The sequence below is a fragment of the Mesorhizobium sp. WSM4898 genome, assembly GCF_029625845.1.
Classification (GTDB): domain Bacteria; phylum Pseudomonadota; class Alphaproteobacteria; order Rhizobiales; family Rhizobiaceae; genus Mesorhizobium.
The window spans coordinates 282,813-339,164 of record NZ_JARTVQ010000002.1 but is presented as its reverse complement, the minus strand read 5'-3'; the positions used below and the strand labels follow the sequence as shown (position 1 = coordinate 339,164).

The 56,352-nt window shown below is 64.6% G+C and carries 54 protein-coding genes, 2 tRNA genes and 1 riboswitch (2 of these 57 running past the window's edge); of the genes, 32 read left to right on the top strand and 24 right to left on the bottom strand.

Going from position 1 to position 56,352, the window contains the following annotated elements:
- A protein-coding gene (locus P9228_RS09100) for a Rieske 2Fe-2S domain-containing protein (protein WP_278053090.1) crosses the window boundary here: on the bottom strand, positions 1 to 30 show its beginning. It extends 279 nt beyond the left edge of the window; only the first 30 of its 309 coding nucleotides appear in the window; the start codon lies at positions 28 to 30; the stop codon falls past the left edge of the window.
- Between the two features lie 95 nt (positions 31 to 125).
- Here P9228_RS09100 and P9228_RS09095 point away from each other — a divergent pair, with 95 nt between their 5' ends.
- The 3 genes from P9228_RS09095 (at position 126) to ilvC (ending at position 2,536) form a co-directional block, all read left to right on the top strand.
- Positions 126 to 581: a MarR family winged helix-turn-helix transcriptional regulator gene (locus P9228_RS09095; RefSeq protein ID WP_278053089.1), complete on the top strand. Its 456-nt coding sequence runs from the start codon at positions 126 to 128 to the stop codon at positions 579 to 581.
- 128 nt (positions 582 to 709) lie between these two features.
- Positions 710 to 1,387 (top strand): TetR/AcrR family transcriptional regulator, encoded by a 678-nt coding sequence (locus P9228_RS09090; protein WP_278053088.1) that lies wholly within the window; start codon positions 710 to 712, stop codon positions 1,385 to 1,387.
- Positions 1,388 to 1,516: 129 nt separating this feature from the next.
- Positions 1,517 to 2,536 (top strand): ketol-acid reductoisomerase, encoded by a 1,020-nt coding sequence (gene ilvC, locus P9228_RS09085; RefSeq protein WP_066998695.1) that lies wholly within the window; start codon positions 1,517 to 1,519, stop codon positions 2,534 to 2,536.
- A gap of 58 nt (positions 2,537 to 2,594) precedes the next feature.
- On the opposite strand, the gene P9228_RS09080 is transcribed toward ilvC, so the two are convergent.
- On the bottom strand, positions 2,595 to 2,879 hold the full coding sequence (locus tag P9228_RS09080; RefSeq protein ID WP_278053086.1) for a PilZ domain-containing protein: 285 nt from the start codon (positions 2,877 to 2,879) through the stop codon (positions 2,595 to 2,597).
- A 161-nt stretch (positions 2,880 to 3,040) separates the two neighbouring features.
- Complete coding sequence (locus P9228_RS09075; RefSeq protein ID WP_067323296.1) at positions 3,041 to 3,637, bottom strand: BA14K family protein; 597 nt, start codon at positions 3,635 to 3,637, stop codon at positions 3,041 to 3,043.
- Between the two features lie 162 nt (positions 3,638 to 3,799).
- On the opposite strand from P9228_RS09075, the gene P9228_RS09070 reads away from it, so the two are divergent.
- On the top strand, positions 3,800 to 4,912 hold the full coding sequence (locus tag P9228_RS09070; RefSeq protein WP_095802004.1) for an endonuclease/exonuclease/phosphatase family protein: 1,113 nt from the start codon (positions 3,800 to 3,802) through the stop codon (positions 4,910 to 4,912).
- Between the two features lie 4 nt (positions 4,913 to 4,916).
- Entirely contained in the window at positions 4,917 to 5,636 is a 720-nt protein-coding gene (locus P9228_RS09065) for a hypothetical protein (protein ID WP_278053085.1), read from the top strand.
- A gap of 28 nt (positions 5,637 to 5,664) precedes the next feature.
- Here P9228_RS09065 and P9228_RS09060 read toward each other — a convergent pair whose 3' ends face one another.
- Genes P9228_RS09060 through P9228_RS09050 form a run of 3 tightly spaced genes read right to left on the bottom strand, consistent with a single transcriptional unit; the run spans position 5,665 to position 8,869 of the window.
- Complete coding sequence (locus tag P9228_RS09060) at positions 5,665 to 6,855, bottom strand: ABC transporter permease (protein WP_278054035.1); 1,191 nt, start codon at positions 6,853 to 6,855, stop codon at positions 5,665 to 5,667.
- Positions 6,856 to 6,878: 23 nt separating this feature from the next.
- The gene (locus tag P9228_RS09055; RefSeq protein ID WP_278054034.1) at positions 6,879 to 7,586 is read right to left on the bottom strand and encodes an ABC transporter ATP-binding protein; all 708 of its coding nucleotides are present in this window, start codon (positions 7,584 to 7,586) and stop codon (positions 6,879 to 6,881) included.
- Positions 7,583 to 8,869, bottom strand: coding sequence for an efflux RND transporter periplasmic adaptor subunit (locus P9228_RS09050; protein ID WP_278053084.1), 1,287 nt, complete (start codon positions 8,867 to 8,869; stop codon positions 7,583 to 7,585). Before P9228_RS09050 ends, P9228_RS09055 begins: the two co-directional genes overlap by 4 nt.
- A gap of 132 nt (positions 8,870 to 9,001) precedes the next feature.
- Between P9228_RS09050 and P9228_RS09045 the strand changes: the two genes are divergently transcribed.
- A complete protein-coding gene (locus tag P9228_RS09045; RefSeq protein WP_278053082.1) occupies positions 9,002 to 9,904 on the top strand; it encodes a PhzF family phenazine biosynthesis protein in 903 nt (300 codons plus the stop codon).
- 105 nt (positions 9,905 to 10,009) lie between these two features.
- Positions 10,010 to 10,085: transfer RNA gene (locus P9228_RS09040), tRNA-Lys, on the top strand.
- Between the two features lie 48 nt (positions 10,086 to 10,133).
- On the opposite strand, the gene P9228_RS09035 is transcribed toward P9228_RS09040, so the two are convergent.
- From P9228_RS09035 to cbiE, 8 genes are all read right to left on the bottom strand, one after another.
- Positions 10,134 to 10,526 (bottom strand): hypothetical protein, encoded by a 393-nt coding sequence (locus P9228_RS09035; protein WP_278053081.1) that lies wholly within the window; start codon positions 10,524 to 10,526, stop codon positions 10,134 to 10,136.
- Between the two features lie 92 nt (positions 10,527 to 10,618).
- Positions 10,619 to 11,644, bottom strand: a complete 1,026-nt coding sequence (cobT, locus tag P9228_RS09030) for a nicotinate-nucleotide--dimethylbenzimidazole phosphoribosyltransferase (protein ID WP_095826218.1) — start codon at positions 11,642 to 11,644, stop codon at positions 10,619 to 10,621.
- 25 nt (positions 11,645 to 11,669) lie between these two features.
- On the bottom strand, positions 11,670 to 12,440 hold the full coding sequence (cobS, locus tag P9228_RS09025) for an adenosylcobinamide-GDP ribazoletransferase (RefSeq protein ID WP_278053080.1): 771 nt from the start codon (positions 12,438 to 12,440) through the stop codon (positions 11,670 to 11,672).
- Entirely contained in the window at positions 12,437 to 13,753 is a 1,317-nt protein-coding gene (locus P9228_RS09020; protein WP_278053079.1) for a cobyrinate a,c-diamide synthase, read from the bottom strand. The genes cobS and P9228_RS09020 overlap by 4 nt, the downstream gene beginning before the upstream one ends.
- Positions 13,750 to 14,565: a uroporphyrinogen-III C-methyltransferase gene (cobA, locus tag P9228_RS09015; RefSeq protein ID WP_278053078.1), complete on the bottom strand. Its 816-nt coding sequence runs from the start codon at positions 14,563 to 14,565 to the stop codon at positions 13,750 to 13,752. Before cobA ends, P9228_RS09020 begins: the two co-directional genes overlap by 4 nt.
- Complete coding sequence (gene cobM / locus P9228_RS09010) at positions 14,562 to 15,326, bottom strand: precorrin-4 C(11)-methyltransferase (RefSeq protein ID WP_278053077.1); 765 nt, start codon at positions 15,324 to 15,326, stop codon at positions 14,562 to 14,564. Before cobM ends, cobA begins: the two co-directional genes overlap by 4 nt.
- Positions 15,323 to 15,709, bottom strand: coding sequence for a cobalamin biosynthesis protein (locus tag P9228_RS09005; protein WP_278053076.1), 387 nt, complete (start codon positions 15,707 to 15,709; stop codon positions 15,323 to 15,325). Before P9228_RS09005 ends, cobM begins: the two co-directional genes overlap by 4 nt.
- A complete protein-coding gene (gene cbiE, locus P9228_RS09000) occupies positions 15,706 to 16,947 on the bottom strand; it encodes a precorrin-6y C5,15-methyltransferase (decarboxylating) subunit CbiE (protein WP_278053075.1) in 1,242 nt (413 codons plus the stop codon). The genes P9228_RS09005 and cbiE overlap by 4 nt, the downstream gene beginning before the upstream one ends.
- A gap of 1 nt (position 16,948) precedes the next feature.
- Between cbiE and P9228_RS08995 the strand changes: the two genes are divergently transcribed.
- Positions 16,949 to 17,716, top strand: coding sequence for a cobalt-precorrin-6A reductase (locus P9228_RS08995; protein ID WP_095780915.1), 768 nt, complete (start codon positions 16,949 to 16,951; stop codon positions 17,714 to 17,716).
- Here P9228_RS08995 and P9228_RS08990 read toward each other — a convergent pair.
- The 8 genes from P9228_RS08990 to P9228_RS08955 form a co-directional block, all read right to left on the bottom strand.
- Entirely contained in the window at positions 17,680 to 18,444 is a 765-nt protein-coding gene (locus P9228_RS08990) for a precorrin-3B C(17)-methyltransferase (RefSeq protein WP_095801991.1), read from the bottom strand. The genes P9228_RS08995 and P9228_RS08990 overlap by 37 nt on opposite strands.
- Positions 18,441 to 19,199: a precorrin-2 C(20)-methyltransferase gene (locus tag P9228_RS08985; RefSeq protein ID WP_095801990.1), complete on the bottom strand. Its 759-nt coding sequence runs from the start codon at positions 19,197 to 19,199 to the stop codon at positions 18,441 to 18,443. Before P9228_RS08985 ends, P9228_RS08990 begins: the two co-directional genes overlap by 4 nt.
- Positions 19,196 to 19,828 (bottom strand): precorrin-8X methylmutase, encoded by a 633-nt coding sequence (locus P9228_RS08980; protein WP_278053073.1) that lies wholly within the window; start codon positions 19,826 to 19,828, stop codon positions 19,196 to 19,198. Before P9228_RS08980 ends, P9228_RS08985 begins: the two co-directional genes overlap by 4 nt.
- Before the next feature lie 3 nt (positions 19,829 to 19,831).
- Positions 19,832 to 21,193 carry a precorrin-3B synthase gene (cobG, locus tag P9228_RS08975; protein ID WP_278053072.1) on the bottom strand — a complete coding sequence of 454 codons (1,362 nt, stop codon included), beginning with the start codon at positions 21,191 to 21,193 and terminating at the stop codon, positions 19,832 to 19,834.
- Positions 21,190 to 24,786, bottom strand: a complete 3,597-nt coding sequence (gene cobN, locus P9228_RS08970; RefSeq protein ID WP_278053071.1) for a cobaltochelatase subunit CobN — start codon at positions 24,784 to 24,786, stop codon at positions 21,190 to 21,192. Before cobN ends, cobG begins: the two co-directional genes overlap by 4 nt.
- A 17-nt stretch (positions 24,787 to 24,803) precedes the next feature.
- Positions 24,804 to 25,841 (bottom strand): cobalamin biosynthesis protein CobW, encoded by a 1,038-nt coding sequence (gene cobW / locus P9228_RS08965; protein WP_278053070.1) that lies wholly within the window; start codon positions 25,839 to 25,841, stop codon positions 24,804 to 24,806.
- A 1-nt stretch (position 25,842) separates the two neighbouring features.
- Entirely contained in the window at positions 25,843 to 26,271 is a 429-nt protein-coding gene (locus P9228_RS08960; protein ID WP_278053068.1) for a DUF1636 family protein, read from the bottom strand.
- Positions 26,272 to 26,309: 38 nt separating this feature from the next.
- Positions 26,310 to 26,510, bottom strand: a riboswitch (cobalamin riboswitch).
- A 29-nt stretch (positions 26,511 to 26,539) separates the two neighbouring features.
- Entirely contained in the window at positions 26,540 to 27,739 is a 1,200-nt protein-coding gene (locus P9228_RS08955) for a winged helix-turn-helix domain-containing protein (RefSeq protein WP_278053066.1), read from the bottom strand.
- 334 nt (positions 27,740 to 28,073) lie between these two features.
- On the opposite strand from P9228_RS08955, the gene P9228_RS08950 reads away from it, so the two are divergent.
- The 23 genes from P9228_RS08950 (at position 28,074) to P9228_RS08840 (ending at position 52,952) form a co-directional block, all read left to right on the top strand.
- The gene (locus tag P9228_RS08950) at positions 28,074 to 28,439 is read left to right on the top strand and encodes an NADH-quinone oxidoreductase subunit A (protein ID WP_027169002.1); all 366 of its coding nucleotides are present in this window, start codon (positions 28,074 to 28,076) and stop codon (positions 28,437 to 28,439) included.
- Positions 28,430 to 29,011 (top strand): NADH-quinone oxidoreductase subunit B, encoded by a 582-nt coding sequence (locus P9228_RS08945; protein ID WP_013531090.1) that lies wholly within the window; start codon positions 28,430 to 28,432, stop codon positions 29,009 to 29,011. The genes P9228_RS08950 and P9228_RS08945 overlap by 10 nt, the downstream gene beginning before the upstream one ends.
- 4 nt (positions 29,012 to 29,015) lie before the next feature.
- Complete coding sequence (locus P9228_RS08940; RefSeq protein WP_278053063.1) at positions 29,016 to 29,621, top strand: NADH-quinone oxidoreductase subunit C; 606 nt, start codon at positions 29,016 to 29,018, stop codon at positions 29,619 to 29,621.
- 9 nt (positions 29,622 to 29,630) lie between these two features.
- Complete coding sequence (locus P9228_RS08935) at positions 29,631 to 30,821, top strand: NADH-quinone oxidoreductase subunit D (RefSeq protein ID WP_095779761.1); 1,191 nt, start codon at positions 29,631 to 29,633, stop codon at positions 30,819 to 30,821.
- Positions 30,822 to 32,126 (top strand): NADH-quinone oxidoreductase subunit E, encoded by a 1,305-nt coding sequence (locus tag P9228_RS08930; RefSeq protein WP_095801983.1) that lies wholly within the window; start codon positions 30,822 to 30,824, stop codon positions 32,124 to 32,126.
- Between the two features lie 10 nt (positions 32,127 to 32,136).
- On the top strand, positions 32,137 to 33,441 hold the full coding sequence (nuoF, locus tag P9228_RS08925; RefSeq protein WP_066998771.1) for an NADH-quinone oxidoreductase subunit NuoF: 1,305 nt from the start codon (positions 32,137 to 32,139) through the stop codon (positions 33,439 to 33,441).
- Positions 33,442 to 33,513: 72 nt separating this feature from the next.
- Positions 33,514 to 34,194, top strand: coding sequence for an NADH-ubiquinone dehydrogenase (locus tag P9228_RS08920; RefSeq protein WP_095826205.1), 681 nt, complete (start codon positions 33,514 to 33,516; stop codon positions 34,192 to 34,194).
- A 72-nt stretch (positions 34,195 to 34,266) separates the two neighbouring features.
- The gene (gene nuoG / locus P9228_RS08915) at positions 34,267 to 36,348 is read left to right on the top strand and encodes an NADH-quinone oxidoreductase subunit NuoG (protein WP_278053061.1); all 2,082 of its coding nucleotides are present in this window, start codon (positions 34,267 to 34,269) and stop codon (positions 36,346 to 36,348) included.
- A 2-nt stretch (positions 36,349 to 36,350) separates the two neighbouring features.
- A complete protein-coding gene (nuoH, locus tag P9228_RS08910) occupies positions 36,351 to 37,394 on the top strand; it encodes an NADH-quinone oxidoreductase subunit NuoH (RefSeq protein WP_066998780.1) in 1,044 nt (347 codons plus the stop codon).
- Positions 37,394 to 37,885 carry an NADH-quinone oxidoreductase subunit NuoI gene (gene nuoI / locus P9228_RS08905; RefSeq protein ID WP_066998784.1) on the top strand — a complete coding sequence of 164 codons (492 nt, stop codon included), beginning with the start codon at positions 37,394 to 37,396 and terminating at the stop codon, positions 37,883 to 37,885. Before nuoH ends, nuoI begins: the two co-directional genes overlap by 1 nt.
- Positions 37,886 to 38,121: 236 nt before the next feature.
- Positions 38,122 to 38,742, top strand: a complete 621-nt coding sequence (locus P9228_RS08900; RefSeq protein ID WP_066998787.1) for an NADH-quinone oxidoreductase subunit J — start codon at positions 38,122 to 38,124, stop codon at positions 38,740 to 38,742.
- Between the two features lies 1 nt (position 38,743).
- Complete coding sequence (gene nuoK, locus P9228_RS08895; protein WP_066998791.1) at positions 38,744 to 39,052, top strand: NADH-quinone oxidoreductase subunit NuoK; 309 nt, start codon at positions 38,744 to 38,746, stop codon at positions 39,050 to 39,052.
- Between the two features lie 11 nt (positions 39,053 to 39,063).
- Positions 39,064 to 41,037: an NADH-quinone oxidoreductase subunit L gene (nuoL, locus tag P9228_RS08890; RefSeq protein ID WP_095826202.1), complete on the top strand. Its 1,974-nt coding sequence runs from the start codon at positions 39,064 to 39,066 to the stop codon at positions 41,035 to 41,037.
- Positions 41,037 to 42,542 (top strand): NADH-quinone oxidoreductase subunit M, encoded by a 1,506-nt coding sequence (locus P9228_RS08885; RefSeq protein WP_095826201.1) that lies wholly within the window; start codon positions 41,037 to 41,039, stop codon positions 42,540 to 42,542. The genes nuoL and P9228_RS08885 overlap by 1 nt, the downstream gene beginning before the upstream one ends.
- Positions 42,543 to 42,555: 13 nt before the next feature.
- Positions 42,556 to 43,992 (top strand): NADH-quinone oxidoreductase subunit NuoN, encoded by a 1,437-nt coding sequence (gene nuoN / locus P9228_RS08880; protein WP_095829778.1) that lies wholly within the window; start codon positions 42,556 to 42,558, stop codon positions 43,990 to 43,992.
- A 4-nt stretch (positions 43,993 to 43,996) separates the two neighbouring features.
- Positions 43,997 to 44,818: a biotin--[acetyl-CoA-carboxylase] ligase gene (locus P9228_RS08875; RefSeq protein ID WP_067329185.1), complete on the top strand. Its 822-nt coding sequence runs from the start codon at positions 43,997 to 43,999 to the stop codon at positions 44,816 to 44,818.
- A 49-nt stretch (positions 44,819 to 44,867) separates the two neighbouring features.
- Complete coding sequence (locus P9228_RS08870) at positions 44,868 to 46,538, top strand: ribonuclease J (protein ID WP_095801977.1); 1,671 nt, start codon at positions 44,868 to 44,870, stop codon at positions 46,536 to 46,538.
- Between the two features lie 100 nt (positions 46,539 to 46,638).
- Positions 46,639 to 47,043: a methylmalonyl-CoA epimerase gene (gene mce / locus P9228_RS08865; RefSeq protein WP_095826197.1), complete on the top strand. Its 405-nt coding sequence runs from the start codon at positions 46,639 to 46,641 to the stop codon at positions 47,041 to 47,043.
- A complete protein-coding gene (locus tag P9228_RS08860; RefSeq protein ID WP_067001240.1) occupies positions 47,040 to 47,324 on the top strand; it encodes a DUF1467 family protein in 285 nt (94 codons plus the stop codon). The genes mce and P9228_RS08860 overlap by 4 nt, the downstream gene beginning before the upstream one ends.
- Positions 47,325 to 47,899: 575 nt before the next feature.
- On the top strand, positions 47,900 to 49,225 hold the full coding sequence (gene proS / locus P9228_RS08855) for a proline--tRNA ligase (protein WP_095802024.1): 1,326 nt from the start codon (positions 47,900 to 47,902) through the stop codon (positions 49,223 to 49,225).
- Entirely contained in the window at positions 49,225 to 50,508 is a 1,284-nt protein-coding gene (locus P9228_RS08850; RefSeq protein ID WP_067001237.1) for a lipoprotein-releasing ABC transporter permease subunit, read from the top strand. Before proS ends, P9228_RS08850 begins: the two co-directional genes overlap by 1 nt.
- Positions 50,505 to 51,188 (top strand): ABC transporter ATP-binding protein, encoded by a 684-nt coding sequence (locus P9228_RS08845; RefSeq protein WP_197507520.1) that lies wholly within the window; start codon positions 50,505 to 50,507, stop codon positions 51,186 to 51,188. The genes P9228_RS08850 and P9228_RS08845 overlap by 4 nt, the downstream gene beginning before the upstream one ends.
- Before the next feature lie 513 nt (positions 51,189 to 51,701).
- Positions 51,702 to 52,952, top strand: a complete 1,251-nt coding sequence (locus P9228_RS08840) for an SRPBCC family protein (protein ID WP_067329198.1) — start codon at positions 51,702 to 51,704, stop codon at positions 52,950 to 52,952.
- A gap of 10 nt (positions 52,953 to 52,962) precedes the next feature.
- On the opposite strand, the gene lipB is transcribed toward P9228_RS08840, so the two are convergent.
- A complete protein-coding gene (gene lipB, locus P9228_RS08835; RefSeq protein ID WP_278053046.1) occupies positions 52,963 to 53,706 on the bottom strand; it encodes a lipoyl(octanoyl) transferase LipB in 744 nt (247 codons plus the stop codon).
- 240 nt (positions 53,707 to 53,946) lie between these two features.
- On the opposite strand from lipB, the gene P9228_RS08830 reads away from it, so the two are divergent.
- A tRNA-Leu gene (locus P9228_RS08830) sits at positions 53,947 to 54,031 on the top strand.
- Positions 54,032 to 54,176: 145 nt separating this feature from the next.
- Here the strand turns inward: P9228_RS08830 and P9228_RS08825 are convergent.
- Positions 54,177 to 56,352 carry the 3' portion of a phosphoenolpyruvate carboxylase gene (locus tag P9228_RS08825; protein WP_278053045.1) on the bottom strand. Its footprint extends 509 nt past the window's final position, so only the last 2,176 of its 2,685 coding nucleotides appear in the window; the start codon falls outside the window, past its right edge — the gene reads right to left on this strand; its stop codon occupies positions 54,177 to 54,179.

Genomic DNA, 56,352 nt, shown 5'->3' with positions numbered 1-56,352 from the left:
GTCGGCCACTTTACAGATCTCATGTTTCATCGGGAACTCCTTATCGATGCAATTGCATCTATATGAATGCATTTGCATCGACCGTCAAGGTTGATGCAATTGCATCTATCGAATAAAGTTCCTCGATGACGAGAAAATCTCCTGCGCCCGAGGCCGTCAAAGCCTGGGGCCGCCTGATGCGCGTTTCGCGCCAGCTGGTCGAAAAGACCGAGTATGCCCTGAAAGCCGGCGGCTTGCCGCCGCTCGCCTGGTACGACGTGCTGCACGAGCTTGCCGAGGCGGGCGAGGGCGGCTTGCGGCCGTTCGAGCTGATCGATCGCGTTCTGTTGGCGCAGTACAGCGTGTCGCGACTGCTGGCCCGGCTGGAAGCGGATGGCCTGCTGGAAAAGCTGCCTGTCTCGGATGACGGCCGTGGCCAGACAGTGCGCATCACGCCAAGCGGCCGGGAGATGCGCCGCCGCATCTGGGCGGTCTATGGCGCGTCCATAGCCGAACTGATGGGCGACAAGCTTTCCGCCAAGGAGCTGGAAACGCTGGCTGCACTGCTCGGGCGGTTGCGCGAGCCACCGGCCGGCGATTAGCTCACGAGTGTTTGTGGGTACCGTCAGATTTTTTCGCCGCAGGCCCTTGCGTTGGAAACCCGAATGCGCAATAAGCCGAACCGTAACGTACGGTACGCATTATTGAGCGACCGGGAACGGGTGAAAACGTGTTGCAAGCCGCCGCCGACATTGACAGCAGCGAAACGCTCACCGAGCGGCAGCAGGCCGTTCTGGACGCAGCACTTCGCCTACTGGTCGAAGAGGGCGACAACCTGACCATGACCGCGGTGGCGCGGCGGGCAAGCTGCTCCAAGGAAACACTCTACAAATGGTTCGGCGACCGCGACGGGCTGCTGACGGCGACAGTGCAATGGCAGGCCTCGAAAGTGCGCGTGGCGCCGGTCGACCGCAAAGGCCTCGACCTCGCTTGGCTGACCGCAAGCCTCGAACGCTTCGCTTCCGACTGGCTGAGGGTCATCTCCAGCGATACGTCTATCGCGCTCAACCGTGTCGCGGTCGGCCATGCCGGCTCAGGGAAGGATGACCTTGGCGCGATCGTGCTGCAGAATGGGCGTTTCGCACTGGCCAGGCGTCTGAAGCCCGTGCTCGAAGCGGGACGCGAGGCCGGGCTGCTCGACTTACACGATGCCGAGACGGCGTTCCGGACGTTTTTCGGTCTGGTCGGCCGTGACGTGCAGATGCGGCTTCTGCTCGGCGACCGGCTGCAATTGACCGAGGCGACGATCGGCGGCGATGCCGCCCGCGCGACGCAGCAGTTTCTCGCTCTTTACGGCTCAAGGACCGGGGGAGCAAACAACCGGCCGCAAGGCCCCGGAGCCGGATGATTTCAGGTCAAGTCGACCTGAAATCTGAATCCGGCTCCAAATCCAAGAGATAGCGCATGATGTCGTCCGAAAACCGCTTCACACTTTTCGGCAACATGCTCTGATCTTCAAAACGGGAAGGAAGACGAAATGCGTGTCTATTACGATCGTGACGCCGATCTCAATCTGATCAAGGGTAAGAAGGTCGCCATCATCGGCTATGGCAGCCAGGGCCGGGCGCATGCGCTCAACCTCAAGGATTCTGGCGTCAAGGAGATCGCCATCGGCCTGAAGGCCGGCTCGGCGACCGCCAACAAGGTCGAGGCCGACGGGCTGAAAGTGATGAGCGTGTCGGAAGCCGCCAAGTGGGCAGACCTGATGATGATGGCAACGCCCGACGAATTGCAGGCCGACATCTACAGATCAGAGATCGCGCCGAACATCCGCGACGGCGCCGCCATCGCCTTCGCGCACGGCCTCAATGTGCATTTCGGCCTGATCGAGCCGAAGGCTTCGGTCGACGTGGTCATGATCGCGCCGAAGGGCCCCGGCCATACCGTGCGCGGCGAATATCAGAAGGGCGGCGGCGTGCCGTGCCTGGTTGCCGTCAACCAGGACGCCTCGGGCAATGCGCTCGACCTCGCGCTCTCTTATGCCTGCGGCGTCGGCGGCGGCCGTTCCGGCATCATCGAGACCAATTTCCGCGAGGAATGCGAGACCGATCTGTTCGGCGAGCAGGTGGTGCTGTGCGGCGGCCTGGTCGAGCTGATCCGCGCCGGCTTCGAGACGCTGGTGGAAGCCGGCTACGCGCCGGAGATGGCTTACTTCGAGTGTCTGCACGAGGTGAAGCTGATCGTCGACCTTATCTATGAGGGTGGCATCGCCAACATGAACTACTCGATCTCGAATACCGCCGAATGGGGCGAATATGTCTCCGGTCCGCGTATCATCACGGCCGACACCAAGGCCGAGATGAAGCGCATCCTGAAGGACATCCAGACCGGCAAATTCACCTCGGAATGGATGCAAGAATATCGCGCCGGCCTGTCACGCTTCAAGGGCATCCGCCGCAACAACGACAGTCATCAGATCGAAGAGGTTGGCGCGAAGCTGCGCGCGATGATGCCGTGGATCGCCAAGAACAAGCTGGTCGACAAGGCGAAAAATTAATTCGGTCTATTCATGGTTCGTGAAAGCCGGCGGAGCGATCCGCCGGCTTCTCTCACGCTCAGCCGTAATGCCAATGCGGCTTCGGCTCGGTGCCCGCGAATTCCACGCCGATGCGGTCGTCGCGGCGCCAGCGGACGATCGCCTTGTAGCCGATCCGGTCCTTCGTCACGTAAAGCAGGAATTCGTCGGGCACATACGCCTCGATAGGCAGCTTCAGTTCGGCGCCGCCAGGATGCATGTTGCGCACCGTGCACATGACCCCGGAATTGTTGATGCCGGTCAGGATCGCCGCGCCCTTCAGCACGCGTTGCCGGCGCTTGCCTCTCAACTCGTTCTCGGTCATGGCGGGGTCGTCCTAGCGGATCGCAGCTTGGCGATCGTCATATGGGGCACCGCATGACGGATAGACGCATCTGCTAAATTTAAGGTTATCGCGTCCGTCGGGCGCGCCTTGCCAAAAAGAAACGGCGCCCGCCGGGCGCCGTTGAGCTTCGTGCCGAGGGCTCAGATATAGGGCGAAATGCACTGCCGGCGAGGGCCGTTATAGGGCTGGAACGTGTTGTCCCAGGCCCGATAGGACCGGTAGCGGTCGTGGCACCATTGGACATGGGCCCTGGAAAGCCGCTCGGTCCGGTAAATGCGCCGCGGCTGATAGTAGCGCGGATAGGGATCGTAATAATAGGGATTGTAGAAATTGTTGTAGGCGAGGCTGCCGAGACCGAGGCCTAGGCCGAGCCCAAGGATGGCCGCGCCCCCGCTGTCGAAGTGGCGATGGCGATGATGGCGATGATGCCGCCAGCGCCAATTGCGATCTCCGTCCCAGTTGCGGGAGAAATGACGTGCGCGGAAGTCGCCGTCACGCCATCTAAAATCGCGGCCGCGCCAGTCACCGCCGCGCCGCCAGCGCCAGTCATACATCTGCCGCCGGTCGTTGCCGCCGGCCCAGCTGTCGCGAACGGGGATGATGGTGGATGCGGCCGTGCTGGTCACGGTCGACATATCGGGCTGCAGGACCGGGCCGGCAATCGACGGCACCGTCAGCCCAGCGGAGAGACCCAAGGCCAGAAGCCCGGATCCAAGGGAAGACAAGAGCGGTTTCATTTCACTCTCCACGAGTAAGGCCCCACGCCCAAAACGCTCGGGAATAGGCCTATTGATGGAACTTTCCATCTGAACGGAAGATGAACAGAAAGGTTCCGTCAACCATAACGGGCGTGCGTATGCTCTTGTGTTCGCCATTGCTTGCGGGCAAAGGTCTCGGCCATGTCGCTGCGCCTCGCCACCTTCAATGTCGAGAACCTGATGAACAGGTTCGACTTCTCCGGCTATCGCAACCAGCTCAACGAGGACCGAACGCTGGCGCTGTTCGACATCCAGAGCGAAGCAGAATACAGGCTGCTCGAACAGGCGCGCGCCATCGCCCAGTCCGATGACACCCGCCAGCTTACCGCGCTCGCCATAGCCGCGACACGCGCCGACGTCATCTGCATGCAGGAGGTGGACAATATCGAGGGGCTGAAGGCCTTCGAATATGGCTATCTCTTCAAGATGATCGGGCAGGGCTACCGTCAGAAATACACCACCGCCGGCAACGACTCCCGCGGCATCGACGTCGCCGTGATGATGCGCAACGAGACCGCGCAGGGGCAGCCGATCGAATTCGTGCGCATGACCAGCCATGCCTATGTCACGTTCGAGCAGTTCGGACTGTTCACGCCGGAACTGGCGGCGTTCGGGCACCTGGCCACCGAACGCGTCTTCCGGCGCGACTGCCTGGAAATCGACATAACGGTCGGCGGCGTGCCGCTTACGCTGTACCTCGTGCATTTCAAGTCAATGGGCTCGCCGCGCAACGGTCTCGATGGCCGCGAGGCGACGATGCCACTGCGCATCGCCGAGGCGCAGGCCGTGCGCCGCATCATCGAGGACCGCTTCGGCAAGGACCATGCGGCCGACAAGCGCTGGGCAATCTGCGGCGACATGAACGATTATCGGCAGCGCGTGAAGATCGAAGGCGACAGCTTCGACGGCTATCGCTTCCAGGTCGTCGACGAAGCCCAGTCCTCGATCAACGTTCTGACCGCCGGCGGCTTTTGCGAAAATGTCGTCGAGCGGCGGCCCGAGATGGACCGCTGGAGTTTCTATCACACGCGCGGCCCGCAAGAGCGGCATTTGTGCCAATTGGACTATATCCTGCTGTCGAAGGCCTTGGCGGCGAAGAACGCCACTGCGGTTCCGGAGATCATCCGCAACGGTCAGCCTTGGCGCACCATCTTTCCGCCTGGCCAGGAAGTCGAGCGTTTTCCGCGTGCCGGGTGGGACAGGCCGAAGGCCTCCGACCATTGCCCGGTGGTGATCAACCTGGACATGGCCTGAGCCCGTGAGCTTCGACCTGCCGCGCAATGTCATTTTGCCGGTCGACGCGGTCGACGTACGGCTCGTTGCCAGCCCGCATCCGTTCGAGCGCGACAATCAGACAGCGATCGCGGAAAACTGGCGCCGCGAAATGGAGATGAAGCCGGCGCTATATGACGGCACCGTGGTGTTGCTTTCAGCGCTGAGCTATCGCGACAGCCGGCTCATCGGTCGCTGTCATGCGGTGAAGTACTCGACTTTCATGCTGTGGCGCAAAAACCGGGAGCTGAGCGGCGCCGAACATGCCTATGCGCACGCCGTGCTGGTTGCCGGCGACAATGCGCTGGTGGCGATCCGGATGGGCTCGCACACGGTGAACGCCGGCCGCGTCTATTTCGCCGCCGGCTCCTTCGAGCCGATCGATTTCCGCGACGGCGTCGTCGATATCGATTTCAACATGATCCGCGAGGTGGGCGAGGAAACCGGGATCGATCTGTCGGGCGCCGCCCGCGGACAGCGCTACTATGCGCTGTCGACTTCGAGCGGCACGGTGATCTTCCGCCGCTATCACGTTCCCGAGCCGGCGGAAGAGCTTGCGCGGCGCATCAGCGCCTTCGTTGCAACTGAAGTGCAGCCCGAGATCGAAGGTCCGGTCATCATCCGCAACGCAACCGACCTGCCGGTCGGGCTGATGGGGCACATGAAGCCGCTGATCGAGTGGCATTTCGCCAACGAGCTGGTCTGACTCGGTCACGGGCCGACGACGCGGCGGTTCACTCGTGCCTTAGCGCCTCGATCGGATCGAGCCTCGCGCCGCGCAATGCCGGGAAGAAGCCGAACACCATGCCGATCAGCGCCGAAAAACCGACGGCGAGCAGGATGACCGCCGGGCTCGGCGCGAAGGGTATCGTCAGCGCCACCGAGGCCAGGCCTGCGAGCGCCAGTCCGATCAGGATGCCGATGATGCCGCCGACCAGCGACAGCACCGTCGCCTCGACCAGGAACTGGATCAGGATGTGTTTTTCGTGCGCGCCGATCGCCAGCCTGATGCCGATCTCGCGCGTGCGCTCAGTGACCGATACCAGCATGATGTTCATGATGCCGATGCCGCCGACCAGAAGGCTGACGCCGGCGACGGCACCCAGCATGCCGGTCATGGTGGTGGTGGCGCTGGCCATGGCGTCGGCGATCTGGGTCATGTCGCGGATCGAGAAATCGGCATCGCGGTCCGGCGTGATGCGGCGCGTGTCGCGCAGGATGTCCTCGACGCGCGGCTGCAGTTCGGTGGTCGGCGTCCTGTCGTCGGCGGCGATGTAGATCGAGTCGATGTCGCGGTTGCCGGCGATGCGCCGCTGGTAGGCGGCCAGCGGCATCAGCACGACATTGTCCTGATCCTGGCCGAAGCCGGTGTAACCCTTGGGCTCGAGCAAGCCGATGATCCGGCAGGAGGTGCGGTTGACGCGGATCGTCTCGCCCTCCGGATCGCCGGCGCCGAAGAACTGCTGCCGCACCGTCTCGCCGATCAGGCAGACGCCTGCGCCGGCGCGCGTCTCGGAATCGCTGAAGGGACGGCCCGACACCAGCTTCCAGTCGCGCGCGTCGAGATAGGCGCTGTCGGTGCCGGTAACGCCCGATGTCAGGCTCTCCGTGCCGAAGATGACCCGCACCTGTTTTTGCGACGCCGGTGCGATGGCGCGTGCGCCGCTGAGATGGGCAACCAGTGCTTCGAGGTCCTTGGTGGCCAGCGGTCGGGTGACCTGGTCGAGCCCGCCCGGGCCGCCAGGCCCTGCCGGACGGCCCGAGCGGACGACGAGCAGGTTGCTGCCGAGTTTCGAGATGTCGGCCTTGACCTTCTCGGTGGTGCCGGAGCCGATGGTGAGCATGGCGATGACCGCGGCGACGCCGATGACGATGCCGAGCAGGGTCAGGAACGAGCGCAGCACGTTCCGGCGGATGGAAATCAGCTAAAGGCGGACGGTTTCCCAAATCATGACTCGGCTTTCGCTGTATCTGAAGCGACGTGGCCGTCGAGGAAGCGCACCGTGCGCCCGGCATATGCCGCGACGTCGGCTTCGTGCGTGACCATGACGATGGTGAGGCCGAGTTCGGCGTTCAGCCTGGTCAGCAATTCCATTATTTCGTGCGTGCGCGCGGTGTCGAGATTTCCGGTGGGCTCGTCGGCAACAAGCAGAGTCGGTTTGGTGACGATGGCACGCGCTATCGCCACGCGCTGTTGCTGGCCGCCCGAGAGTTCGGCCGGCGTGTGATGTTCGCGCCCGACAAGTCCGACTTGGGCGAGCGCCTGCATGGCCAGCTCCCGGCGCTCGCGGGCGGAAACGCCGCGATAGATCAGCGGCAGCTCGACATTTTCCGCCGCCGTGGTGCGGGGCAGGAGATTGTAGCCCTGGAAGACGAAGCCGACATAAAGGTTGCGCAGCAGGGCGCGGCGGTTGCGGTCGAGCCGGCCGGCATCGACGCCCATGAAGCGGTAGGTTCCGGCCGTCGGCGTGTCGAGACAGCCGATGATGTTCATCGCCGTCGACTTGCCCGAGCCGGACGGTCCCATGATGGCGACGAACTCACTTCTGCGGATGGCAAGATCGACGCCGGCAAGTGCGTGCACGCACGCTTCGCCCTCGCCATAGCTCTTCCATACACTGTCGAAGGTGATGAGCAGGGGAGCGGACACGGTCAGCTCCGTTGCTGCGAGCCGGTGATGACCTCCGCGCCTTCCTCGAGGCCGGACGTGATCTCGGTCAGTTCGCCGTCGGTCGAGCCGATCCTGACGTTGACGGCATGCGGCCGTCCGTTGTCCAGCACATAGAGCGTGCGAGAGCCGTCGATCGGCGCTTTCGTCGCCTCGCGCTGCCGGTTGGGGCGCCCCATGCGGCCGGTAAAGAGGTCGCGCAGGCTCCAGCCGCGGGCCGCCTGTTGCGCCGGGCGGTAACGGAAGGCTGTGGCCGGCACGGTGAGCACGCCCTTGGCCTGCCGGGTCACCACCGCGACCGTGGCGGTCATGCCTGGCCTGAGCAGAAGCTCGCCGTTGTCGACTTCCAGCCGTGCATTGTAAGTGACGACGCCGTCGGTGGTGACGGAGGCATAGGAGATGTCGCGGATCTCGGCGTCGAAGGGACGGTCCGGGAAAGCATCGACGGTGAAGCGGGCATGCTGGCCGGGCTTGACCTGGCCGATATCGGCCTCGTCCACCGCCGCCTGCAGCTCCATGTTCCGCAAGTCGGCAGCGATGACGAACAGCACCGGCGCCTGCAGCGAAGAAGCGACCGTCTGCCCCGGATCGACGGAGCGCGTGAGCACGATGCCGTCGATCGGCGCGTAGATGGTGCTCTTGGCAAGGTCGGTCTGCTGGGCCTTCAGATCGGCTTCGGCGATGGCGAGATTGGCCTCGGCGCTGTCGAGCGCGGCCTTGGAGCGATCGCGTGTCGCGGTCGCGGCCTCAAGCGATTGATCCGTCGCCATGCCGCGCTTGGTGAGGGCGCTCGCGCGGACCACCGCGTTCTGGTTTTCCTGCAGCGTGACCTTGGCATCCTCGACGGCGGCCGCCGCCGCCTTTGCCGAGGCGGTGGCGCGCTCGATCTGGACTTCGAGCTTGGCGGTGTCGAGCGTCGCGAGCACGTCGCCCTTCTTGACCTGCTGGTTCTCGTTGACGGCGACGGCGCGGACGATGCCGGAAAGCTCGCTGGAGATGTCGACCTGCGTCAGCGGCTGCAGCGTGCCGGTCGCCGACACCTTGACGGTCAGGTCGGCAATCGTCGCCGGCGCGGTCGTGTATTCGATCCGGGGCGGCGAGACGGCGTTCCAGCGGTAGCCGGCGATCGCGGCCGCCACGACAGCCAGCGCCAGCAGCGCGTAGAGCCGGAAGCGGCGGCGCTTGCGGCTCACGCCTTTGCGGTCGAGTGCGAGGGCCGTTTCGATGGAAGTGTCGGTTTCTGCGTTTGGCGGATTGACAAGCTGGTCCACCACGGACCCCTATAACGACAAATTGATGTCCCTATCCGTGAACAAATCATGCCTTGACGTTCGAATTTCAAATTAAATTTCCCTCATGTTGGGATCGAGCAGAAATTCGGGACGAGGCGGAAGGTTTTCCAAATGATGCGCGACTACTTGCTTTACGACGTGTTTACGACCGAGCGGCTGGCCGGGAATCCGCTGGCGGTGGTGCTCGACAGCGAGGGGCTGGATACGGCCGCCATGCAAGCGATCGCGCGCGAATTCAACCTGTCCGAGACGGTGTTCGTGCTGCCGCCCGAAAATCCCAAGCATCGCAACCGTATACGCATCTTCACGCCCGATTATGAGATGCCGTTCGCGGGCCATCCGACCGTGGGGTCGGCTATCGCGCTTGCGGAGCAGGCTGGCGAAGCGACTGGCATCTTTGTGCTGGAGGAGAACATCGGCCCCGTGCGTTGCGCGGTCAGCAGGCATGATGGCGCTACCTTCGCCGAATTCGACCTGGCGAAACTGCCTGAGCGGCTGGAACTCGCCGCCGAACCGGAAATGATCGGCGCCGCGCTTGGGCTTGGCCCGCATGAGCTCGGCTTCGAGAATCACCGCGTCTCCTTCTGGTCGGCCGGCGTGCCCTACGTCACCATTCCGGTTGCCGGCCTCGAAGCGGCCGCAAAAGTCAGGCTGGACAACCAGGCATGGTCCGAACTCGCGCCGCGCAAGAGCGAATGGACCTTCGCCAGCCCGTATGTCTATTGCCGTGAGACGGTGCATCACGACAGCGCCTTCCATGTGCGCATGATCGTGCCTGGCAATCCCTCCTACGAAGATCCGGCGACCGGCTCCGCGGCGGCGGCCTTTGCCGGCGCCATTATGCATTTCGACGGTCCAACGGACGGGATCTCGCAGCTTTGGATCGAGCAGGGGCTGGAAATGGGCAGACCCTCGCGCATCCGGCTCGAACTCAACGTCGACGGCGGAAAACTGGCCTCCGCGCGCATCGGAGGCCATGCGATCAAAGTGGCGGAAGGCCAGCTTTTTGTGTGACACCTGCGGCAATTCGGCGATTTGTCGGGAAATGATCCGGCAGGGCTGGACATCGCTCAAACCGGCGGCTATATGCGCCGCCGACGCTGGATTTCCCGGCGGTGTGGGTGTGTAGCTCAGTTGGTAGAGCAGCTGACTCTTAATCAGCGGGTCCACAGTTCGATCCTGTGCACACCCACCAAAGTCTTTCCATAAAGCGGCCAGAAAACAAGCGAGATGGGCACCAGTCCTACTGCGCTGTCCTGTTCAAGCTGGCCTTGAACTTGACCTTCATCGTGATCTGGCCGGTCACCGTAACCTGCGATCCGCCATAGCCGCCGACATTGCGGTCCCGGGCATTGACGTTAGTTGTCATGCCGGTGATTTCGCAGGTGTCGGCGACAGTCTCGGCCACCATGGCGCAACTGACGGCCGCGACCTTGTAGAAAGAGCGAAGTGCGGCCTGCTGCTGGGCGGCTGCGTCCTCGTCGTCCTTGACCGGAAGGGTCATCGAAATCGACGATTGGATTCTGGCAGATCCGTCTTCGCCGGGGCGAAGCGGGCGAACATATTGATCTTGGGCAAGGGCCGGCAGTGCCATCCCAGCAAGAAACGTAACAAATATTAGGCCCTTCAAATACATCGTTCGATCTCCCGTGAAACATCTCTGTCGCACGAATCAATCAAGACGACGTTATTTCGTCATTTCAACAGCGTTGAAATTTTGAAGGAAGATTATTTTTCCGAAACGCCGGCTTCCGCGAAACTCGCCATTCTCGTATGACACTCCAGCGCCGAGCGGACGATGTTGACGGCAAGGCAGGCGCCGGAGCCTTCGCCGAGCCGCATGCCGAGGTCGAGCAGCGGCGGCAGGCCCAGCGCTTCGAGCAGGCGGCGATGACCGGCTTCGGCCGAGACATGGGCGGCGACGGTGTGCGCCAGCCCGGTCGGGTGCAGCCTTGCCAGCGGCGCGACGGCGGCGGTGCAGACGAAGCCGTCGAGCAACACCGGCACGTTGTTCTTGCGCGCGGCCAGCGTGGCGCCGAAGATCGCCGCAAGCTCGCGTCCGCCAAGGGCGGCGGCGATCTTCAGCGGGTCGGAAAGCGAATCGGCATGGCGCTTGAGGCCCGCCTCTATGGCGGTGATCTTGCGGATCAATCCGGCATCATCGACGCCGGTGCCGCGGCCGGTCCATTTTTCCGCGCCGCCGCCGAAAAGAGCGGCCGAGATCGCTGCTGCCGGCGTGGTGTTGCCGATGCCCATCTCGCCGAAACAGACGAGGTCGAGATCGTTGGTCACGGCGTCGTAGCCGGCCGAGACCGCGGCGAGGAAGGTCTGCTCGTCCATCGCCGGCGCTTGCGTGAAATCGCCTGTCGGATGATCGAGATCGAGCGGGATGACGTCGAGCCTGGCGCCGGCGACGCGGGCGAGCTGGTTGATGGCAGCACCGCCGCCGGCAAAGTTCGCCACCATCTGCACCGTGACTTCCGAAGGATAGGCCGAAACGCCCTGCGCGGTGACGCCGTGATTGCCGGCAAACACGAAGACTTTGACCGCGTCGAGCTTCGGCATGTCGCGGCCCTGCCAGCGGGCCAACCAGGCGGCGATCGTTTCCAAACGGCCAAGGCTGCCCTGCGGCTTGGTCAGCGTGTCCTGGCGACGGGCAACGGCGGCGGCGGCCGTATCGCTGCCGGCGGACAGATCGAGGCAGGCGGCGCGAAGGTCTTCGAGCGATTTGAACGACGTTGTTTGAGGGGACATGAGGGTAAGGTCTCCGAAAGAAGAATCAGGAAAGGCAAGCGGAAGCGACAAGCAGCACGGCGATCTCGCCGAGCTGCTGCAGCGCTCCGATCGTATCGCCGGTCTGGCCGCCGATCTGGCTGAGGCAGAGCGCACGAAAGGCGGCAAACAGCAGGCCAAGCAGGATCACCGCGGCAATTGCGCCGCCGAGGCCGAGCGCCAACAGCGCCACGGCTCCGAGCGCGGCACCAACGACGGCGGTTTCGGCAGTGACCGAGCCCGCGTCGGCCGACAGCCCATCGGAGCGCGCCGGCGGCAGAAGATGCATGAAGGCGCCGAACAGGCCGCGCGAGGCGGCGTGCGCTGCCAAAAGCGCCAGGAAGATGTGGCCAGGGCCGGCCAGTTCCGAAAGCGCGCTCCAGCGGATGAGCAGCGAGATGCCGAGCGCCGCGGCGCCATAGGCGCCGATGCGGCTGTCGCGCATGATCTCCAGCTTCTTCTCGCGCGTCCGGCCGCCGCCGAGTCCATCGGCGATATCGGAGAGCCCGTCCTCGTGCAGGCAGCCGGTGACAAGCATCGTCGCTGCAAGCGCGAGCGCCGCAGCCGGACCGGCGGCAAGGCCCAGGGCGCCAACGGTGGCGTAGACAAGCGCGCCGATGACGGCGACGGCGAGACCGGCAAAGGGTGCCGCCCAGATCGCTTCGGCTAGGCTGCGGCCGCCGAAATCGCTCGACGGCAGCCTCAGCCGCGTCAAGAAGACAAGGCTGAGGCCTATGTCGTCGAGCAATCGCCGAGGCTCGGAAAGGCCGCCGCTCATGCGCCCCTCGCAATGGCATGGAAGAAAGTGCCGCTGACATGGCCGCGCCGGTAACCCGACGCGCCCAGCGGATTGCCCTGGCCGTCGGCGAGGTCCGCCAGCGGCTCGTCATTGCCTGTGGCGGCGATCTGCGCATAGTGGAACTCATGGCCGCGGATGAGCATGCCTTCGCTGCCAAGCGGACACCCGGCGCGCAGCCGCGCCTCGCGATAGCCGAGGTTCATCTTGCGCCTGGCGAAGCTGGTCGAATGGCCAAGCAGGCCAAGCATTTTATGGCTCTCGCCGTCCGCATCCTCCAGCACCTCGCCCAGCACCATGAAGCCGCCGCACTCGCCATGCACTGGCTTGGTCGCGGCGAAACGGGCCATTCCCGCACGGAAGTTGCCAGCGGCCGCAAGCTTGCCGGCATGCAGTTCTGGATAACCGCCTGGCAGCCAGCAGACATCGCAATCTTGGCTCGGCGCTTCGTCGGCAAGCGGTGAGAAGGGCACGATCTCGGCGCCAGCGTTTCGCCAGTATGAGGCGACATGCGGGTAGAGGAAGGTGAAGGCGGCGTCCTCGGCCAGTGCAATGCGCTGGCTTGGCGGCTGTAACGCCTCGCCGAAGTCGCCGGCCGTGGGTTCGAGCGGGCTCGCCAGCGCGAGAATGGCGTCGATATCGAGCGACTTCTCGACCATGTCGGCAAGCCGGTCGAGATGCGCCATGAGGTTCTCGTGCTCCCCTGCTTGGACGAGGCCGAGATGCCGCTCCGGCAGGTTGAGGGTCGGATCGCGCATGATGGCGCCGACCACCGGCAGGCCGATGGCCTCGATCGCGTCGCCCGCCAGTCGGCGATGGCGCTCGCTGCCGAGGCGGTTGAGCACGACGCCGGCCATGCGCACATCCGGATCGTAGGTGGCAAAGCCCTTGGCGACGGCGGCGGCCGTGGTCGACTGACCGGAAACGTCGAGCACCAGAAGCACCGGCAGGCCATAGAGCCTGGCGAGATCGGCCGCCGAACCCGAACGGCCTTCCGGCGCGGGAATGCCGTCGAACAGGCCCATGGCGCTTTCGAGAATGACGTACTCGGCATCAGACGCTGCCTGTTTCGCCAGCGCGTTGAGCAGGGAAGGCGGCATCGCCCAGCTGTCGAGATTGACGCCGGAGAGGCCGGTGGCGGCGGTATGGAAGCCGGGATCGATGTAATCCGGTCCGGACTTCGCGCCCCGCACCTTCAGCCCGCGCCGGGCAAGCGCGCGCAACAGGCCTATGGTGACGCTGGTCTTGCCCGAGCCGGAGCGCGGCGCGCCGATGATGATCGCGCGCGCCGTCATGCCCCGCCCGCCAGTGCCGCGCGCATGGCGACGATACCGCCGACGACGATCAGCGCCGGGGAGGCGAGCCCGGCTACAGCGGCCTCCTCGGCGATTGTGGCGAGCGTGGCGACAACGATGCGCTCCTGCGGCGTGGTCGCTGCAACAATCACGGCGGCAGGCGTCGACGGCGCGAGGCCGCCGCTGAGCAGCTTTGCCGCTATCACCGGCAGATTGGCCATGCCCATATAGATGACGACCGGCTGGCCGGTGCGCGCGATTGCGGCCCAGTCGATGTCGTCATCGGTGCCTGCGGCATGGCCCGTGGCAAGGATGACCGCCTTGTTGATGCCGCGCATGGTGGCGGGGATGGCGGTGGCGGCCAATGCGCTGAGACCGGAGGTGAGGCCGGAGAGCACCCGAAATGGTATGTTTTCCCGTGCCAGCGACAACGCCTCTTCGCCGCCGCGGCCGAAAATATAGGGATCGCCGCCCTTGAGCCGCACGACGCGGCGGCCCTCGCGCGCCAGCCGCACGAGCAGGGCGTTGATGTCGTCCTGCTTCATCGAGGGCTGGCCGCCGCGTTTACCGGCGTAGAAGAGCTCCGCGCCTGCAGCAACCGCGACGACATCGGGCGAGACCAGCGCGTCATAGACCAGCGCATCGCACTGCCCGAGTGCCGCCAGCACTTCGAGCGTCAGGCAGCCGGGACCGCCGGGGCCGGCGCCGGCCAGCCAGACATGGCCGGGCTCCAGCGCGCGCGGCTTGAAGTTCAGCCGCGCCAGCGCCTGCTCCACCGTTGCCCGTCCGTTTCTGTTGGTGCTGGCGTTCACAATCCGTCCCGTCCGCGAAAACGCCGCTGGTAGTGGGCGTCGTAAAGTGAGCTCTCGTCGAAATCCTGCGCGGCCAATGCGCTGCCGACGAAGATGATCGCCGTGCGCTCCATCGGATTTTGCGCAAGCTGCGCCTCGATCGTGCCCAGCGTGCCGGTCAGAATGCGCTCGTCCGGCCAGGAAGCGCGGAAGACGACCGCCACTGGGCATTCTGCGCCGTAGAGCGGCGTCAGTTCGGCAACGATGCGGTCGATGGCATGGATGGCGAGATGGATGGCTAGAGTTGCGCCGGTGCGGCCGAAGCCAGCAAGCGTCTCGCCGGGCGGCATTTTCGAGGCGCGGCCAGACACGCGGGTCAGCACGAGGCTCTGCGCGAGCTCGGGAATGGTAAGCTCGCGCCGAAGCGCCGCCGCCGCCGCCGCGAAGGAAGGCACGCCCGGCGTCATCGTGTAGGGGATATCGCGCTTCTCGAGCCGCCGGATCTGCTCGGCCACTGCGCTCCACACCGAAAGGTCGCCGGAATGCAGGCGCGCGACGTCCTGGCCGGCTTCGTGGGCGGCAAGATATTCGGCCTCGATCTCGTCGAGCGACATCGGCGCGGTGTCGATCAGTTTTGTGCCGGGCGCGCAGTGTTCGAGCAGTTCCGGCGCGACGATCGAGCCGGCATAGAGGCAGATCGGACAGGAGGCCAGCAGGCGGCTGCCGCGCAAGGTGATGAGGTCGGCAGCACCAGGGCCGGCGCCGATGAAATGGACGGTCATTTTGGGCCTCCACCAAGGGCGATGGCGCAGGTAACAGGACCAAGAACAGTACGTGGTCCAAGCAGTTTCGCCTCTTTGCCGGCCGCGGCCAGGGCCGACGCTTCCGAAACCGACGGCGTGCCGGCATGAGCAAGCGACCATTCGGATTGGCTGATCGTGCCGGATGAGACGGTTTGCAAGGCGTCGTCGGAGACGACGAGCACGGGCAGGTCGAGGTCGCGACCGGCAAGAAAGATCGCTTGCTCGTCGCGTTTCATTTCGCCCGTTGCCAGCACTGAAAGCGCGGTTACTGCCAACCCATGCGCTTCGAGCGCGGTCTCGATCGCGGCCCGCACGTCGCGCGGCGTCACACCCTTCCGGCAGCCGATACCCGCGACCATCATGGCTTTACCCAGCTCCATTGCATGACCGGCATGGCCGGACGCCAGGCCTGCATGGATCCGACCGGCGCCGCACGCGAGAGGGCGATGCGCAGAAGGTCGCCGCCGCGCCTGGTATGCTGGTCAAGCAGCAGCGCCTCCATTTCCAGCGTCACAGCATTGGCGACCAACCGGCCGCCGGCGCGCAGCGACTTGATCGCTGTCTGCAGCACGCCGGCATCGCTGCCGCCGCCGCCGATGAAGATGGCGTCTGGTGTCGCCAGTGTTGCCAGCGCTTTCGGCGCCGAGCCTTCGATGACGACGAGACCGGGCACGCCGCAATGCGCGGCGTTGCGATGGATGCGGGCGGCGCGCTCGCTGTCGGCTTCGATGGCAATCGCCCGCATCGAAGGGTGAGCCCGCATCCATTCGATGCCGATCGAGCCGGAGCCGGCACCGATGTCCCAGAGCAGTTCACCGCGCCGCGGCGCCAGCGCCGACAGCGTCATGGCGCGGATCTCGCGCTTGGTGATCTGGCCGTCATGCTCGAACAGATGATCGGCAAGGCCGACGGTCAAAGGCAGGATGCGCGCATCCGGAGTCGATTCTATTTCGAGCGCCAGCACGTTGAGCGGATTGATGTTTTTGAGATCGAAGGCGTCGGCGCGGACAGCGTGGCGCGTTTCGCCCTGGCCGCCAAGCGCTTCGAGAACCGTCAACCGCGACGGACCGAAGCCGAGTTCGTCGAGCAGCGCGGCGATGGCGACCGGCGCGTCGCTGTCGGATGTGAGCGCAAGGATACGTGCGCCGGGGTGGAGCAGGGGGCGGAGGAGGTCGATCGAGTGGCCATGCAACGAGATGGTTTCGACATCCTGCAACGCCCAGCCGAGACGGGAGGCGGCTAGCGACAGCGATGACGGCGCCGGCAGGACGAGCATCTCATCCGGTTTCACTTTGCGCGCGAGCGTGACGCCGACGCCGTGGAAGAACGGGTCGCCGGAAGCCAGCACGCAGACGCTTCTGCCTTCGAGCGCCAGCACATCATGCATCTCGGCATCGAACGGCGTCGGCCACGGTCGCGCCTTGCCCTTGGCCAAGTCTGAGACGAGCGCGAGGTGCCGCTTGCCGCCAAAGATGACTTCGGCCTCGGCGATCCTGCGCTTGGCCTCGTCGCCCAGACCCGCTACACCGTCCTCGCCGATGCCGACGATGGTCAGCCATCTTGCGACCGGCTTGGCAGCGCGCGAACCCTCAGCAGGCATGATGACCCACCGTATTCTGATTCTCGGCGGAACCACGGAGGCCCGGCAGCTGGCGGGCAAGCTGGCTCGCCGGAAGGATTTCTCGATCACGCTGTCGCTCGCCGGCCGCACCGAAAGCCCCATGGCGCAAGGCGTGCCCATGCGTAGCGGCGGCTTTGGCGGCATGCAGGGATTGGCCGCCTACCTCCATCGGGAACAGGTCGATCTGGTGGTCGACGCCACGCATCCTTATGCGGCCCGTATGTCGGCCAATGCCGCTGAGGCGGCCAGGCAAACCCGCGTGCCGATGGTTGCGCTGCGGCGTGCCGGCTGGGAGCCTGTCGCGGGTGATCGCTGGACTTTCGTGGAGAGCGTCGCTGAAGCGGCCAAGGCGCTTGGCACGGCGCCGCGACGAGTCTTGCTGGCGATCGGCCGGCAGGAAGCCGGCGCGTTCGAGGCCGCTCCGCAGCATCGCTATCTCATTCGCAGCGTCGACCCGATCGAGCCAAAGCTGGCTGTGCCTGACGCAGTTTACCTTCTGGCGCGCGGGCCGTTCCCCGAAGCGGACGAGCGCGCGCTGCTTGAAAAATACGCCATCGATACCGTCGTTTCGAAGAACAGCGGCGGCGAGGCGACCTACGGCAAGATCGCCGCGGCGCGCGCGCTCGGCATCGAGGTGATCATGGTGCGCAGGCCGCCGCTGCCTGACGTTGCGTCGGCCGAGACCGTCGATCAGCTGGCTGCGATGGTCGATCATTTTCTCGACCCAGTTGCCGAACGCGGCGTGTAGACCAGCGCGGGCTTGTCGCCGCGCTTGATGATGCGGGTCTCGGGCGAGCCGATGATGACGCAGGTCGACATGTCGGCCTTTGCCGCATCGGCGTCGGCGAGCAGAAACACCTCGATGCGCTCTTCGGGCCGGCCGGCGGCGCGGCCGAAGATCACCGGGGTGGTGCCCGGCAGAATGGCCTTCAGGCATTCGAAGGCGCGGCCGAGCTGCCAGGGGCGGGCCTTGCTGATCGGATTGTAGAGCGCAATGACGAAGCCGGCGCCGGCCGCCGCCAGCAGACGCAGCTCGATCAGCTCCCAGGGTTTTAGATTGTCGGAGAGCGAGATGGCGCAGAAATCATGGCCAAGCGGCGCGCCGATGCGGGCGGCGACCGCGAGCATGGCGGTGACGCCGGGAACGACCGCGAGGTCGATTGACCTCCATTCTGGCGGACCGGCTTCGATCGCCTCGCAGACGGCGGCCGCCATGGCGAATACGCCGGGATCGCCGCCGGACACGACAGCGACGCTGTGACCTTCGGCTGCCTTGGCCAGCGCCTCGTTCGAGCGGGCTAGCTCTTCGCGATTGTCGGAGGCGATGCGGGTCTGGTCCTGTCGCAGCTCGAGCCGGTCGAGATAGGGCTTGTAGCCATAGAAGAAGGAAGCCTCCGTCACGGCGCGGATCGCCTCCGGCGTGACCTGATCGGCATTGCCGGGGCCGAGGCCGATCACGGTGAGGCGGCCGCTCAAGGCTTGGCTCCGGGAACTCCGGGACGCGCCGACCAGCCGGCGACCAGCACGATGGCGAAATAGGGGGCCTTGTCGTCCGGCTTTTCCGCGAGCCGCATCGACACGCTGCCCGGCATGGTGCCGCGCTCGACATAGACGGCCTTCGTCAGCTTGCCGGTCGCTTCCAGCGCGCGGCGGATCTTCGGCAGATTGCGGCCGACCTTCATGATGACGGCGGCATCGGTATCGGCCAGCCGTCGCGTCAGCTCGAACTCGCTCATCGTGCCGGGAAGCACGGTCAGCACATCGTCGCCCTGGACGATCGGCAGGCCGGTCGCCGACCAACAGCCGGACATGGCGGTGATACCGGGAATGACTTCTGTCGGGAATCGGTGCGAGAGGCGCACGTGCAGATGCATATAGGAGCCGTAGAAAAGCGGATCGCCCTCCGACAGCACGGCCACCATCTTGCCGGCGCCGAGATGCCCGGCGACCTGTTCGGCGGACTGCTCATAGAAATCGGTGATCTGCGAGCGATAGTCGTCGTGATCCTTGTCGATCTCGGTCGTCACCGGATAGAGCAGCGGCAGCTCGACCATATCCGGGCGAAAGCGCGCCTCGACGATGGCGCGCGCGTTGCTGTTGTTGCCGCGCTTGGCGAAATAGGCGACAACGTCAGCCTCGGCCAGCGCGCGCGCCGCCTTCAGCGTCAACAGCTCCGGATCGCCGGGACCGGTGCCGACGCCGACGAGCCGGCCTTTGGGGAAAGCGTTCACAGGCCTGGCCTCGCCAATGCGTTGAGTGCTGCGGCCGTCATGGCGCTGCCGCCCAGCCTGCCGCGCACGATGGCGTAAGGCACACCGTAGGAGTTTTCCGCCAGTGCATCCTTGGATTCGGCAGCACCGACGAAACCAACCGGCATGCCGATGATGGCGGCCGGCTTTGGCGCGCCGTCGCGCAGTTTTTCGAGCAGATAGAACAGCGCGGTCGGTGCGTTGCCGATGGCGACCACCGAACCTGCCATGCGCTCGCTCCAAAGGTCGATAGCGGCGGCCGAGCGCGTGTTGCCGATTTCCTTGGCGATTTCGACGGTGCGCGGGTCGCGCAGCGTGCAGATCACCTCGTTTCCGGCCGGCAGGCGGGCACGGGTGATGCCGTGGGCGACCATCTCGGCATCGCACAAGATCGGCGCCCCGGCGGCAAGGGCGGCACAGGCCGCTTCAACGAAACCGCTGGAGAATACGAACTGGCTGGCTGCCTCGACCTGGCCGCAGGCGTGGATCATGCGGATCGCGACATCGGCCTCTGTCTCGGAAAAGCGCGACAAGTCCGCCTCGGCGCGGATGATAGCGAAAGAGCGCTCGTAGATCGCCATCCCGTCATGGATATAGTCGTAGGCGGCCATTCTTCAGTTCCGTCGATAGAGTTCGGCGATCTCAGTCGTGCCGAGCCTTGTGAGGCAAGCGGCGGCGGTCTCGCCGGGATGCCGTGCGTTGCGGATCGCCGCCGCAATGCCGGCGACCCCGCGCGCGGCGTCATAGCCCGGCCTGTATCCGGCAGGAAGGGCCTTTGCCGTCCCGTCCACGACAAGTCCGGCTCCGTTTTCGTCGCCGACCAGGGTGAGGCCCGCTGGGCCGGGATGGGCGCAGCCCTTGGCGCAGCCGGAAATGTGGAGGGTGAGGGAGGCATCGAGGAGGTCGGGGCTTTCCGTTGCCATTTTTTCGGCGATGGCGCGGGTGGCGATGCGGCCGGAAGCGCAGGCGGGCGCTCCGGGGCAGGCGGCAATGCGGGTGCGCGGATCGGCGGCCTTGGTGACGAAGCCGAGGGCGGCGGCGGAGGCTTGGAGGGGAGGGCAGGCGGATGCGGTGAGGCCGAGGAAAAGCAGGGCGCGGCCTGGGGCCAGGCGGATTTCGGTCGAGCCCAGATCTGAAGCCTGGGCGGCGAGGTCGATGAGGTTCTGGGCCGGCATGCTTCCGAAGGGCAGGCCGAAGCCGAGGGCGTGGCTGCTGCTCAGGTCGAAGAGGCCGATGGGCGAATGCTGACGCCCTACGGCGCCCCCCTCTGTCCCGCCGGACATATCCCGCAGGACAGAGGGGGGCGCGAAGGAATGCCAGCCTGCGAGAGAAGCCAACTGCCGCTCCGACAATTCCCGCGTGTGCGCCTCGCGGCCTTTTTCGGCCACCATCCTTAGTGCAGCCAACGCGATGTTGCGTGCCGTATCCTCGTCAACAGTGGCGAGTGACTTCGCGCTTTGGCTGTCACCGGCAACCGACACGCTCCACTGGACGCCGGCCACAGTCCGCACCGCCTTCAGCCGCACGTCAGCCGTCAGCGCATCCACAGCCAACTCCCCGCCGCCGTCGACAACTACCGACACCTTCGGCCCCAGCCGTGGCGTCAGCCCGGCCTCTTCAACCGCCGCCCTGATCCGTTCCGCCAGCGGGCGCGAATCTGCAATCTCCTGCGGGTCGATACCCGCGAGCGGCCCGGTCTCCACCGGCACGCCCGTCCGCACGGCGATGCCCAGCGCATCCACTTCCGCCGCCAGCAGCCCAGCGCTGTCTGCTGTCAGGCCCCGGATCTGCAGGCTACCGCGAGCGGTCACTTCCATGATGCCGTTGCCGTGGCGCAAGGCGGATTCGCAAAGACCGATCAGCGACTTGGGTGCAAGCCCTCCAGCAACCGGATTGAGCCGCACCAGCAGGCCATCGCCGGTCTGCATCGGCGCGCTCAACGCGGGGCAGGCGCCGCGGCGCGAGAAGGCGTTCATGCCGCCACCTCGCTTGCCTGTGCCTCGGCGATCAAGGCCGTGAGATCGTCGTCGATGGAATTCCTGAGTGGATGCCAGAGACCGCGCCGTCGCGCAGCCAGGAATCGCTCGGCGATGACCTTCGCGGCGGCGGGATTTTCGCGCAGCAGGAAGGCTCGGACTTCCGTGTCGCCGATATAGGCGTCGTGCACCGCCTCGATCAGCGCGCCCGATATGGCATGCGTGGTCTCGGCGAAGCCGACCAGGCGGTCGACCGTCTCGGCGAATTCCGAGGCGCCGCGGGGGCCGTGGCGCATCTGCCCGGCAATGAAGCGTGGATTGACGGCGCGGGCCCGCACCACGCGCGACACCGCTTCGCCGACCGATCGCGGCTTCGGCTTCTTAGGGTCAGTCGTGTCGAGCACTATGACATCGGCATTCCTGCCAAGCGCGGCCAGTGCGGCCGAAAACCCGCCGATGAAGGCGACATCGGCCGAACCTTCGAGGATGTCGCGGCCCGGGTCGTCGCCGGTGTGGACAAGCAGGTCCGCCTCGGCCATGCGGCCCTCGAAGACGCCGGGCGCGGAGATGGCCTCACCTTCGGCGCCGCCATAGGCATGCGAGGTTGCTTCGAGATAGGCGCGGCCGATCTCTTCGCGCGCGCTCCATTCGCCGCGCGACAGCAATTCCTCGACCCCGGCGCCGTAAGTGCCGGGCGAGGTGCCGAAAATGCGCGGACCGATTTTGCCTTGGGCACGGGTCGCGGCGGCAAGCGGATTTTCCCAATCGTCCTCGTCGCGGCCGGCGACGGCGCTGGCCGCGGCGTCGATCAGCGCGATCTGGGTCGGGAACATATCGCGAAACAGGCCGGAGATGCGCCAGGTGACGTCGACGCGCGGGCGGCCGAGGGCGGCCGGCGGCATCACCTCGATGCCGGTGACGCGACCCGTGGCGGCATCCCATTGCGGCCGGCAGCCCATCAGCGCCAGGCCCTGCGCGATCTCCTCGCCGCCGGTGCGCAACGAGGCCGAGCCCCAGAGGTCTATGACCAGCGAGCGCGGCCAGTCGCCATGGCTCTGCATATAGCTGCGCACGACTTCTTCCGCCGCCGCCTGCCCGAGATCATAGGCCGTCGACGTCGGCATGGTGCGCGGATCGGAGGTGAAAAGGTTGCGGCCGGTGGGCAGGACATCGGAACGACCGCGCGCCGGCGCGCCTGCCGGTCCGGCCTTGATGTGACGCCCGTCGAGCGCAGCGAGCAGGGCGTCTTTTTCGGTCTCGGCGCTTTGGCGGCGCAGCGGATCGGCTTCGTCATCGGGCGCGCGGCCATAGACATGCAGCCCGTCCTTGACGGCAAAATCCTTGAGGTCGCACAGCCACGCGTCGATGCGGCGCAGCGCCTCGTCCGGCGCATCGGTTCCGGCAACTCCGGCTTCGGCAGCCAGCCCGGATTTCTCCGCTGTCTCGACGATGAGCCTGGCCAGACGGTCGCGGCGGCGGCGGTCGAGCCCGTCGGCTTGTGCGTATTCGTCGACCAGCCGCTCAAGCCTCTGTTGCGCCTCGTCGAGCCCGGCGCCGGTCAGCGGCGGCGGCAGGTGACCGAGCGTGACGGCCGAGATGCGGCGCTTGGCCTGCGCCGCCTCGCCGGGATTGGAGACGATGAAGGGATAGACAACCGGCAGCGAGCCGGTGACGATCTCGGGAAAGCAGGTGTCGGAGAGCGCGACCGTCTTGCCCGGCAGCCATTCCAGCGTGCCATGCGCGCCGACATGGACGATGGCGTGGACGCCGAGCGACTTTTGCAACCACAGGCCGAAGGCGATCAGCTCGTGGCGCGGGGGAAGGGTCGGGTCATGGTAGTCAGCGCGGCGGTCTGCGGAGCGGCCACGGTCGGGGGCCAGCGCCACGGTGACGTTGCCGAAGATGGCGGCGCGGAAGGGGAAGCTTGCGGAAGGAGGCGCTTGAACACCCCCCTCTGTCCTGCCGGACATCTCCCCCTCAAGGGGGGAGATTGGCAGTTTCGCTGACGGCGCTTCTCCTCCAGCGTTGATGATTGGCGAAAGCATCGATGCAGGCGCAATCTCCCCCCTAGAGGTGGAGATGTCCGGCAGGACAGAGGGGGGCGCATTGACGTGAGCTTTGTCGTTGGCTCTCCCCCACGCTGCCTCAACCGTGTCGCGTGCACCTTCGGGAAGCGCTGCCGAAAAGGCGAGATATTCCTGTAAGGTGAGACCAAGTCCACCCACCTCCAACACATCCAGCAGCCCGCGTGGCGATTGTGGAATCCCATCAACCGCATAGCCCTGTTCCTTCAGGTCCTGCAGCATGGCGAGCACGCTCGACGGCACATCCAGGCCGACAGCATAGCCGGTGCGTCCGGGCGCGCTTGGATAATCCGGAATCAGGATCGCCAGCTTGCGTTCCGCCCGCTCCGTCCGTTGAAGGCGAATGATCGCCGCGACGCGAGCGGCGACCTGGGCGACGCGATCCGTTTCCGGTCGGTTGGCGAAGGCGCGGAAGGCCAGCGCCGGATCGGCGTCGATCTCGCCCTTGAAGGAGATCGCGCCGGCGAGGATACGGCCATCGAGCTCGGGCAGCACGACATGCATGGCAAGGTCGGCGGGCGCCAGGCCGCGCTGGTTTTTCTCCCAGACTTCGCGCCGCGTCGTGGCGACGATGACCTGGAACACGGGCACGCCGGCACGGTCGAAGAGCGTTTCGGCACCAGGCTCGGCACCGGAAGCGAAGGCGGTTGCAGTGACGATGGCGGACGGGTTCAACGAGGTGATGGCGGTTTCGACGAAAGCCAGCGATACCGGGTCCTTGAGGCTCGAAACAAAGATCGGCATTGGCGTCATGCCCTGCGACCGAAGGGCATCTGCGAGTGCATCGATTGGCGCGACGTCCGCGGCAAGCAGCATCGAGCGGTAGAAGAGGATGGGGATGACGGGGGCACCGACGCTGTCGATGTTGAGCTCTGTCACACCCCCCTCTGTCCGGCAGGACAGAGGGGGGTGTGAAGGACCGCCGACATCGATGATCTCAAGCTCCTCTACAACCCCCAATCCAGCCTGGTAATACCCCGCCTTCGGCACGCTCACCGGCTCGGCCACGGCCGTATCCGACCCGGCGAGCCTTGCCAGTCTTTGCACCAGCGCGCTCATGTTCGCCGGGCCGCCTTCGCGGAAATAGCCGAGCAGGGCGTCGAGTTCGGCGCGCGGCAGGGTCGAGGCGTCGATCAGCCGCAGATCCTCGTCGTGGCTTTCGCCCGGCAGCAGCGCCAGTTTGATATTTCGCTCGCGCGCAACCGCTGCGAGCTGGTCGCAGCCGTAGCGCCACCAGTCGTAGCCGCCGAGAATGCGGACCAGGACGACCCTGGCATGGCGCGCGACACTGTCGATCCAGAGATCGACCGACATCGGATGGCAGAGATCGCGAAGTGCTGCCAGCCGCATCGACGGCAGCCGAGCGGCGTCGGCCTTCCAGGCAGCGGCGAGGCCGGCGAGATCGCTGTCGGTGAAGGACAGCGCCACGACATCCGCAGGCGTCTGCCTGAGGTCGATCGGCTCGGCGAGATCGTCGAGCGAGGCGGATGTCGTGGTGAGGATGTGCATCGCGGTTCGGTCTTGCCTCAGCCGGCGAGGATACGCTCGATCGCCGGACGGTTCAGCCCCTTGAGGCCGATGACGACGAGCCGCGATCGGCGGTCGTCGTCCGGCGTCCAGGCGCGGTCGTAATAATGGTTGACGCGCGGGCCGACGGCCTGGAGCAGCAGCCGCATCGGCTTGCCGCCCACCTCGACAAAGCCTTTGACGCGCAGAACGTTTTCCTGCTCGGCGGCGAGGGCGACGCGCTTGGCCAGCTCGTCCGGACTGGCGATGGACGGGATATCGATGACGAAGGAGTCGAAATCGTCATGCTCATGGTCGAGCTCGTCGTCGTGATGGGTCTTGCGGTTCTCGATGTCGTTCTCGACCGCGAGACCAAGACCGAGCAGCACGGAGGGATCGACCTTGCCCTGCGCGGTCGGCACGACCTTGACGGCGCGCGCCACATGCTCGCCGATGACGGCATTGGCGCGGACTGAGCCCGCCGCGTCCATCAGATCGCTCTTCGACAGGATGATGAGGTCGGCGCAGGCGATCTGGTCCTCGAACACCTCTTCGACCGGATCGTCGTGGTCGAGGGAATCGTCGGCGGCGCGCTGCGCCTGCAGGGCGTCCATGTCGGAGGCGACGCGGCCGTCGGCCAGCGCCGGACCGTCGACCACGGCGATGACGCCATCGACGGTGACGCGGCTCTTCACCGTCGGCCAGTGGAAGGCCTGGACGAGCGGCTTCGGCAAAGCGAGGCCGGAGGTTTCGATCAGGATGTGGTCGACCTTCGGCGTGCGCGACAGGATCTGGTCGAGCGCCGGCACGAAATCGTCGGCGACGGTGCAGCAGATGCAGCCATTGGCGAGCTCGACGATATTTTCCTCTGGGCAGGTGTCGATGCCGCAGCCTTTCAGGATCTCGCCGTCGATGCCGACATCGCCGAATTCGTTGACGATGATCGCCAGCCGCTTGCCCTTGGCGTTTTCGAGCAGGTTGCGGATCAGCGTGGTCTTGCCGGCGCCGAGAAAGCCGGTGACGACAGTGCAGGGAACACGGGAGAGGGATGCGGTCATGTCAGTCCTTCAGCAGGTCGAGGGGAGGGATGCGGGCAACCAGGCCGCGCTTGAGGGAATCGGGCCGGCCTCGCCAGGGGATGAGGCCGTCGGTCGAGGTGGCAAAGAGCTTTGCGCCGATGACGAGGTCGGCGCCGCTGGTCGTTTCCAGGTCACCGAAGACATAGCTCCAGCAGCCGTCGCGCAGCAGCGCCGCGCTCAGGCGGCGTTTGCAATTGCCGAGACACTCGACGATGCGGATGCGGATTTTCTCGTCCGGCGCGGCGCGGCGCGCGTCTTCGGCAAGGAGGGCGCCGGCGCGCGGATGCGCGTCCGAACCGGTCTCATCGCGGCAGGAGGAGCAGACGATGACGGTCACTTCCGATAGCGCGTCGCGGGGTTCGGACGAAGTGTCCGCGGTATTAGCCGGAAAACTGACGTTGCGATCCAAAACCAGGCTCCTTGCCCGGAAAACCCGCCGAGCGATCGGATTCTCATGTCTCAGACGGCAGGTCTCCTGGCTCGCGGGTCGTCGCCTTACGCCGCCTTCCCGGGAAACATCCCAGTGGTTTTCGGCTGAGGCTCGTCGCTCACAGTTGCGGGGACAGCCGCGGATTTGGGTTTTCCCGCACCGCATTCCCTCTTGGCTCCTCCCCTTGCCGGGAGGAGACCGTCTGCGGCGGATTTAGGCTTAGAGGTGCTGGCATGTCAACGCGCGGCTACGACACCGAAATGTCGGCCAACGCCGGCCCAAGGTCGCCGGCCGGCGTCACCTCGATGGTTTCCAAGCCGAGCCATGCCTGCATCTGTTTCAACTCATCGAAGAGCTGTGCGGCCGTTTCGGCGGGAGCGCCGGCTTCGGCAAAAGCCGCATGGACGCGCAGCACGCCGGCCGGCCGGTCAGCTCTCAAATCGACCCGGGCAACGATCCGGTCGCCGAGCAGGAAAGGCAGCACGTAGTAGCCGTACTGGCGCTTCTCGGCCGGCGTGTAGATCTCGATGCGGTAGCGGAAGCCGAAGAGTTTTTCCGTCCGGGTGCGTTCGAATACCACCGGATCGAAGGGCGCGAGCAGGGCGCGGGCCTCGATGCGGCGCGGAAAGCGGGCGTCCTTGTGGAGATAGGCGGGCTTGTCCCAGCCTTCGACCTTCACCGGCAGCAGTTCGCCCATCTCGACCAGTTCCTCGATTCTGGCTCTCGTATCGCCAGGCGCCAGGCGGAAATAGTCACGCAGATCGCCATAGGTTGCGATGCCATGGGCGCGGGCGGAAATGCGCAGCAATTGGCGATGCGCGTCCTCGACCGAGGGCACCGGCAGGTCGAGGATGGCCGGCGGCAGAACCCGCTCGGGCAGGTCGTAATAGCGCTCGAATCCTCGCCGGTAGGCGGTGGTGATGCGCCCGGCCCAGAACAGCCATTCGAAAGCGTGCTTGGCCTCGCTCCAGCCCCACCATCCGCCATTGCCCTTGTGGCCTTCGATGTCGGAGGCGGCGATCGGCCCGCGTTCCGCGACTTGGCCGTAGATCTCCTCGATCATCGCCTTGCGCTCGCGGCCCCATTTGGCGAGGCCGAGATACATTTCCTCGCCTTTCTCGGCCCGCCGCATGCGCCAGCGCATCAACGGATAGGTCTCGACGGGCAGGAAGGAAGCCTCATGGGCCCAGTATTCGAAGACGGTTCGCTTGCGCGTGACGGCCGCGTTGTCGAGCAGCGCAAGCGGGTAGGGGCCGAGGCGCGAATAGAGCGGCATATAGTGGGCGCGCACCACGGCGCTGACGGAATCGATCTGCAGCAGGCCAGTTCGGGAAAGCACACGGGCGAGATGGCGACGATCGGGCGTGCCGGCCGGCCGCGCATCGGTAAAACCCTGCGCGCCGAGCGCAATGCGCCTTGCTGCGGCGAGCGAGATCTTTTCTTTCATCCAGCTACCTTGCCCTGATCCTTTGCCGGGATTTCCAGTCGGTGATTCCGGCCATGCTAACAGGCAAATGGCGGGAGATATGTCAGGATAGAAAAGTGGACTAAAACATGAAGGAAATCAAACAGGAGCGGATCGGACCAGTTTCTTCCGATATGGCGTCCAGGGCCGGATTTTGAACAAGGTTTGACTTGCGTCGCCGAAACCGCTGCGCTAACCCTCGCCGCGTCGCAGCATAGGCCACCTAAAACGGTTCAGCGGGTTAAACTGTCACGCTTCCGCCTTAGAGTCCGTTGCTGTAATCAAAGTGAACTGGCCGCCGAAGGAAAGTCGCCGCATGAGCGCACTCCTAAGTTCGTATCTGCCCATCGTGCTCTTCATCGCAGTGGCGATGGTTGTCGGCCTGGCGCTGATCGTTGCGCCGTTCCTGGTTGCCTACCGCAATCCCGATCCGGAAAAGCTTTCCGCCTATGAATGCGGGTTCAACTCATTCGACGACGCCCGCATGAAGTTCGACATCCGCTTCTACCTGGTGTCGATCCTGTTCATCATCTTCGATCTCGAGGTCGCCTTCCTGTTCCCGTGGGCGGTGTCCTTCTCCAAGCTCGGCATGCTCGGCTTCTGGTCGATGATGGTATTCCTGGCGGTGCTGACCATCGGCTTTGCCTATGAATGGAAAAAAGGAGCGCTAGAATGGGATTGAACGACAGTTCAGGCACCCTCGTCGCGCCGAAGCCTAAGGGCATCATCGATCCCAACACCGGCAGGCCGGTGGGGGAGGACGATCCCTTCTTCCTCGAGATCAATAATGAGCTGGCCGACAAGGGCTTCCTTGTCACCTCGACCGAGGCGCTGATCACTTGGGCGCGCAGCGGCTCGCTGATGTTCATGACCTTCGGTCTCGCCTGCTGCGCGGTCGAGATGATCCACACCTCGATGCCGCGCTATGACTCAGAGAGGTTCGGCGTCGCGCCGCGCGCGTCTCCGCGCCAGTCCGATATCATGATCGTCGCGGGTACACTGACCAACAAGATGGCGCCGGCGCTGCGCAAGGTCTACGACCAGATGCCGGAGCCGCGCTACGTCATCTCGATGGGTTCGTGCGCCAATGGCGGCGGCTATTATCACTATTCCTATTCGGTGGTGCGTGGCTGCGACCGCATCGTGCCGGTCGACATCTATGTCCCCGGCTGCCCGCCGAGCGCCGAAGCGCTGCTCTACGGCATTCTCCTGTTGCAGAAGAAGATCCGCCGCACCGGCACGATCGAACGGTGAACCAATGGCCTTGGCGTTGCACGAACTCTCCACCTATCTCGGCGAGAAGCTCTCCGGCCGCATCGGCGAAACGGTGCTTGCTTATGGCGAACTGACGGTTTGCGTCGAGCCGGGCAACTTGACCGAGGTCGCGACCTTCCTGCGCGACGACCCGCGCTGCCAGTTCGTCTCGATCATCGACATTTGCGGCGCCGACTATCCGTCGCGTGCCAAGCGCTTCGACGTCGTCTACCACCTGTTGTCGCCGAAGCAGAACGTCCGCATCCGCCTCAAGGTCCAGGCCGACGAGGAGACGCTGGTGCCGTCGCTGACCGGCGTCTATCCCGGCGCCGACTGGTTCGAGCGCGAGACCTATGATCTCTACGGCGTGCTCTTCTCCGGCCATCCGGACCTGCGCCGCATCCTCACCGACTACGGCTTTGAAGGGCATCCGCTGCGCAAGGATTTCCCGCTGACCGGCTTCGTCGAGGTTCGATACGACGACGAGGCCAAGCGAGTCGTCTATGAACCGGTGGAATTGAAGCAGGAATTTAGAAACTTTGACTTTTTGAGCCCATGGGAGGGAACGGATTACGTCCTTCCGGGCGATGAAAAGGCGAAGCCAAATTGAGGCGCCACAATGGCTGAAACCTCCGTCCGCAATTTTAACATTAACTTTGGGCCTCAACACCCTGCTGCGCACGGCGTTTTGCGTCTCGTGCTGGAGCTGGACGGCGAGGTGGTCGACCGCGTCGATCCGCATATCGGCCTGCTGCATCGCGGTACCGAGAAGCTGATCGAGGCCAAGACCTATCTGCAGGCGGTGCCCTATCTCGATCGGCTCGACTATTGCGCGCCGATGAACCAGGAGCATGCCTTCGCGCTCGCGGCCGAGCGCCTGCTCGGCATCGAGGTGCCGAAGCGCGGCCAGCTGATCCGCGTGCTCTATTCCGAAATGGGCCGCATCATGTCGCACATCCTCAATGTGACGACGCAGGCGATGGACGTCGGCGCGCTGACGCCGCCTCTGTGGGGCTTCGTCGAGCGCGAGAAGCTGATGGTGTTTTATGAGCGCGCCTCCGGCTCGCGCATGCATGCGGCCTACTTCCGGCCAGGCGGCGTGCATCAGGACCTGCCGCAGAAGCTGATCGAGGATATCGGCAAGTGGATCGATCCGTTCCTGAAGTCGGTCGACGACCTTGACGCCTTGCTCACCGGCAACCGCATCTTCAAGCAGCGCAATGTCGACATCGGCACGGTGTCGCTCGCCGACGCCTGGGCCTGGGGTTTTTCGGGCGTGATGGTGCGCGGCTCGGGCGCGGCCTGGGACCTGCGCAAGGCGCAGCCTTATGAATGCTATTCCGAGATGGATTTCGACATCCCGATCGGCAAGAACGGCGACTGCTACGACCGTTATCTCGTGCGCATGGAAGAGATGCGCCAGTCGGCGAAGATCATGCGCCAGTGCGTCGATCTGCTGCTCGGCAAGGAAAGCGGTGGCCCGGTATCGAACCTCGACGGCAAGGTGGTGCCGCCGAAGCGCGCGGCGATGAAGCGCTCGATGGAAGCGCTCATCCATCACTTCAAACTCTACACCGAGGGCTACCGCGTGCCGGCCGGCGAGGTCTATGCGGCTGTCGAGGCGCCGAAGGGCGAGTTCGGCGTCTATCTCGTCTCCGACGGCACCAACAAGCCCTATCGCTGCAAGCTGCGCGCGCCGGGTTTTGCGCATCTGCAGGCCATGGATTTCCTGTGCCGCGGCCACATGCTGGCCGACGTCACCGCCGTGCTTGGCTCCCTCGACATCGTGTTTGGTGAGGTCGATCGCTAAATGTCAGTCCGCCGTCTCGCAGATGCCAGCGTCCAGCCAGCCTCCTTCGCCTTCAACGAGGCGAACGCTGCGGCGGCGCAGCAGTGGATCGCCAAATATCCGAAGGGACGCGAGCAGTCGGCCATCATCCCATTGCTCATGATCGCTCAGGAACAGGAAGGCTGGGTGACGAAAGCGGCGATCGAGACGATCTCGGATATGCTCGGCATGCCGCGCATCCGCGGCCTCGAGGTCGCCACCTTCTACACGCAATACCAGCTCAATCCGGTCGGCACCCGCGCCCATATCCAGGTCTGCGGCACCACGCCCTGCATGCTGCGCGGCTCGGAAGCGCTGATGGATGTGTGCCGGTCTAAGATCCATCACGACCAGTTCCATACCAACGACAGGGGCACGCTGTCGTGGGAGGAAGTCGAATGCCTCGGCGCCTGCGTCAACGCGCCGATGGTCATGATCTTCAAGGACACGTTCGAAGACCTGACGCCGGAGCGCCTTGCCGAGATCATCGATCTCTATGAAGCCGGCAAAGGCGCCGAGGTGAAGCCCGGTCCGCAGAACGGCCGCATCGGTTCGGAGCCGGCCACGGGCCTGACGACGCTGAAGAGCGAGAAGGCAATCCTGAAATCCACCCGCGACAAGGAAGCCAAGGCCGCCGCGAAGGCAGCCAGACAAGCCGCTGCCGCAGCGCCGGCTACTGCATCCGCCGCCGTCGTCTCGCAGGCGCCTGCCGCGCCGCCCTCGGCCCCTGTCGGGCCATCGAAATCCGGCAAGCCGAAAACCGACGCGCCCGAAACCAGTCCGGCACTAAGGACACCGTCGCCGGTCAAGGTTTCGCCCGCCACCGAGAAGGCGGCCAGCGTCAGGGCGCCGCGCCACTCCGCAGCCAATGCCAACCAGGCTTCTCCGGAAGTCGAGGCGGTTTCGAAGCCGCGCAGCGGGCCGAAGGCCAAGGCCGAGCCGGCGTCCGCCTTCAAGTCGCCGGAAGCGAAGCAGCCTGCGACCAAGACGGCCAAGCCTTCGCTCGAGGACAAGAACCGCCCGGCCGGGATCGCGCGTCCGGCAACGGTCGACGATCTGAAGCTGATCTCCGGTGTCGGTCCGAAGATCGAAGGCGTCCTGCATTCGCTTGGCATTTATACTTTCGCGCAGGTCTCTGCGTGGAGGAAGGCCGAGCGCGAATGGGTCGACGGCTATCTCAATTTCCGCGGCCGTATCGAGCGCGACGACTGGGCGAAGCAGGCCAAGGCGCTCGCCAAGGGCGGCGTCGCCGAGTACATCCGCGTCTTCGGCAAGAAGCCGGTCTGAGGGACGAACAATGCTTCAGGACAAAGACCGCATCTTCACCAACATCTACGGCCTCTTCGACAAGTCGCTGGCCGGAGCGCAGGCGCGCGGCATGTGGGACGATACACCCGGCCTGATCGCCAAGGGACGCGACTGGATCATCAACGAAATGAAGGCAAGCGGCCTGCGCGGCCGTGGCGGCGCCGGCTTCCCGACCGGCCTGAAATGGTCGTTCATGCCCAAGCAGAGCGATGGCCGGCCGAGCTATCTCGTCATCAATGCCGACGAATCCGAGCCTGGCACCTGCAAGGACCGTGACATTCTGCGCAACGATCCGCATACGCTGGTCGAGGGCGCGCTGGTCGCCGGTTTCGCCATGGGCGCGGTCGCTGCTTACATCTATGTGCGCGGCGAGTTCATCCGCGAGCGCGAGGCGCTGCAGCGCGCCATCGACGAGGCTTATGCGGCCAAGCTCATCGGCAAGAACAACACCTCCGGCTACGACTTCGACGTCTATATGCACCACGGCGCCGGCGCCTATATTTGCGGCGAGGAGACGGCGCTGCTCGAAAGTCTCGAGGGCAAGAAGGGCCAGCCGCGACTGAAGCCGCCATTCCCGGCCAATGTCGGCCTTTATGGCTGCCCGACCACGGTCAACAACGTCGAATCCATCGCCGTGGCGCCGACGATCCTGCGCCGGGGTGCTGCCTGGTTCTCGTCCTTCGGCCGGCCGAACAATGCCGGCACCAAGCTCTTCTGCGTGTCCGGGCACGTCAACAATCCGTGCACCTTCGAAGAGGCGATGTCGATCCCGTTCCGCGAACTGATCGAGACGCATTGCGGCGGCATTCGCGGCGGCTGGGACAATCTGCTCGCGGTCATCCCGGGCGGCGCTTCGGTGCCGCTGGTGCCGGCCGAGCAGATCATCGACGCGCCGATGGATTTCGATGCATTGCGCGACCTCAAATCCGGCCTCGGCACTGCGGCTGTCATCGTCATGGACAAGTCGACCGATATCGTGAAGGCGATCGCCAGGCTTTCCTACTTCTACAAGCATGAGAGCTGCGGCCAGTGCACGCCGTGCCGCGAAGGCACCGGCTGGATGTGGCGGGTGATGGAACGGCTGGTGCGCGGCGAAGCGCAGAAGCGCGAGATCGACATGCTGCTCGATGTCACCAAGCAGGTGGAAGGTCACACGATCTGCGCGCTGGGCGATGCCGCGGCCTGGCCGATCCAGGGCCTGATGCGGCATTTCCGTGGCGAGGTGGAGCGCCGCATCGACGAGTTTTCGCGCAACGCGCACCGGGTCGAGCCGGTGATGGCGGCGGCGGAATAGATTTGCAAGACGGGCATTGCCCGGGACGGAAAGCAGGGGCGGGGCGTACGAAGAAACGACCAGGAGATGTCTATGGCGCCGTATTCGATAGCCTACCCGCTGATGCCTTATTTGGACGAACTCGAGAAGATGAACCCGGACCTGACCAAGATGATGCCGAGGGAGATGGCCAGCGCCGTCAACCTGATGGCGCATCCTGTCGCGGGCGTGGCTGCACTATCGGCGGTAGGCATCGGTTTCGCCAACCATGCCCTGGGTGTCTGGGTGGGCGCGTTCTCCGGCGCCGTCGAAGCCTCGCAGCGCATGCTCCAGCCGTTCCTCGACGATCTCGAGGCGCGGACCGAAGCCGCCAACAATTCGTCCAAGGCGCGCAAGGCGACCGAGACGCTGATCGCCGAGGCGCAGACCTTCGCCAGGGATGTGACCGACATCGCGGCGAACGCCAGCGCTGAGAAGGCGCTCGACGCGAGAGGCGACACGGTAGCCGGAACGGCCGCGACCGGTCTGATGCCGGAAGATTTCAGGCAGCCCAAGGCGATCGACAAGCCGGCAAAGCCGTCCGACCTGAAGGCGATATCGGGCATCGGGCCGAAGCTGGAGAAGGTGCTGAATGGTCTTGGCATCTGGTCCTACGACCAGATCGCTGCCTGGACCGCGGAAGAGATCGCCTGGGTCGAGGATTACCTGTCGCTCGCCGGCCGCGTCGGCCGCGACGACTGGACTGGCCAAGCGGCGGCGCTGGCCGCCAAATAGTGAGATGAAATGCCGGGCGCAGTCGCGCCCCGGAACGAAAGATTGCGGGAAATCCGCGAGGGTTTGAGGCGAATGGCAAAGCTCAAGGTCGACGGGAAAGAGATCACGGTACCCGACCATTACACGCTGCTGCAGGCGGCCGAGGACGCCGGCGCGGAAGTGCCGCGCTTCTGCTTCCATGAGCGGTTGTCCATCGCCGGCAATTGCCGCATGTGCCTGATCGAGGTGAAGGGTGGCCCGCCCAAGCCGCAGGCCTCCTGCGCCATGAGCGTGCGCGACCTGCGCCCCGGCCCGAACGGCGAAGCGCCGGAAATCTTCACCAACACGCCGATGGTCAAGAAGGCCCGCGAAGGCGTGATGGAGTTCCTGCTGATCAACCATCCGCTGGATTGCCCGATCTGCGACCAGGGCGGCGAGTGCGACTTGCAGGACCAGGCGATGGCCTTCGGCGTCGACTCCTCGCGCTACCATGAGAACAAGCGGGCGGTCGAAGACAAGTATATCGGTCCGCTGGTCAAGACGGTGATGAACCGCTGCATCCACTGCACGCGCTGCGTCCGCTTCACCACCGAAGTCGCCGGCATCTCCGAACTCGGCCTGATCGGCCGCGGCGAGGATGCCGAGATCACCACCTATCTCGAACAGGCGATGACCTCGGAGCTCCAGGGCAACGTCATCGATCTTTGCCCGGTCGGCGCGCTGACCTCCAAGCCGTTCGCCTTCCAGGCGCGGCCGTGGGAGCTGACCAAGACGGAGTCGATCGACGTCATGGACGCCGTCGGCTCGGCGATCCGCGTCGATAGCCGCGGCCGCGAGGTGATGCGCATCCTGCCGCGCGTCAACGAGGCCGTGAACGAGGAGTGGATCTCGGACAAGACGCGCTTCATCTGGGATGGCCTGCGCACCCAGCGCCTCGATCGTCCCTACGTTCGCAAGAACGGCAAGCTTGCTCCGGCAAGCTGGGCGGAAGCCTTCGCGGCGATCAAGGACGAGGTGTCGAAGACCGCCCCTGAGCGCGTCGGCGCGATCGCCGGCGACCTCGCCGCGGTCGAGGAAATCTATGCGCTCAAGCTTTTGATGGCGGCGCTCGGCTCCAAGAACATCGACTGCCGCCAGGACGGCGCTGCGCTCGATCCGTCGCTCGGCCGCGCGAGCTACATCTTCAATCCGACCATCGAAGGCATCGAGCAGGCCGACGCGGTGCTGATCGTCGGCGCCAATCCGCGCTTCGAGGCTTCGGTGCTCAACGCCCGCATCCGCAAGCGCTGGCGCGTCGGCAACCTGCCGATCGGCGTCATCGGCGAGATCGGCGACACGCGCTATGACTACGAGCTCATCGGCGCCGGCCCAGAATCCTTGAAGGACTTGGCCGACGGCAACGGCAAGTTCTTCGAGGTGCTGAAGAATGCAGCGCATCCGCTGATCATCGTCGGCCAGGGCGCCCTGGCGCGCTCGGACGGCGCGGCAGTGCTCGGCCAGGCGGCAAGGCTGGCGATGGCCGTCAATGCCGTCACGGCCGAGTGGAACGGCTTCGCGGTGCTGCACAACGCGGCGGCCAGAGTCGGCGGGCTCGACGTCGGCTTCGTGCCGGGCGAGGGCGGCAAGAATGTCGCCGGCATGCTGGGCGCGACGGATCTCCTGTTCCTGCTTGGCGCCGACGAGATCGACATGGCCAAGACCGGCGGCGCCTTCGTCGTCTATATCGGCACGCATGGCGATGTGGGCGCACACCGCGCCAATGTCATCCTGCCGGCTGCTGCCTACACCGAAAAGTCCGGCACCTATGTGAACACGGAAGGCCGCGTGCAGCAGACCAACCGCGCCGGTTTCGCCCCGGGCGAAGCGCGCGAGGACTGGGCGATCCTGCGGGCGCTGTCGGATGTGCTCGGCAAGAAGCTGCCGTTCGATTCGCTGGCGCAGCTGCGCGCGAAGCTCTATGGCGAATACCCCCATCTTGCCCGCGTCGATCATGTCGCGGCGGGCAGCGCCGACGGCGTTGCCAGGGCGGCGAAGCTCGGCGGACGCTTGAACAAGGGCACCTTCACCTCGCCGGTGAAGGACTTCTATCTCACCAACCCGATCGCGCGGGCCTCGGCCGTGATGGCTGAGTGCTCGGCGCTGGCCAAGAGCGGCTTCAAGCAGGCGGCGGAATAAGCATGGACACCTTCTTTTCCTTCTACGTGCTGCCGGCGCTGCTGATCCTGTTGAAGTCGGTCGTGCTGATCGTCGTTCTTTTGATCTTTGTGGCTTACGTGCTTTATGCCGACCGCAAGATCTGGGCTGCGGTGCAGCTGCGCCGCGGCCCGAACGTGGTCGGTCCCTGGGGCACGCTGCAGGCCTTCGCCGACCTTTTGAAATTCGTCTTCAAGGAGCCGGTGATCCCGTCGGGCGCCAACAAGGGCGTCTTCCTGCTGGCGCCGCTGGTCTCAGCCGTGCTCGCGATCTCGGCCTGGGCGGTCATTCCGGTCAATCAAGGCTGGGCTATTGCTAACATCAATGTCGGCATCCTTTATGTTTTCGCCATCTCCTCGCTCGAGGTCTACGGCGTGATCATGGGCGGCTGGGCGTCGAACTCGAAATATCCGTTCCTGGGCGCGCTGCGCTCAGCCGCGCAGATGGTGTCCTACGAGGTGTCGATCGGCTTCGTCATCGTCACCGTGCTGCTTTGCGTCGGCTCGCTCAACCTCTCCGACATCGTGCTCTCGCAGCAGGATGGCCTCGGCACCAAGCTCGGCCTGCCCAACACCTTCCTCGACTGGCATTGGCTGTCGCTGTTCCCGATGTTCATCGTGTTCTTCATCTCGGCGCTGGCCGAGACGAACCGTCCGCCCTTCGATCTGGTGGAAGCGGAATCGGAACTCGTCGCCGGACACATGGTCGAATATTCGTCGACGCCGTTCCTGCTCTTCTTCCTGGGCGAGTACGTCGCCGTCGTCCTGATGTGCGCGCTGGCCACCATCCTGTTCCTCGGCGGCTGGCTGCCACCGTTCGATTTCGCGCCCTTCACCTGGGTGCCGGGCCTGATCTGGTTCGTGCTCAAGGTCTGCCTGGTGTTCTTCATGTTCTCGATGGTGAAGGCGTTTGTGCCGCGCTACCGCTATGATCAGCTGATGCGGCTAGGCTGGAAGGTCTTCCTGCCGATCTCGCTGTTCATGGTCGTCGCCACCGCGGCCTTCCTCAAGATCACGGGGTTTGCGTGATGTCCGCTCTTGCCCAAGCCGCAAAGGCCCTGTTGCTGAAGGATTTCGTCAGCGCCTTCTTCCTGTCGATGCGCCAGTTCGTTGCGCCGAAGGAGACGATCAACTATCCGCACGAGAAGGGACCGACCAGCCCGCGCTTCCGCGGCGAGCACGCGCTGCGCCGCTACCCCAATGGGGAGGAGCGCTGCATCGCCTGCAAGCTTTGCGAGGCGATCTGTCCGGCACAGGCGATCACCATCGAAGCCGGCCCGCGCCGCAACGACGGTACGCGGCGCACCGTGCGCTACGATATCGACATGGTGAAGTGCATCTATTGCGGCTTCTGCCAGGAAGCCTGCCCGGTCGACGCCATCGTCGAGGGGCCGAATTTCGAATTCGCGACCGAGACGCGCGAGGAGCTTTACTACAACAAGGAAAAGCTGCTCGCGAACGGCGATCGCTGGGAGCGTGAGCTGGCGCGCAACATCGCGTTGGACGCGCCCTATCGCTGAGATTTGACGCATGGACGGGGCGAGGGCCTCGTCCAAAGGATGGTCCCCGAAAAGTTGCAGACTTTCGGACCAGATCATCCTCCGGAATGAAAAGAGTGTCGCATGTTTCTTTCGATCGGGTCTTTCAACCCGATCGGAACATGCGATAGGAACACGCAACTTTGCCAGCCGGAGGCGGCGGCGACATCGAGCAGGGGCGCTGAGCCAGTGTTCGGACAGGAACCCGAGGGAACCCCATGCTGAGTGGACTAGAGGCGGTCTTTTTCTACCTCTTCGCCTTTATCGCCGTGGCGTCGGCTTTCATGGTCATTTCGTCGCGCAACCCTGTGCATTCCGTGCTGTTCCTGATCCTCACCTTCTTCAATGCCGCTGGCCTGTTCATGCTGACCGGCGCCGAGTTCCTGGCGATGATCCTGCTCGTCGTCTATGTCGGCGCGGTGATGGTGCTGTTCCTGTTCGTCGTCATGATGCTCGACGTCGACTTCGCGGAGATGAAGCAGGGCGCGCTGCAATATGCGCCGATCGGCGCGCTGGTCGGGCTGATCCTGGCGGCGGAGCTGATCGTCGTGCTCGGCGGCTACAGCTTCGCGCCGCAGCTTGCCTCGACGGTGGCCAAGGCAACGCCGGACCTCGCCGCGCGCTCCAACACGGCGGCGCTCGGCGACATCCTCTACACGGACTATCTCTATTATTTCCAGATCGCCGGCCTCGTGCTTCTGGTCGCCATGATCGGTGCCATCGTGCTGACGCTGCGCCACAAGGAAGGCGTCAAGCGGCAGTCGATCGCCGCGCAGGTCGGCCGCACGCCGGCAACGGGCATGGAAATCCGCAAGGTCAAGTCGGGCGAGGGTATCTGAGATGGTCGTCGGCATCGCGCATTATCTGACCGTATCGGCGATCCTGTTCACGCTCGGCGTGTTCGGCATCTTTTTGAACCGCCGCAACATCATCGTCATCCTGATGTCGATCGAGCTGATCCTGCTCGCGGTCAACATCAACTTCGTCGCCTTCTCGGCGGCGCTGCATGACCTCGTAGGGCAGGTATTCGCCCTGTTCGTGCTGACGGTCGCCGCGGCGGAGGCCGCGATCGGACTTGCCATTCTTGTCGTCTTCTTCCGCAACCGCGGCTCGATAGCGGTCGAAGACGTGAACCAGATGAAGGGTTGACGGGAACAACCATGTACCAGGCCATCGTCTTCCTTCCGCTGCTCGGCTTCCTGATTGTCGGCCTGTTCGGCAATTCGCTCGGCGCCAAGGCATCCGAATACATCACTTCCGGCTTCCTGGTGATCGCGGCGGTGCTGTCGTGGATCGCCTTCTTCACCGTCGGCTTCGGCCATGGCGAAGTGTTCACCGTGCCGGTGCTGCGCTGGATCCAGGCGGGCGGGCTCGACGTCGCCTGGGCGCTCAGGATCGACACACTGACGGTGGTGATGCTGGTCGTCGTCAACACCGTGTCGGCGCTGGTCCATATCTATTCGATCGGCTACATGCACCACGATCCGAACCGGCCGCGCTTCTTCGCCTATCTGTCGCTGTTCACCTTCGCGATGCTGATGCTGGTGACGGCTGACAATCTGGTGCAGATGTTCTTCGGCTGGGAAGGCGTCGGCCTCGCCTCCTATCTGCTGATCGGCTTCTGGTACAAGAAGCCCTCCGCCAACGCCGCGGCGATCAAGGCCTTCGTCGTCAACCGCGTCGGCGACTTCGGCTTCGCGCTCGGCATCTTCGGCGTCTTCGTGCTGTTCGGCTCGGTCAATCTCGGCACAGTCTTTGCCAACGCAGCCTCCTTCCTTCCGGCCGAAGGCGCGCCGGAGGGCGCCGCGGTGCTCACCTTCCTCGGCCATGCGCTCGACAAGCACACGGCGCTAACGGTGGTCTGCCTGCTGCTGTTCATGGGCGCCATGGGCAAGTCGGCGCAGGTGCCGCTGCACACCTGGCTGCCCGATGCCATGGAAGGCCCGACGCCCGTCTCGGCGCTGATCCATGCCGCGACCATGGTGACGGCCGGCGTGTTCATGCTGGCGAGGCTCTCGCCGCTGTTCGAGCTGTCGCATTCGGCGCTGACCGTCGTCACCTTCATCGGCGCCTTCACCGCCTTCTTCGCGGCCACCGTCGGCCTTGTCCAGAACGATATCAAGCGCGTCATCGCCTATTCGACCTGCTCGCAGCTCGGCTATATGTTCGTGGCGCTCGGCGTCGGCGCCTATGGCGCGGCGATCTTCCATCTATTCACGCATGCCTTCTTCAAGGCGCTGCTCTTCCTCGGCTCGGGCTCGGTCATCCACGCCGTCTCCGACGAGCAGGACATGCGCCTGATGGGCGGGTTGAGGACGCTCATCCCCAAGACGTACTGGATGATGGTGATCGGCACCCTGGCGCTGACCGGCGTCGGGATCCCGGCGACGGTGATCGGCACCGCCGGCTTCTTCTCCAAGGACGCCATCATCGAAGCGTCCTTTGCCAGCCACAACGCGGTCGCGGGCTTTGCCTTCGTGCTGCTCGTGATCGCCGCCGCCTTCACAAGCTTCTATTCCTGGCGGCTGATCTTCATGACCTTCCACGGCGAGCCGCGCGCCAGCCACGAGGTCATGCATCACGTGCATGAATCGCCGCCGGTGATGCTGGTGCCGCTCTACGTGCTGGCTGCCGGCGCGCTGTTTGCCGGCATCATCTTCCACGGCGCCTTCATCGGCGAGGGCTATGCCGAGTTCTGGAAGGCCTCGCTGTTCACGCTGCCGGACAACCACATCCTGCACGAGATCCACGAATTGCCGTTGTGGGTGGAACTGGCTCCGTTCATCGCCATGGTCATCGGCTTTGCGGTCGCGTGGAAGTTCTACATCCGCTCGCCGGAACTGCCCCGGAGCGTCGCCGCCAACCATCGCCTGCTCTACGGCTTCCTGCTCAACAAATGGTATTTCGACGAGCTCTACGACTTCCTTTTCGTGCGGCCGGCGAAGCGCCTCGGCCGGTTCCTATGGAAGACGGGTGACGGCGCCATCATCGATGGGCTCGGCCCCGACGGCATCTCGGCGCGCGTCGTCGACGTCACCAACCGCGTCGTCAAATTGCAGACCGGCTACCTCTACCACTATGCCTTCGCCATGCTGATCGGCGTGGCCGCTCTCGTCACCTGGATGATGCTCTGATGACCGACTGGCCAATCCTCTCGCTGGTCACCTTCCTGCCGCTGGTTGGTGTTCTGCTCATTCTGCCGATCAGCGACGACAGCGAAAACGCGCGCCGCAACATCCGCTCGATCGCCTTCATCACGACGGCGTTCACCTTCGTGGTGTCGCTGTTCATCTGGAAGGGCTTCGATAATTCGCAGGCCGGCTTCCAGTTCGTCGAGAAGCACGCCTGGCTGGATTCGGGCATCTCCTACCATATGGGCGTCGACGGCATCTCGATGCTGTTCGTCATCCTGACCACCTTCCTGATGCCGCTCTGCATCCTGGCCTCGTGGGATGCGATCGAGAAGCGCGTCAAGGCCTACATGATCGCCTTCCTGATCCTCGAGACGCTGATGATCGGCGTGTTCTGCGCGCTCGACATTGTGCTCTTCTACGTCTTCTTCGAGGGCGGCCTGATTCCGATGTTCATCATCATCGGTGTCTGGGGCGGCAAGCGGCGCGTCTATGCCTCGTTCAAGTTCTTCCTTTATACGCTTGCCGGCTCGGTGCTGATGCTGCTCGCCATCATGGCGATGTTCTTCCAGTCCGGCACGACCGACATCACCACGCTGCTGACGCATAACTTCCCGGCCAACATGCAGACCTGGCTGTGGCTCGCCTTCTTCGCCTCCTTCGCGGTGAAGATGCCGATGTGGCCGGTGCACACCTGGCTGCCCGACGCGCATGTCGAGGCGCCGACGGCGGGTTCGGTCATCCTGGCCGGCATCCTGTTGAAGATGGGCGGATACGGCTTCCTGCGCTTCTCGCTGCCGATGTTCCCGCTGGCGTCGGAGATGTTCGCGCCGCTGATCTTCACGCTCTCGGTCGTCGCCATCATCTACACCTCGCTGGTGGCGCTGATGCAGGAGGACATGAAGAAGCTCATCGCCTATTCGTCGGTCGCCCATATGGGCTTCGTCACCATGGGCATCTTCGCGATGAATCAGGAGGGCGTGCAGGGCGCGATGTTCCAGATGCTCAGCCATGGGCTCGTCTCCGGCGCGCTGTTCCTGTGCGTCGGCGTCATCTATGACCGCATGCATACGCGCGAAATCGACGCCTATGGCGGGCTGGTCAACAACATGCCGAAATACGCGACCGCGTTCATGATCTTCACCATGGCCAATGTCGGCCTGCCGGGCACCAGCGGCTTCGTCGGCGAGTTCCTGACCATGCTCGGCGTGTTTCGGGTCAACACCTGGGTGGCGTTCTTCGCCGCTACCGGCGTGATCCTGTCGGCAGCCTATGCGCTCTGGCTCTACCGCCGCGTGATCTTCGGCGCGCTGACCAAGGAGAGCCTGAAGAACCTGCTCGATCTGTCGACGCGCGAGAAGGCGATCATCTACCCGCTGGTGGTGCTGGTGATCTTCTTCGGCGTCTATCCGGCGCCTGTGTTCGATGCCACCACGCAGTCGGTCAAGGCGCTCGTCACCAACGTCACCGCATCCATCAATTCCGCGCAGACCGCGGCGGCGAACTGACCGGGGAAATACCATGACGCCGGACCTTCTCTCCAGCCTTTCGCTCTCAACGCCGGAACTGATCCTCGCCATCGGCGCGCTGGCGCTTCTGATGGTGGGTGCCTATTCGCGCTCCAACAACACCACGACGGTGACCGGGCTCGCGGTCGCGGTGCTTGTGATCGCCGGCCTCTGGCTGGCTTTCTCCGGCGGCGAGGGGTCTGCCTATGGCAGCGCTTTCGTCCAGGACTCCTTCGGCCGCTTCATGAAGATGCTGGCGCTGATCGGCTCGGCCGTCACGCTCGTCATGTCGATGCGGTTTGCCAGGCAGGAGCATTTCGACAAGTTCGAATATCCGGTGCTGATCGTGCTGTGCACGCTCGGCATGATGCTGATGATCTCGGCCAACGGCATGATCGGCCTTTATCTCGGGCTCGAGCTGCAGTCGCTGGCGATCTATGTGCTGGCGGCGATCAACCGTGACAATGTCCGCTCGACCGAGGCCGGCCTCAAATATTTTGTTCTCGGAGCGCTGTCGTCGGGCATGCTGCTCTACGGCATCTCGCTGGTCTACGGTTATACCGGCAACACCGGCTTTCACGAGATCGCGACGGCGCTGGGCAGCGGCGAACGTCAGCTCGGCCTTGTTTTCGGCCTGGTCTTCGTGCTCGCCGGCCTCGCCTTCAAGATCTCGGCGGTGCCGTTCCACATGTGGACGCCGGACGTCTATGAGGGCGCACCGACGCCGATCACCGCCTTCCTGGCCGCCGCCCCGAAGATGGCGGCGATGGCGCTGATCGTGCGCGTCACCATGGGCGCCTTCAAGCCGATCGCCGCCGACTGGCAGCAGATCGTCGTCTTCATCTCGATCGCCTCGATGGCGCTCGGCGCCTTCGCCGCGATCGGCCAGACCAACATCAAACGGCTGATGGCCTATTCCTCGATCGGTCATATGGGCTACGCGCTGGTCGGCCTTGCCGCGAACAGCCAGGCCGGCGTGCGCGGCGTGGCGATCTACATGCTGATCTATCTGGTGATGACGCTCGGCACCTTCGCCTTCATCCTCGCCATGCGGCGCAAGGAGGGCAATGTCGAGCAGATCGGCGATCTGGCGGGCCTCGCCTCGACCAATCCCATCATGGCCACCATCCTCACCATCCTGATGTTCTCGCTGGCCGGCATTCCGCCGCTCGCCGGCTTCTGGGGGAAATGGTACGTGTTCCTCGCCGCCATCAACGCGCATCTCTATGCCCTGGCGATCATCGGGGTGCTGGCTTCGGTGGTGGGCGCCTACTATTACCTGCGCATCATCAAGATCATGTGGTTCGACGAGCCTGTCGGCGGCTTTGTGCCGATGGCCAGCGAATTGCGCCTCGTGCTCGGCGTCAGCGGCGCCTTCGTGCTGTTCTATGTGCTGATCGGCGGGCCGATCGGCAGCTATGCCGAAGCCGCCGCCAAGACCTTCTTCTGACGGGATGGCATTTCGGCTGGCTCCAACCGCGGCGTCGGAGGGGTTCCGGCTCGAGGCCCATGACAGCGTCGGCTCGACCAACGCGCTGGCGCTGGAGCACGCGCGCGCGGGCGATCCGGGAAAACTCTGGGTCGTCTCGAAGAAGCAGGAAAGCGGACGCGGTCGGCGCGGCCGCGCCTGGGCGACGCCTGAAGGCAATCTGGCGGCGACGCTGCTTCTGGTTCCGAATGGCGAGCTGCGGCTCGCCGCGACGCTTGGCTTCGTCGCCGGGCTTGCATTGGCCGACGCGCTCGATGCCGTCGTCCCGCAAGGCCGGATCGCCGTTGGCCTGGACGGAGCCAGCGAAGGACGCAACCGCTTCGAGCTGAAATGGCCGAACGACGTGCTCGCCACCGGCGCCAAGCTTGCCGGCATCCTGCTGGAATCGACCCTGCTCGAAGGCGGCCGTTTCGCGGTTGCCGTCGGCATCGGCGTCAACGTCGTGGCATACCCCGAGGATCTGCCTTATCCGGCGACGTCGCTGCAGGCGCTGGGTGCCAATTGCGATGCCGAGATGCTGTTCCTGGCGCTCTCGGATGCCTGGAGCGAGAATTTCAGATTGTGGGACGACGGGCGGGGACTTAGCGCGATCAGGAAACGCTGGTTGGCGCGCGCCGCGGGGCTCGGCGGCGAGGTTGCTGTCAGAATTGACGGCAATGTGGTGCGCGGCGTCTTCGAAACCATTGACGAGGACTGCCGTTTCGTGATCCGCGACGATGACGGAACTGTTTTGACGATCGCGGCCGGCGACGTGCATTTCGGCGCGGTCGCGTCGGCCCGTCTTTGACGACTTGATTTGATTGGCTTGGCCTGACTGGCCAGGAAGGAAAGGATTTATGGCGAATACTGAGAACGCCGAACTCGTCTTCGCGCCGCTCGGCGGCGTCGGCGAGATCGGCATGAACTTCGCCCTCTATGGCTACGGGCCCGCGGACGCGCGCGAATGGATCGTAGTCGATGTCGGAGTCACATTTCCGGACAGCGCGCATCCGGGCGTCGATCTGATCCTGCCCGACACACGCTTCATCGAGGAGAACCTCGACGGCTTGCGCGGCGTGGTCGTAACCCATGCGCATGAGGACCATTACGGCGCGCTGCTCGATATCTGGCCGAAGCTCAAAGTGCCGGTCTGGATGACGCCGTTCACCGCCGGCCTGCTGGAGGCCAAACGGCAGGGCGAGCAGAACGCGCCAAAAATCCCGGCAATGATCTACAGGGCCGGCGAGACGTTCACTATCGGGCCGTTCGAGATCGAAGCCATCCCGGTTGCGCATTCCATTCCCGAGCCGATGTCGCTGGCGATCGCTACGCCCGCCGGCACGGTAATCCACACCGGCGACTGGAAGATCGATCCGGCGCCGACGATCGGCCCCAAGACGGATGAGGCGCGCTTCCGCGCTTACGGCGACAAGGGCGTGCTGGCGCTGATCTGCGATTCCACCAATGCGCTGCGGGAAGGGGAGTCGCCGTCGGAAGTGGCGGTCGGCGAGGGCCTGAAAGGCGTCATCGAAAACGCCAAGGGCCGCGTCGCGGTCACCACCTTTTCCTCCAATGTCGGGCGCATCGTTTCGATCGCCAAGGCTGCGCGGGACGCCGGCCGCCAGTGCCTTGTGCTCGGCCGCTCGCTGAAGCGCGTGATCGATGTCGCGACCGAACTCGGCTACATGGACGGCCTGCCGGAATTCATTGCCGAGGAGGATTACGGCTATATCCCGCGCGAGAATCTGGTGGTCATCTGCACCGGCAGCCAGGGCGAGCCGCTGGCCGCACTTGCGAAGCTTTCGCGCGACGAGATGAAGTCGGTGGCGCTGACGGCCGGCGACACGGTGGTGTTTTCCTCGCGCACCATTCCCGGCAACGAGAAGGCGATCCTGGAGATCAAGAACCGGCTGATCGACCTCGGCATGAAGATCATCGAGGACGGCGACGCGCTGGTGCATGTCTCCGGCCATCCGCGCCGCAGCGAATTGCGGAAGATGTATGAATGGGTGCGGCCGCAGATCGGCGTGCCGGTGCACGGCGAGGCGGCGCATCTGGTGGCGCAGGGCTCGCTGATGTCGATGTCGGGCATCGGCCAGGTGGCACAGGTGCGCGACGGCGATATGCTGAGGCTCTGGCCCGGTCCGGCCACGATCATCGACCAGGTGCCGTTCGGCCGCCTCTACAAGGATGGATACTTGATCGGAACCGACCAGGCGATGGGCATACGCGACCGGCGCAAGCTGTCCTATGCCGGGCATGTCGCGGTCAACGTCGTGCTCGACGAGAAATACGAGCTAGCCGGCGATCCCGATCTGGTGGCGATCGGCGTCGCCGAGGCCGATGCCAGCGGCGAGACGCTAGAGGACCTGATGCTCGATGCGGCAATCGGCGCGGTGGACTCGATCCCCCGCCAGCGCAGAAAAGACCTCGACCTTGTGCAGGAGGCCGTGCGCCGCGCCGTCCGCGGCGCCGCCAACGAAGCCTGGGGCAAGAAGCCGCTGGTGACGGTGTTTGTCACTAGATAAGGGAGTAGGGGAGTACGGGAATAAGGGAATAAGGGAGTAGGGAATAGCAAATAGCTCGGAGTTTTTCCTACCCCCTACTCCCCTAACTTTCGGAGCGCTTATGCTCGGACGCCTAAATCATGTCGCGCTTGCCGTGCCGAACCTGGCTGCGGCGACAGCTGCGTATCGCGATACGCTGGGCGCTCGGCTGAGCGAGCCGCAGGCGCTGCCGGAACATGGCGTCACGGTTGTGTTCGTCGATGTCGGCAACACCAAGATCGAGCTGCTGGAGCCGCTGGGCGACGCTTCACCGATCGCGGCTTTCCTCGCGAAGAACCCGTCGGGCGGCATGCATCATGTCTGCTACGAGGTCGACGATATCCTCGTCGCGCGCGACCATCTCAAGGCGAGCGGCGCGCGTGTTCTCGGCGACGGCAATCCGAAGATCGGCGCGCATGGCAAGCCGGTGCTGTTCCTGCATCCCAAGGACTTCTTCGGCACGCTGGTCGAATTGGAGCAGGCATGAACTGGGTTTCCTTTGTCGCACTGTTCTTCGTCACCTGGTGGCTGGTGCTGTTCGCGGTGCTGCCCTTCAGCCTGCGCACCCAGGATGAGGACAAGGACGTGACGCTCGGCACGGTCTCGAGCGCGCCGAAGGGACCGCACATGCTGCGCGCGGCGATCCGCACGACGGTCGTCACCGCGATCGTGATCGGCATTTTCTACGGCCTGACAAGGGGGCTCGGCTTCGGCTTCGACGACATCCCGCACATCGTGCCGGACTTTACTCATACTGCCGGCCGCTAGCGCCCTGCACAGTTCCGCAAGTATTGATCAACCCGCGCCCGTGCTGGTTGAAATCGGAAGCCGACTTCCGATTTTGAGGGCTAACGCAGCATAATGCTGTTTGGCAGGTCGTGGTCCTAAGCAGATGATTGCACAAAAAAAATGCAAGGCACGAGGCCTTGCAATTTAAACGCGTCCGATCTGTTTCCGGTGTCCGGCGGCAGCGAGTAACCGCGCCTAGATCGCATCCTCCCAAGACTTTGACCGCGTAGGAGAGCAGATTTTTCTCCGCCCTCTCGGTTATCGGCGCACACTAGACCAAGGCAGGTGAAAATGTCACGAAGAATTTTGCCCCCAAATAGGCAATATCGTGCTGCACTGCACAATAGTGGGGCAGCGCTTGCTTGTGAATCGATCAAAAGGCCAGATGCGGCACTTTGGTGGCCAAAACGGGCCTTTTGATCATGCGCAGAACGCCGCAACACTTTGGAGCGCTCGGGTTTCCATTCGGTCATGAAATGGCTATGAAGCCCGGGCAAGCAGCCTCGGTTGCGCCGATTCCCCGCGCCGCCATTTTTTCATTCACGGACCAGTCCATGCGTTTGTCGCGCTACTTCCTGCCCATTCTCAAAGAAAACCCCCGTGAGGCCGAAATCGTCTCGCATCGGCTGATGCTGCGCGCCGGCATGATCCGCCAGCAGGGGCAGGGCAGCTTCTCCTGGCTGCCGCTCGGCAAGCGCGTGCTGGACAAGGTCTGCCAGATCATCCGCGAGGAGCAGAATCGAGCCGGCGCGCTGGAAATCCTGATGCCGACCATCCAGTCGGCGGATCTGTGGCGCGAGAGCGGCCGTTACAATGACTACGGCAAGGAGATGCTGCGCATCAAGGACCGGCAGGACCGCGACATGCTCTATGGTCCGACCAATGAGGAAATGGTCACCGAGATCTTCCGCGCCTACGTCAAGTCCTACAAGGACCTGCCGCTCAACCTCTATCACATCCAGTGGAAGTTCCGCGACGAGGTGCGCCCCCGCTTCGGCGTGATGCGCTCGCGCGAGTTCCTGATGAAGGACGCTTACTCCTTCGATCTCGATTTTGAAGGCGCCAGAGCCGCCTATAACCGCATGTTCGTCTCATACTTGAGGACGTTCACGCGCATGGGCCTGCAGGCCATTCCGATGCGCGCCGATACCGGCCCGATCGGCGGCGACCTCAGCCACGAGTTCATCATCCTGGCCGAGACCGGCGAGAGCCAGGTGTTCTGCGACCGCGCCTATCTGTCGCTCGACGTGCCCGGCGCGGATACGAACTTCTCCAACGATGCCGAGATCGGCGGCATCGTGACGAAATGGACGACTCCTTACGCCGCCACCGACGAGATGCATGACGAAGCGGCATGGGAGAAGGTGCCCGAAGGCGAGAGGCTCTCGGCGCGCGGCATCGAGGTCGGCCATATCTTCCATTTCGGCGAGAAGTATTCCAAGCCGATGAACGCGAAGGTCACCGGTCCCGATGGCAAGGACCATTATGCTTCGGGCGGCTCGTACGGCATCGGCCCGTCGCGGCTGGTCGCGGCAATCATCGAGGCGAGCCATGATGATAACGGCATTATTTGGCCGGAAGCGGTCGCGCCGTTCAATATCGGTCTGATCAACATGAAGGTCGGCGATGCCGAATGCGACCGCGTCTGCGACGAGCTCTACGCAGCGCTGACCTCGGCCGGCAAGGACGTGCTTTATGACGACACCGACCAGCGGCCGGGCGGCAAGTTCGCAACCGCCGACCTGATCGGTCTGCCCTGGCAGGTGATCGTCGGACCGCGCGGGGTGGCTAGCGGCGAGGTCGAGATCAAGCACCGCCGGAGCGGCGAGCGCGAGACGCTGCCGATTGCGGAGGCCCAGAAACGCCTGGGTATCGCCTGATGGGCGAGGCGGCTGCAGCTCGATCGCCGGCAGGCGCCTTTTCAGGCTTCGAGCGCATGGTGGCGTGGCGCTACCTGCGTTCGCGGCGCAAGGAGACGGTGATCTCGGTCATCGCCTCGATCTCGTTCCTCGGCATCATGCTGGGCGTCGCCACGCTGATCGTCGTCATGGCGGTGATGAACGGTTTTCGCGCCGAGCTGCTCACCCGCATCCTCGGCGTCAACGGCCATCTGATCGTGCAGCCGCTCGATTCGCCGCTGGAGGACTATGCGCAGGTGGCGAGCCGCATCAACGGCGTTGCCGGCGTCAAATACGCTATCCCGCTGATCGACGGGCAGGTGCTGGCGCAAGGTAATGTCGGCGGCGGCACCGGCGCGCTGGTGCGCGGCATTCGCGCCGAGGATCTCAACAAGATCTCGATTGTGTCCAGCAACATCAAGCAGGGCACGCTCGACGGTTTCGACACCGGCGATGGCGTGGCGATCGGCAAGCGCATGGCCGAGAATCTCGGGCTGGTGCTCGGCGACACCATCACGCTGATCTCACCCGAAGGCGACGTTACCCCGCTTGGCACCACGCCGCGCATGAAGGGCTACAAGGTGGCGGCGATCTTCGAGGTCGGCATGTCGGAATATGACAGCTCGATCGTCTACATGCCGTTTTCGGAAGCCCAGCTCTATTTCAACATGGACGGACGGGCGCAGACCATCGAGATCTATGTCGACAATCCGGACAATGTGGATGCGCTGAAGCCGTTGGTCGAGCAGGCGGCGCAGCGGCCGGTCGACCTCGTAGACTGGCGCCAGCGCAACGAGACCTTCTTCTCGGCGCTGCAGGTCGAGCGCAACGTCATGTTCATGATTCTCACGCTGATCGTGCTGGTGGCGGCGCTCAACATCATCTCCGGCCTCATCATGCTGGTGAAGGACAAGGGCCACGACATCGCGATCCTGCGCACCATGGGCGCGTCGCGCGGCGCGATCCTGCGCATTTTCCTGATGACGGGGGCTGCGATCGGGGTCACCGGCACTATCGCCGGCGTGCTGCTCGGCGTCGTCATCTGCCTCAACATCGAATCGATCCGCCAGTTCTTCTCCTGGATGACCGGCAGGATCCTGTTCAATCCCGAGCTCTATTTCCTCAGCCAGTTGCCTGCGAAGATGGACCCGCGCGAGACCACCTATGTCGTCATCATGGCGCTCACCCTGTCTTTCCTGGCCACGGTGTTTCCGGCTTGGCGCGCAGCCCGGCTCGATCCGGTCGAAGCCTTGAGGTACGAGTGATGGCCGAAGCCATTATCGAGCTTAAGGGCGTCGAGCGGCACTATATCCAGGGGCCGCGCAAGCTGACAATTCTGAACGGCGCCGACTTCTCGCTTAGGCGTGGCGAGATGGTGGCGCTGGTGGCGCCGTCGGGCACCGGCAAGTCGACGCTGCTGCATACGGCGGGGCTGCTCGAGCGGCCGGACGCCGGCGACGTGATCCTCAGCGGCCGCGCCTGTGGCCGGCTGTCGGATGACGAGCGCACGGCTATCCGCCGCAACGATGTCGGCTTCGTCTACCAGTTCCATCATCTGCTGCCGGAGTTCACCGCGCTCGAAAACATCATGATGCCGCAGCTGATCAAGGGGCTCGGCCGCAAGGAGGCATCCGAGCGGGCGGCGCAGCTTCTCGACTACATGCAGATCGGCAAGCGGGCGCAGCACCGGCCGGCCGAGCTATCCGGCGGCGAGCAGCAGCGCGTGGCGATCGCGCGCGCGGTCGCCAATGCGCCGCTGGTGCTGCTGGCCGACGAGCCTACCGGCAATCTCGACCCGGCCACCGCCTCTTACGTGTTCGATGCGCTGGAGGCGCTGGTCAGGCAGTCAGGGCTGGCGGCGCTGATCGCCACCCACAATCACGAACTGGCCTCGCGCATGGACCGGCGGGTCACGCTGGCAGAGGGCAAGGTGGTGCCGCTTTAAGGCAAGCCGATATTAGGCTGGGGCCGGCCTATCGACCGCAGCTTCTGCGCTTCCGTACTCACCTACGAACAAGTACCCGCCGTTCCGGTTCTCAAAAGCCGCCATCCTCGGCTCGGCCTGATCTCGACTTGCCCTCCGCGCGCTCAAAAGAGCCTATCGTCTCGTCAATCTTTCCTTAACCGTGCCCAAACGGATCGCCTGAATTCACTCGGCATGCCGTTCTTCGATCGTTGACATTCGAACAAAATTAGAACAAATTGCGAACATATTAACAACAGGAGAGAGTTATGGCCGATCTGGTTCAGGATGTCGTCTCGCTGGTCTGCATGAGCACCTTTCTCATTTCCATGGCGATCTGGATTGGCGCCATGTGAGCAGGGGGCTTCGCGCCGCCGCCTTGGACGGACGAAGGGTGCGCTCTCTGTTTGGGACGGGCACGAGCCCGCCCGTTGTTAAGCTTTTCTTGGCCGCACCCCCGCTAGCTTGCCCCGCAAAGACAGGGAGCAAAGGGCAGTGTCGGTCATCGCCACGGTCACACTCGTGGCCGGAAATCTCGGACTGATCTTTCTCTTGATGACGGTGCCGCTCGGGCTGCGCACGGTTACGGTCAGCCGCGTGATCGAGGCTGACCGGAATCGCCTGTGGCAGGCGCTGTGGCCGTTGGGCAGCGACGCCGGCTGGTCGGGTGAAATCCTTTCCGTCGAACCGCTGGACGGCGAGGGGACGGCGCTGATCAAACTGTCCTGGGAAGGGCGCGACGGGCGGCCGATCGAACGCAAGGCGCGGTTCGACGATGTGGTGGAAGGCAGCCGTTTCTCGATGCGCGTCGTTGAGGACACGGCTCTCGATCCCTCGTTCTGGGCCGACTATCGCGAAACCACCGCGCTCGCGCCCGAAGGCGATGCGACGCGCGTTACGCTCACGCAAACCGACCGCTATCGCGGCGTCGCCTTCCTGATCTTCCGCTACTTCGCCATGCGCCGCGAGCTCGCCAAGTTGCAGGTCTGGGCGAGAACCGGAACGTATCGCAGGGGCGGCTGGTTCGAGCATCCGGTGAGCCAGATAGGCTTTGCCGTGCTTTCGGCCTTCATCCTGTGGCCGTTCTTCGGCCTCAACCTCGGGGGACTGGCGCTGGCTGTCATCCTAACTTCGGTGGTGGCGCTGCACGAGCTTGGCCACATGGCGGCATTCCGCCTGACGGGGCATCGCCGGGTGCGCATGATCTTCATTCCGTTGCTCGGCGGTATCGCCATGGGCGGCAGGCCGTATGACAGCCGCTTCGAGGTCGCCTTCGTGGCGCTGATGGGTGCGGGCTTCTCCGCTTTCCTTGTGCCTCTGCTGATCGCCGCCAGCGGCCTTGCCGGCAGCGAAGGACACCGCCCGGCGGCAGTGCTGCTGGCGACGCTTGCCGGCTGCGCGTCGCTGTTCAACATCGCCAATCTGGTGCCGGTGTGGAAGTTCGACGGCGGCCAAGTGCTGCGCCAAATCTGCCCGGGCCCGATCGCGCTGGCGCTTGCCTCCTTCCTGCTGCTGTTCGCGTTGCTGGCGCTCGGCTGGCGCGCCGGCTTCTCGCCAAGCTTTCTGCTCGTCGCCGGCGCGGTGTTCTCGGTCCTCAGCCTGCTCACGGTCGGCAGCGGCGTGAAACCGCGTCACGAGCTGAAGCCGATCCACGCCTTCGATCGCCTGGCCATGGCCGGCGCGCTGCTGGCGGTCTTTTCCATTCACGGCTATGGCGTGCTCTGGGCCTCCGCGCAACTGATGTAGCCGCGCCGGATTACCCTGCATTTCGGGCCGGCTCGGCGACCGCGGCCGCGGCAGGCCCGAACACGTCCTCGAAGGCGGATTTCAGCGCGAGATCGAGATCGGCCATGGTGACCGGAAGGCCGAGATCGACGAGGCTGGTCACGCCATGGTCCGAAACGCCGCAGGGCACGATGCCACCGAAGTGGGAAAGCTCCGGCTCGACATTGATGGCAATGCCGTGAAAGCTTATCCAGCGCCTGAGCCTGATGCCGATGGCGGCGATCTTGTCCTCGGCGGGCCTGCCGTCAGGCATGGCAGGGCGATCCGGCCGCACCACCCAGACGCCGACGCGATCCTCGCGGCGCTCGCCGCGCACGTTGAAGGCGGCAAGCGTGCCGATGATCCACTCTTCGAGCGCGGCGACGAAGGCGCGGACATCCTCGCGCCGGCGCTTCAAGTCGAGCATGACATAGGCCACGCGCTGGCCGGGGCCGTGATAGGTGTATTCGCCGCCGCGTCCTGCGGCGAAGACGGGAAAGCGGTCAGGGTCGATGAGGTCCTCGATACGGGCGCTGGTGCCGGCGGTGTAGAGCGGCGGATGCTCGACCAGCCAGACCATCTCGCCGGCAGCGCCATTGCGGATGGCCTCGGCGCGCGATTCCATGAAGGCGAGCGCGTCGGGATAAGACGTCAGGCCGGGCTCGATGACCCACTCGACCGGCGCCGAACCGGGAAGGGGCAGGAACGACGTGGCGATCTGGCTGCGTTCTGTCATGGAACTTTCTCGATGCTCCCCTCATATGGCGGCAATTAGCTGAAACGTCCAGTTTCGGCCGGCCCGTGTCGAGGCTGTGGAGCATTGCGCCAGGAGCTTTGTCTGATGCATGTCGTTCTCCCAAAACCGTCATGCACTTTTGGGCGACATGCATTAGCGAATATTCCGCACGGCACCCTTGTTTCGCCGGAAACGATTTGCTACAGGCCCCGGGCCGGACGGTTCCGGCTCCTACCACGTGCGGTCGTGGCGGAATTGGTAGACGCGCAGCGTTGAGGTCGCTGTGGGGCAACCCGTGGAAGTTCGAGTCTTCTCGACCGCACCATTCTCCCCCAAAAAGGCACTGCTTGGATGAGCCCGTGAGGCGGCGCGTCCGACGTTCTGCGGGCCAAAACAAAAGCGGCGCCAGATCCTGCGGACCGCGCCGCCGCTTTGGGTTTCAAGCCCTTCCGTTCTGAAAAAAACCGGGCCTATCCCGTCCAGCCGAGGCCGGCCGAGATGCAATTGATCGAGACGAGCAGGGCGTCGGTCGTCCGCCTTCGATCCGCCGTGCCGGGACTGGTCCGAACCTCGCGCAGCAGATCGACCTGCAGGCGGTGGATGTCGTCCATCTGTCGCCGCAGATTGTCGAAACGCCGCTTGAACATCGGAAAGCGCGCGGAAAGATCGCCGCCGGTGAGGTCACCGATCAGGCGTCGCGTCAGCTCGTATTCGGCTCCGATGCGGCCGTAGATTCGCCAAGCTGCATCGGCGTCGGCTACCAGGCCGGCGTAGAGCTGCGCGGTCTCCATGTCGGACTGGTAGAGCGTCTTCTCGGCCTCGTCGACGATCAGACGGAAGAAGCGCGAGCGCTCGAACATGCGGGCCAGAAGCTCGCGCCCGGCCTCGCCGCGCACCGTGACGAAGGCGTTCAGCGCGCTGCCGATGCCATACCAGCCGGTCAACAGATGACGGTTCTGGCTCCAGGCGAACACCCATGGAATGGCGCGCAGGTCGGCAATGCCGCTGGCGCCGAAACGGCGATCCGGCCGTGAGCCCATCTTCAGCAGCGCCAGTTCCGCAACGGGGCTCGCCTGGTTGAAATAATCGAGGAAGCCAGGCTCGGCCATCAACCGGGCATAGGATGCCTGCGACATGCCTGCCAGAGCCTCGAGCGCTTCGTCGAACTCCGGCGTTTCCTTCGGCCCGACATCAGCGGGCGATCCGACACTGTGGGCCAGAACGCCGGCGGCGAGAACCTCGAGCTGGTTGAGGCCGGTGCCGCGATTGGCGAATTTCGAAGAAACGACCTCGCCCTGCTCGGTTACCCGCATCCTGCCGGCGACAGTGCCCGCCGGCTGCGCCGCGATCGCCCGGCCGGTCGGCGCGCCGCCACGGCTGACGGAGCCGCCGCGACCGTGAAAGAAGCTGATCCTGACCTTGTGCTTGCGCCCGATCGCGGCAAGGCGCTTTTGTGCTTTCGCCAGTTCCCAATTGGAGGCGAGGAAGCCGCCGTCCTTGTTGGAATCCGAATAGCCAAGCATGATTTCCTGGCGCGCGCCAAAATCGCGCACAGTCCGCCGCACCAGCGAAACGCCGAGCAAATCATTCAGGACGGCAGGAGCGGCCTGCAGATCGGCGATGGTCTCGAACAATGGCACGATGCGCAGCCTGATCGTGCCGCTACTACCAGGGGCGGTCGAAAGTCCGCAATATTGCGCCAGCAGATAGACCGCGAGCAGGTCGTCGGCCGAGCGGGTCATGCTGAGCACGAACGAGCCAACGGCGTCGGCATCCGCGCCCGAATTGTGCCTGGCGATGACAGAGAATGTCGAAAGCAGTTCGGCCGCCTCAGGCGAGAGCCGGCCTGCGTCGATCTCCGGTTGCTCGCCCTGGCTGAGGCTTGAGCGGAGGTGCGCCGACCATCGCGGCGTGCCGGGTGAGACCGGGTCGGCCGGATCTGTCAGCGCAAACAGCTCGGCCAGCACCCGGTTGACGACCGTGGAGTTCTGCCGGATGTCGAGCGAGACCGTACGGAAGCCGAAGCTTCCGGCTTGCCAGATGAGAGGCTGGACGAAGCGCCTGGCGACCGCGCGCCCACCGATCGCTTCGAGAACGGAAGACAGTGCGTTGAGATCGGCACGAAACGCCTCCGCCGAGAGATATGCCGCCGTGCCGCCGTCGCGCGTCGCCGCCAGCCGGGCAAGCATGGCCGAAGCGAATTGGCGAAGCGGTTCATCGGGGTTGCGGGCGGCAATCGCTTGCGCCTGTCCGCTTTTATCAAGCGCCGTTTGCAGCACCGGCTTAAAGCCCGGCGGCAGGTCGATGACGTTGGAGCTGGCGCTGAGCACCGTCACCAGCCGCTGCACCTGCGTCAGATACCAGCCCATGCCAGTATTGCGGTATTCGGCCAGGGCATGAGCGGTGACTGCGGCCGTCACATTCGGATTGCCGTCGCGGTCGCCGCCGATCCACGAGGCATAGCGCATGAAGGACGGGATTCTGATCGGCTCTCCCGGATAGTGGCGCTCGAACGCGCCTTGAAGCTTGCCGTAGAGCTGCGGCGTTGCCTCGAAGATGACCTCGCGAAAGAAGTGCAGGCCCCAGGCGATTTCGCCCTCGACCGTCGGGCGCTCAAGTCGCAGCTCGCCCGTCATCCACAGAAGC

What these genes read in the sequence shown, in the direction of transcription:
- P9228_RS08940 (WP_278053063.1), top strand. Translation starts at nt 29,016, where the DNA reads ATGGCCTTGGCGTTGCACGAACTCTCCACCTATCTCGGCGAGAAGCTC.
- P9228_RS08885 (WP_095826201.1), top strand. Translation starts at nt 41,037, where the DNA reads ATGACCGACTGGCCAATCCTCTCGCTGGTCACCTTCCTGCCGCTGGTT.
- P9228_RS08900 (WP_066998787.1), top strand. Translation starts at nt 38,122, where the DNA reads ATGCTGAGTGGACTAGAGGCGGTCTTTTTCTACCTCTTCGCCTTTATC.
- cobG (WP_278053072.1), bottom strand. Translation starts at nt 21,193, where the DNA reads ATGAACGCCTTCTCGCGCCGCGGCGCCTGCCCCGCGTTGAGCGCGCCG.
- nuoK (WP_066998791.1), top strand. Translation starts at nt 38,744, where the DNA reads ATGGTCGTCGGCATCGCGCATTATCTGACCGTATCGGCGATCCTGTTC.
- P9228_RS09035 (WP_278053081.1), bottom strand. Translation starts at nt 10,526, where the DNA reads ATGTATTTGAAGGGCCTAATATTTGTTACGTTTCTTGCTGGGATGGCA.
- nuoL (WP_095826202.1), top strand. Translation starts at nt 39,064, where the DNA reads ATGTACCAGGCCATCGTCTTCCTTCCGCTGCTCGGCTTCCTGATTGTC.
- nuoF (WP_066998771.1), top strand. Translation starts at nt 32,137, where the DNA reads ATGCTTCAGGACAAAGACCGCATCTTCACCAACATCTACGGCCTCTTC.
- P9228_RS08920 (WP_095826205.1), top strand. Translation starts at nt 33,514, where the DNA reads ATGGCGCCGTATTCGATAGCCTACCCGCTGATGCCTTATTTGGACGAA.
- cobS (WP_278053080.1), bottom strand. Translation starts at nt 12,440, where the DNA reads ATGAGCGGCGGCCTTTCCGAGCCTCGGCGATTGCTCGACGACATAGGC.
- lipB (WP_278053046.1), bottom strand. Translation starts at nt 53,706, where the DNA reads ATGACAGAACGCAGCCAGATCGCCACGTCGTTCCTGCCCCTTCCCGGT.
- nuoN (WP_095829778.1), top strand. Translation starts at nt 42,556, where the DNA reads ATGACGCCGGACCTTCTCTCCAGCCTTTCGCTCTCAACGCCGGAACTG.
- P9228_RS08860 (WP_067001240.1), top strand. Translation starts at nt 47,040, where the DNA reads ATGAACTGGGTTTCCTTTGTCGCACTGTTCTTCGTCACCTGGTGGCTG.
- cobM (WP_278053077.1), bottom strand. Translation starts at nt 15,326, where the DNA reads ATGACCGTCCATTTCATCGGCGCCGGCCCTGGTGCTGCCGACCTCATC.
- P9228_RS08935 (WP_095779761.1), top strand. Translation starts at nt 29,631, where the DNA reads ATGGCTGAAACCTCCGTCCGCAATTTTAACATTAACTTTGGGCCTCAA.
- P9228_RS09080 (WP_278053086.1), bottom strand. Translation starts at nt 2,879, where the DNA reads ATGACCGAGAACGAGTTGAGAGGCAAGCGCCGGCAACGCGTGCTGAAG.
- P9228_RS08950 (WP_027169002.1), top strand. Translation starts at nt 28,074, where the DNA reads ATGAGCGCACTCCTAAGTTCGTATCTGCCCATCGTGCTCTTCATCGCA.
- cobW (WP_278053070.1), bottom strand. Translation starts at nt 25,841, where the DNA reads ATGACCGCATCCCTCTCCCGTGTTCCCTGCACTGTCGTCACCGGCTTT.
- cobN (WP_278053071.1), bottom strand. Translation starts at nt 24,786, where the DNA reads ATGCACATCCTCACCACGACATCCGCCTCGCTCGACGATCTCGCCGAG.
- P9228_RS09070 (WP_095802004.1), top strand. Translation starts at nt 3,800, where the DNA reads ATGTCGCTGCGCCTCGCCACCTTCAATGTCGAGAACCTGATGAACAGG.
- nuoH (WP_066998780.1), top strand. Translation starts at nt 36,351, where the DNA reads ATGGACACCTTCTTTTCCTTCTACGTGCTGCCGGCGCTGCTGATCCTG.
- cbiE (WP_278053075.1), bottom strand. Translation starts at nt 16,947, where the DNA reads ATGCCTGCTGAGGGTTCGCGCGCTGCCAAGCCGGTCGCAAGATGGCTG.
- P9228_RS09095 (WP_278053089.1), top strand. Translation starts at nt 126, where the DNA reads ATGACGAGAAAATCTCCTGCGCCCGAGGCCGTCAAAGCCTGGGGCCGC.
- P9228_RS08850 (WP_067001237.1), top strand. Translation starts at nt 49,225, where the DNA reads ATGGGCGAGGCGGCTGCAGCTCGATCGCCGGCAGGCGCCTTTTCAGGC.
- P9228_RS08995 (WP_095780915.1), top strand. Translation starts at nt 16,949, where the DNA reads ATGACCCACCGTATTCTGATTCTCGGCGGAACCACGGAGGCCCGGCAG.
- P9228_RS08945 (WP_013531090.1), top strand. Translation starts at nt 28,430, where the DNA reads ATGGGATTGAACGACAGTTCAGGCACCCTCGTCGCGCCGAAGCCTAAG.
- mce (WP_095826197.1), top strand. Translation starts at nt 46,639, where the DNA reads ATGCTCGGACGCCTAAATCATGTCGCGCTTGCCGTGCCGAACCTGGCT.
- P9228_RS08930 (WP_095801983.1), top strand. Translation starts at nt 30,822, where the DNA reads ATGTCAGTCCGCCGTCTCGCAGATGCCAGCGTCCAGCCAGCCTCCTTC.
- P9228_RS09045 (WP_278053082.1), top strand. Translation starts at nt 9,002, where the DNA reads ATGATGCGCGACTACTTGCTTTACGACGTGTTTACGACCGAGCGGCTG.
- nuoI (WP_066998784.1), top strand. Translation starts at nt 37,394, where the DNA reads ATGTCCGCTCTTGCCCAAGCCGCAAAGGCCCTGTTGCTGAAGGATTTC.
- nuoG (WP_278053061.1), top strand. Translation starts at nt 34,267, where the DNA reads ATGGCAAAGCTCAAGGTCGACGGGAAAGAGATCACGGTACCCGACCAT.
- P9228_RS09020 (WP_278053079.1), bottom strand. Translation starts at nt 13,753, where the DNA reads ATGACGGCGCGCGCGATCATCATCGGCGCGCCGCGCTCCGGCTCGGGC.
- P9228_RS09005 (WP_278053076.1), bottom strand. Translation starts at nt 15,709, where the DNA reads ATGATGGTCGCGGGTATCGGCTGCCGGAAGGGTGTGACGCCGCGCGAC.
- P9228_RS09075 (WP_067323296.1), bottom strand. Translation starts at nt 3,637, where the DNA reads ATGAAACCGCTCTTGTCTTCCCTTGGATCCGGGCTTCTGGCCTTGGGT.
- P9228_RS08955 (WP_278053066.1), bottom strand. Translation starts at nt 27,739, where the DNA reads ATGAAAGAAAAGATCTCGCTCGCCGCAGCAAGGCGCATTGCGCTCGGC.
- P9228_RS08870 (WP_095801977.1), top strand. Translation starts at nt 44,868, where the DNA reads ATGGCGAATACTGAGAACGCCGAACTCGTCTTCGCGCCGCTCGGCGGC.
- ilvC (WP_066998695.1), top strand. Translation starts at nt 1,517, where the DNA reads ATGCGTGTCTATTACGATCGTGACGCCGATCTCAATCTGATCAAGGGT.
- P9228_RS08875 (WP_067329185.1), top strand. Translation starts at nt 43,997, where the DNA reads ATGGCATTTCGGCTGGCTCCAACCGCGGCGTCGGAGGGGTTCCGGCTC.
- P9228_RS08980 (WP_278053073.1), bottom strand. Translation starts at nt 19,828, where the DNA reads ATGGCCGCCTACGACTATATCCATGACGGGATGGCGATCTACGAGCGC.
- cobT (WP_095826218.1), bottom strand. Translation starts at nt 11,644, where the DNA reads ATGTCCCCTCAAACAACGTCGTTCAAATCGCTCGAAGACCTTCGCGCC.
- proS (WP_095802024.1), top strand. Translation starts at nt 47,900, where the DNA reads ATGCGTTTGTCGCGCTACTTCCTGCCCATTCTCAAAGAAAACCCCCGT.